This window comes from Clostridia bacterium (genome assembly GCA_024685775.1).
GTDB lineage: Bacteria > Bacillota > Clostridia > Christensenellales > CAG-1252 > CAG-1252.
Genome location: JAIKVL010000004.1, coordinates 1 through 57,671, shown reverse-complemented (window position 1 = coordinate 57,671; position 57,671 = coordinate 1). Strand labels below are relative to the sequence as shown.

Sequence of the window (57,671 nt, the reverse complement as noted above, 5' to 3'; positions counted from 1 at the left end):
TCAAAAGAAGGCGTAATATGAACTTTTTAAGTCAAAGAAGCAAAATGTGCGCGGAGTTTCGCGCGAGCGACATCGGTAAGACCGTAACGGTTTTGGGCTTTATCGGAAAATATCGTAATCTCGGCAATATTATTTTTACCGACGTGCGCGATCGCACGGGTATCGTCCAAGTTTCGTTTGAAGAGACCGCTTGCGGAAAAGAAGTCTTCGCGCTTGCCGAAAAACTCAGGAACGAATTCGTCGTCGCCGTCAAAGGCGTCGTCCGCAGTCGCGGCGAAAAGAATATCAATAAGGCGCTTCCTTCGGGCGAAGTGGAGATCTCCGCGTCGGAGCTCGACATTCTTTCCGAAGCGGACGTTCCGCCCTTCGTGATCTCCGAGATCGCGGCGGTCGGCGAGGTCACGAGGCTGAAATATCGTTATCTCGATCTGCGTCGCGGCAGTTTGCAAAGCAATATCCAAATGCGTTCCAAACTTTGCCACCTCGTCCATTCCTATATGGACAAGCTCGGTTTTTTGGATATCGACACGCCTTGCCTCGGTCGTTCCACGCCCGAAGGCGCGAGGGATTATCTCGTTCCGAGCCGCGTGCATCACGGCGAGTTTTACGCGCTTCCGCAGTCCCCGCAGATCTATAAGCAGCTTTTGATGATCGCGGGATTCGATCGCTACTATCAGATCGCGAAATGCTTCCGCGACGAGGATCTTCGCGCGAACCGCCAACCCGAATTCACGCAGATCGATATGGAAATGAGCTACGCCGATTGCGAAGACGTAATGGGCGTGGCGGAAGGCTTGATCCGCGAAGTGTTCGATCGTCTGATCGGCGTAAAACTTCCCGAGAAGCTCCGCCGTATGCCCTATGCGGAAGCGATGGATCGTTTCGGATCGGATAAGCCCGACACCCGTTTCGGTCTCGAACTCATGGATCTGTCCGACGTTGTAAAGGGATGCGGCTTTTCCGTCTTCGAGAACGCGGTCGCCGCGGGGAATAAAGTCAAATGCATCAACGCGAAGGGTCTCGCGCAAAAGTACACGAGAAAAGAGATCGACAAGCTCGGTGAATTCGTCAAAGATTACGGAGCGAAAGGTCTTGCTTGGGCGGCGATCAAAGAAGAGGGCGTGACCTCGACTTTCGCGAAGTTCCTGAAAGAAGGCGTTATGGACGAGATTTTCCGCGCCGCCGGTGCGGAAAAGGGCGATATCCTCTTCTTCGTGGCGGATACTTACGCGGTTTGCTCCGCCGCGCTCGGAGCGCTCCGCTTGAAGATCGCGAAGGATTTCTCCCTGATCCCCGAAAATACTTTCGATTTCCTTTGGGTCACCGAATTCCCGCTTCTCGAATACAGCGAGGAAGAAAAGCGTTACGTCGCGATCCATCACCCGTTCACCGCGGCGATGGATGAAGATCTCCCGCTTCTCGACACCGATCCTTTGAAAGTCAGAAGCAAAGCCTACGACCTCGTTATAAACGGCGAGGAAGCGGGCGGCGGCTCGATCCGTATCCATACGCCCGAAATGCAGAGCAAGATCTTCAATTTGCTCGGATTTACCGATGAGGACATCGTAAATCGTTTCGGCTTCTTCGTCGAAGCCTTCCGCTACGGCGCGCCCCCGCACGGCGGTCTTGCCTTCGGTCTCGACAGGCTCGTTATGCTCTTGACCGGCGCGGAAAGCATTAAGGACGTAATCGCGTTCCCGAAGATGCAGAACGCTTGCTGCTTGATGAGCGACGCTCCGTCCGTCGTAGAAGAGAAGCAACTGACCGACCTTGCGATCGGCGTTTTGAAGGAATAAAAAATGTACGAAGTCGGGATCGTTGAAAGCGTAAACGAAAAGAGGAAAACGGCGAAAGTCGTCTTCGACAGGCGCTCCGCTTGCGATAAGTGCAAGATGTGCCTCGCCGCGTCCGGCGATAAGATGAAAGTCTACGTCGAAGTCAGAAACACGCTCGGCGCGAAAGAAGGCGATCGGGTCGGCGTCCAAATGAGCGACCGTTTCGTCCTGCGCGCGGCGTTTATCGTCTATATCGTCCCCGTCGCGCTGGTCGGCGCGGGGCTTGCGATCTTTCGCAAATTTTCCGATTTGGTCCTGCTCGGCGTCGTCGCGGTCGCGCTCGTCATCGGTTGCGCGATCGGGATCATCGTCGATCGCATGATCAAGAAAAAAGGTACGTTCGCGCCGCAGCTCGTTACGATCCTGTCGGACGAGCAGAGCGATAAGCCCGCATCCGATCCTGCGGATTCCGCCTCCGACGGCGACGGGGATCCCACCGAAGAATAGCCCGCGAAATGGCGGTCTAAAATATAAAAAAAAAAGGAGTAGTAGTGTATGAACGCAGTAAACGAAGCTAACGTAAAAGAGTTTTTGCAGTCTCCCGCGGCGGTCCTCGATTTTTGGGCGACTTGGTGCGGTCCGTGCCGAATGCTTTCGCCCGTCGTGGAGAAACTTTCGGAAGAGTACGCGGGAAAAGTGGCATTCGGTTCGGTCAACGTGGACGAAGAGGAAGGGCTTGCCGTTTCCTATGACATCTCCGTGATCCCGACGCTCCTTTTTATGAAAAACGGAACCGTTGTGAATAAGACCGTCGGCGTTCGCTCGGCTGACGAATTGAAAAAAATCATCGAGGAACTTATCAAATAGCGAAACCAAACGGCGCATCGCGTCTTTCGGGGGGAGAGAGGCGGCGCAATGATATCCGCCCGAATAAAACAAAAACAAAAGGAGAAAAGTATGATCGATTTATCAACCGTTAAGAAGCAAGACGAAGCTGTTTTCGGCGCGATGGAGCGCGAGCTCAATCGCCAAAGACAAAATCTCGAACTCATCGCGAGCGAGAATATCGTTACGCCCGCCGTTATGGCGGCGATGGGCAGCCATCTGACGAATAAGTACGCCGAAGGATATCCCGGAAAGAGATATTACGGCGGTTGCCAATTCGTGGACGAGGTCGAGACGCTCGCGATCGAGCGCGTCAAAAAGATCTTCGGCGCGTCTTTTGCGAACGTTCAACCCCATAGCGGCGCGAACGCGAATCTTGCCGTTTATTTCGCCCTTTTGAACGTCGGTGACACGATCCTCGGTATGAACCTCGCGCACGGCGGTCACCTTACGCACGGTTCTCCCGTCAATATGTCGGGTAAGAACTATAACATCGTTCCCTACGGCGTAAAGAAAGAAACCGGTAGGATCGATTACGAAGAGCTTCGCCGCATCGCGAACGAGTGCAAGCCCAAACTCATCGTTGCGGGCGCTTCGGCGTATCCGCGCGCGATCGATTTCAAGGCGTTCCGTGAGATCGCGGACGAAGTCGGCGCGTATCTTATGGTCGATATGGCGCATATCGCGGGTCTCGTCGCGGCGGGTGAGCATGAAAATCCCGTCAAGTACGCGGACGTCGTTACGACGACCACGCATAAGACCCTTCGCGGACCGCGCGGCGGCGTCATCATGACGAATAACGAAGAGATCGCGAAAAAGATCGACAAGGCGATCTTCCCGGGAACGCAAGGCGGACCGTTGATGCACGTCATCGCGGCGAAAGCCGTTGCCTTCGGCGAGGCGCTTACCCCCGAATTCAAGGCGTATCAACACCAAATCATTCTGAACGCGAAGGCGATGAGCGAGCGCTTTATCGAAAACGGCGTCGATCTCGTTTCGGGCGGAACGGACAATCATTTGATGCTTCTCGATTTGACGAGAAAGAATATGACGGGTAAGGAGCTTGAAACCCTTCTCGACGAAGCGCACGTCACCGTCAATAAGAACGCGATCCCGTTCGACACGCAAAAACCTTTTGTAACGAGCGGCGTCCGTATCGGGACTCCGGCGATCACCGCGCGCGGTATGAAGGAAAAAGAAGCGGTCTACATAGCGGATCTCATCACCGACATCATTTTGAATCGCGCGGAAGCGGTCGAAAGAGTAAAGAAAGCGGTTATCGAACTTTGCGAGAAATTTCCGCTTTACGTCAACGATATCCTTTAATTCGTTTTTATCGGATATTGCTTGAAAAACGATGAATAATCCGATCTATTTCGATCACGCGGCAACGACTTTTCTCGACGAGCGAGCGCTCGCCGAGATGTTGCCGTATTTCAAAGATAGATTCGGCAATGCGAGCAGCCGCCATTTTCTCGGAAGAGAAGCGGTCGCCGCGGTGGACGAAGCGCGCGCAAAGATCGCTCGCGCGATCGGAGCGAAGGAGAGCGAGATCTATTTCACCTCCGGCGGAACGGAATCGGATAACTGGGCGATCCGCGGCGCGGCGCTCATAAAAGGAAAAGGGCACGTCGTAACGACCGCCGTCGAGCATCACGCCGTCTTGAATACCCTTGCGGAACTTGAAAAACAAGGATTCGAAGTGACCTACGTTCCCGTCGATAAGACGGGAAAAGTTTCGGTCGATGCGGTCGTTTCCTCGATCCGAGAGGATACCTTTCTCGTCTCCGTTATGCTCGCGAATAACGAAGTCGGGACGATCGAACCCGTTCGGGAGATCGCCGCGGAAGCGAGAAAGAGGGGGATTCTTATGCACACGGACGCCGTGCAGGCGGTCGGCGCGATTCCCGTCGACGTTCGTGCGCTCGGGGTCGATCTTATGTCGATCTCGGCGCATAAATTCAACGGACCGAAAGGGATCGGCGCGCTCTTCGTTCGAAGCGGCGTTCGGCTCGGGAAACTGATCACGGGCGGCGAGCAGGAGCGTTCGATGCGCGGGGGGACGTATAACGTCCCGTCCGTCGTCGGGTTCGGAAAGGCGATCGAACTCGCCGTGGAAGAACTGTCTTTCCGATCCGAAAAGGTGCGCGCCCTTCGCGATCTCTTCATGAAACGCGTAAAAGAGGAGATCCCATTCGTCTTCGTGAACGGTGCGTCCGAAGATGAAAAACTTCCGAATAATGCGAACGTTTGCTTTGAGTATGCGGATGGCGACGGGATCCTTTTGTCCCTCGACAGAGAGGGGATCGCGGCCTCTGCGGGCAGCGCTTGCTCCTCGGGCAGCGCCGATCCGTCTCACGTCCTTATCGCAATGGGGCTGACGGAAGAACTCGCCCGTTCGTCCCTCCGCTTTTCTTTCGGAGCGGAAAACACCGAGGAAGAGGTCGAAAAGGCGGTAAACGTCCTTTCGCGAACCGTCGAAAGATTGCGTTCCTTTTCTCCTCTTTTCAAACAATTCGAACATTCGAAGCGCGACGTATGACCTTTTTTCGGGCGCGCGCTTTTCTATACTAAACGTAAGAGGCAAAAATGATTGATTTCAGCGTATTGAACGAAGCGCAACAAAAAGCGGTTCGCGCCACGGAAGGCGCGGTTTTGGTTCTCGCGGGAGCGGGTTCCGGCAAGACGAGGGTTTTGACCTATCGTATCGCCTATTTGATCGACGAAAAAAAGATCCCCGCCTATCGGATCCTCGCGATTACCTTTACGAACAAAGCGACGAACGAGATGAAGGAAAGACTCGAAAAAATGCTCGGGGAGAACTCGGGCGTTTGGGTCTCGACCTTCCACTCTTTATGCGCCCGCATTTTGCGCGGAGACGCCGAAAAACTCGGATATACCAAGAGTTTTACGATATACAGCGATCAGGATTCGGATCGCGTCTTGAAACGCATCATTTCGAATAAGCATATCGAGATCAAGGATTTTTCGTCCAAAGTCGCCTGCCATATTTCGAACGCGAAATCTCTTTGTCTTTCGCCGGACGAATATCGAAACGAGTGCGGCGATTTTAACGCGGGTATGATTTGCGACGTCTACGAGGCGTACGAGGAAGAGCTCAAAGCGGCGAACGCGATGGACTACGACGATCTTCTCGTAAAAACCTATCAACTTTTCAGCGATTTCCCCGAAGTTCTCGAAAAATACGCGAATCGTTTTCTGTACATCCATATCGACGAATACCAAGACACGAGCCGTTTGCAGTATAAGATCGCCTCGATGCTCGCGAAAAAACACGGCAATCTTTTCGCCGTCGGCGACGAGGATCAAAGCATCTACGGATGGCGCGGCGCGGATATCTCGAATATTCTCGATTTCAAGAAGGATTTCCCCGAAGCCGAAGTCGTCAAACTCGAACAGAATTACCGTAGCACGCCGAATATTTTGCGTGCGGCGAACGCCTTGATCGAGAATAACAAAGGGCGTTTCGATAAGAAACTTTGGACGGAAGCCGATCCAGGCGTCCGCGTGGAGATCTATAACGCGGCGGACGACAGGCAGGAAGCGGAGTACGTCGTCGGGCAGATCGCCTCGCTGATCCGCTCGAAAAATCAATCTCCGAAGGAATTCGCGATTCTCGTTCGTTTGAACGCGCTTTCGCGTAAATTCGAAGAAAGAATGCGCCTTTACAACATTCCGTATAAAGTGTACGGCGGCTTCAAATTCTTCGACAGAAAAGAAGTTAAGGACGTTCTCGCGTACTACCGCGCGATCGTCAATCCCCGCGATAACGACGCGTTTTTGCGTATTATCAACACGCCGAAGCGCAAGATCGGAGAATCGGTCACCGAAGAACTCGTCTACGTCGCGTCGGTGAACGGAGTGAACGTGTCCGACGTCCTGTTCGGCGATATGGCGTCTTTCGGAATGAGCCCGAAGAATATCCAAAAACTCAAAGCGTTTAACGATCTCTACTTCAAACTCCTCGCGGAGCGCGATCAAATGAGCTTGAAAGAGTACGCTCGATTCGTCGTCGAAGAAGCGGGCTTTTTCATCGAATTTGCGGGAGATAAGGAAGAAGACGTCGGTCGCAGAGAAAACGTCAACCAGCTCCTCGAAGGCATCGAGGAATTCGCGAAAGACAATGAAGGCGCGACGCTCGAAGAGTATTTGCAATCCGTCGTCTTGCTGTCCGACACGGACGATATCCAGACCGACGAATTCGTGACGATCTCGACCGTACACTCGGTCAAAGGGCTGGAATTCGACACCGTCTTCGTAACGGGTCTCGAAGAAAACGTCTTCCCGTCGCAGGCAAGAAGCAAAAGTCAAAAAGAGATCGAAGAGGAGAGGCGGGTCATGTACGTCGCGATGACGCGCGCGCGCAAACGCCTGTATCTGACCGGAGCGAAAGAGCGTTTTATGTACGGCGCCACGCAGTATAATCATCGCAGTCGCTTCGTGGACGAAGTCGAATCCAAGATCTATCCCGATAAAAAACCGCTTTCCGTGCCGGTCTTTCAGAGCAATTCCGCGCCGAAAGAGCCGCAGCGCGTCCTTACCGACGTCAATAAGTACGTTCGCTCGGTCGTCGGAGGCGCTTCGCCCGCGCCCCATTCTTCGGGCGGTTCCGCGTTCAAACTCGGCGATAAAGTCAAGCATCCCCGTTACGGCGTGGGTCGCATCATTCAAATCAACGGCGACAACGCGAGCATTGCGTTCGACGGGCTCGGGATCAAGCAATTCAATATGAAGATCGCGCCTTTGCAAAAGGCGTAGGAGGGTAATATGGGTAGAATGGAAGAGCTCGTAAAGCTCTTGAACAAGTATGCGAAAGAGTATTACGAAAAAGACGATCCGACCGTTTCCGATGCGGAGTACGACGCTTTATACGACGAACTTTTGTCGCTCGAAGCTTTCAGCGGCATCGTCCTTCCCGATTCTCCCACGAAACGCGTAGGCGGTAAGACGAACGAAGGATTCGAGCAGGTCCGACACAAAGAGCGTCTGTACAGTTTGGATAAATCCAAAACCGTGGAGGGCGTGGAAGAATGGCTCGGAAAGATCTCGAAAGGCGGGGAAGCCGTCCCCGTTACCCTCGAATATAAGTACGACGGTCTGACTTTGAATATCAGCTATGAAAACGGCGTTCTCGTTCGCGCGGCGACTCGCGGCGACGGCGTGACGGGCGAAGTCGTGACCGAGCAGGTCAAGACGATCGCAAACGTTCCGCAGACGATCCCGTTTCAAGGCGAGATCGACGTTCAGGGAGAGGGCTTGATGCCTCTTTCTTCTCTCGAAAAATACAATGAAACCGCGAAGACCCCGCTTAAAAACGCGAGAAACGGCGTGGCGGGCGCGATCCGCAATTTGGACGTGGACGAAACGCGCGCGCGTAATCTTTCTTTCTTTGCGTATAACGTCGGATATCACCGCGGCATTACGTTTGAAAATCAAGCGCAGGTGCACGAATTTTTAAGAGAGCAGGGGTTCAACGTCGGCGAGTATTTCAAGGTCGTTTCCGACTATTCCGAGGTGGAAAAACTTCTCGCGGAAGCCGAAGTTTCCCGCCCGCATTTGGACTTTTTGATCGACGGTATGGTCTTTAAGGCGAATGATTTCGCTTTGCGTGAAACGCTCGGATTTACCGAGAAATTTCCGCGTTGGGCGCTTGCGTATAAATTCAAAGCGGAAGAGAAAACGACCCTTTTGAAAGACGTCCTTTGGCAGGTCTCCCGAACGGGAAAACTCAACCCCCTCGCGCTTCTCGATCCCGTCGATATCGGCGGCGCGACGGTTTCCCGCGCGACACTTTCCAACCTTTCCGAGATCAAGCGTAAAAAGATCCGCATCGGCGATCGCGTGCTCGTCCGTCGTTCGGGCGACGTGATCCCCGAGATTATGGGCGTCGCGGAAGAGCTTCCGGGCGCAAGAGAAGTCGAAAAGCCTACGGTTTGCCCCGTTTGCGGCGCGCCCGTCATCGAAAACGGTTTCTTCCTTTATTGCTCCAATAAAGAAAACTGCGCGCCTCGCATCATATCGCAGATCGAGCATTTTTGTTCCAAAGACGCGATGGATATCGACGGTCTTTCGGAAAAGACGATCGAGCAGTTCTATGAAGAATTCGGTCTGAAAGACGTGGACGAGCTTTACGATCTGACGGCGGAAGATCTTTTGTCGCTCGAAGGGTTCAAAGAGAAAAAAGCCGAAAATATCGTTCGTTCCATACAAAAAAGCAAAGAAACGACGCTTGCTCGTTTCCTAACCGCGCTCGGCGTCCCCGGCGTCGGGAAGAAGGCGGCGAAAGTCCTCGAAGAAACCTTCGGCACCGTCGACGCTCTCAAAAAGGCGACCGTGGAAGACCTTGTCAACGTCGAGGATTTCGGGCTGATCACGGCAAGCAATATCGTCGATTTCTTCCACTCCGAAGAGAATCTCCGCAGGATCGACAGCCTTCTTTCCAAAGGAATCGTCTTCAAAGAGGAGGAAAATGGAGAGGGAGTGTTTTCGGGAAAGACTGTCGTCATAACGGGCGTCCTTTCGAGCTATAAGCGTTCCGCCGCGCAAGAGGAGATCAAAAAGCGCGGAGGCAAGATCTCCGACACCGTTTCGAAGGCGGTGAACCTCGTCGTCGCGGGAGAGGACGCGGGCAGTAAACTTCAAAAAGCGCAAAAACTCGGTTTGGAGATCATCGGCGAAGAAGAATTCCTGCGCCTGCTTTCCGAATAACTTCCGAAGATTTTCGAAAATTTTCGTTAAAACGCGTTTATTTTTCATAAAGAGTGAAACTTGGGAAATAAATTCCCATTTCGCTTGTATTTTCAGCCTCAAATATGCTATATTATTGTAAATAAATAACTTTGCGGGCGCGCTTGTCGCGCCGAGGAGAAAGTATGAACAGCATGACGGGCTACGGAAAAGGCGAAGCGGAGCGCAACGGGCGCTCTTTGACGGTGGAGCTGAAAAGCGTAAATCACCGTTTTTTGGATCTCGCCGTTAAACTTCCGCGCGCTTTGATTTTTGCCGAAGACGCGATGAAGAAGGCGATCGCTTCCCGAATTGCGCGCGGTCACGTCGACGTGTTTACGACCTATCGCGCCCCCGAGGACGCCGCCTCTCTTTCTTTGAACGAAACCGTCGCCGCGGAATATCTCGAAATGAGCCGCAGACTCAGCGAAAAGTTCGGCGTGAAGGACGACTCTACCGCGTCTTCTTTGCTTCGCGTTCAGGGCGTCGTCGAAGAAACCCCGAAGGACGCGCCCGAAGAGGAGATCCTCTTTCTCGTCCGCGAAGCGACCGATCGCGCGCTCGACTCTCTGGTCAAAATGCGCGCTGAGGAAGGAAAAGCGATCACGGAAGACATCTTGTCCAAGCTTGCCGAAGTCGAGCGTTTGACGGGGCTGATCAAGGATCGCGCTCCGATGGTGACGGAAGAATACAAAGTTCGCTTGAAAAAGACCGTTTCGGACGCGCTCGCCGGCGCTCCGTACGATGAAAACAGGCTTTTGACCGAGATCGCGCTGTTTGCCGATAAGGTCGCGATCGACGAAGAGCTCGCAAGACTGTACGCGCATATAGACCATTATCGCAAGATCCTCAGGGACGAACCTTCCGCGGGGAGAAAGCTCGACTTTTTGACGCAGGAACTCAATCGCGAAGCAAACACGATCGGCTCGAAGGCGAACGATTCGGAGATTCAGGAGAACGTCGTTCTTTTGAAATGCGAGATCGAAAAGATCCGCGAACAAATTCAGAATTTGGAGTAAGCGATGAAGCAGGGAAAAGTGTTTGTCATATCCGGTCCGTCGGGCGTCGGGAAAGGGACGATCTGCCGCGTTTTGATGGAAAAGTATCCCTATCTCGCGGCTACGACCGTTTCCGCGACGACGAGGAAGCCCCGCCCGGGCGAGATCGACGGAGTGCATTACTATTACAAGACGAACGAAGAATTCGACAAAATGGTGAAAGACGGGCTGTTTCTCGAAACGGTGGATAAATTCACTCATCGTTACGGGACGTTGTTCTCCGAAGTCGAACGGGTGCTTTCGGACGGAAAGAACGTCATCCTCGAAATCGAGATGCAAGGCGGAAAGAACGTAAAAGAGAGGATCCCCGAAGCCGTTTTGATCTACGTTTTACCGCCGTCTTTGGAAGCGTTGACCGGTCGCATCGTCGGCAGAGGAAGCGAGACGCCCGAAGAGATCGCCCGCCGTCAATCCGAAGTCGAGCGGGAATTCGACCAAGCGGATGGCTACGAGTACTTCGTCGTGAACGACGTCTTGGAAGACGCCGTGGAAAAAGTAAAAAGCATTATTCTCGCGGAGGGGCTGAAAGATTCCCTCGCGAACGTAAAAAAGAATTATTTTGGGAGGAACTGAAACTATGATGATCGACCCGCCTATTGATAAGCTTATCAAAAAGACCGAATGCCGCTATATGCTCGTCTGCGGCGTGGCGAAGAGAGCGAGACAACTTTTGCAGCAGGAAGGCGATATGCTCGTCGCGACCAAGCAAAAGCCGATCTCCGTCGCCGCGAAAGAGATCTACGAAGGAAAAATTATCATCACGAGAGAGTAATGAAAAAGAAAGTCCTCGTGGGCGTAACGGGCGGGATCGCCGCCTATAAATCTGCCTACCTCGTCAGCGCGCTTGTGAAAATGGGCTGCGACGTTCACGTCCTCATGACCGACCACGCGAAGGAGTTCGTAACGCCGCTGACCTTTGAGACGCTCTCCAAAAACCCCGTGACCGCGAATATGTTTCGCCGCGACCGCGAGTGGGAAGTGGAGCACGTTTCTCTTGCCAAAAGCTCGGAAGTCGTCGTCATAGCTCCCGCGACCGCGAATTTCATCGGAAAGATCGCGCACGGCGTTTGCGACGATATGCTGACGACGACCTATCTCGCGTCCAAGGCTCCGAAGATCCTTTGCCCCGCGATGAATACGGCGATGTATGAGGACGCGGTTTTTCAGGAAAACTTAGCCGCCGTTAAAGAAAAGGGCGCGATCGTCCTTTCTCCCGTGTCGGGCAGGCTTGCCTGCGGGGACGTCGGCGTCGGTAAAATGGTCGAGCCGGATGAGATCGCGGAAAAGGTTCGCGAAGTTTTGGACTTGAATCTCGATTTTCTTGGCAAAAAGGCGATCGTTACCGCAGGCGCGACGGTGGAAAATATCGACGGCGTTCGTTTCCTTTCCAACCACAGCAGCGGGAAAATGGGCATCGCGATCGCGGAGCGGTTTGCGGATCGCGGCGCGGACGTAACTCTGATAGCGGGAAGCATTAAAGCGAAGATTCCCGATAACGTCAAAGACGTCGTCTACGTCTCTTCTACCGAAGATATGTTTCGCGCGGTCACCGAGCGGGTGAAGGACGCGGATTTCGTCGTTATGGCGGCGGCTCCCGCGGATTACGCGCCGTGCGAGACCTTTGAAAATAAAGTAAAATCGGACGAACTCGTTTTGAAGCTCAAAAAGACCCCCGACATCGCCAAAGAAGTCGGTCGGATCAAAAAGCCCGAAACCAAACTCGCGATTTTCAGCGCGGAGACCGAAAACCTTCTTGAAAACGCGCGCGGCAAATTGTTGAAAAAGAACGCGGATCTCGTCGTCGCGAACGACGTAACGAAAGAGGGCGCGGGCTTCAATACCGACACGAATATCGTGACGATCATTGAGAAAACGGGCGAAGTAACGCCCTATGAAAAGATGCCGAAGATCGCCGTCGCGGACGTGATCCTCGATCGGTTAAAGACCGTATGATCGCGGAAGTCATCGTGGATATTTCCACGAGCGAGATCGATCGGATCTTCGATTATTCCGTCCCGAACGATATGCCCGTTTCCGCGGGTGATCGGGTCAAAGTTCCCTTCGGAAGGCAAAAAACCGAAGGTTTTATCGTTCGCTTGAAAGAAACAAGCGATTGTTCTCACGAATTAAAACCCATTCTTTCCAAATTGGACGATTTTACGGCGGTCCTACCCGAGATGATCTCTTTAATGTGGGAGATGAGCGAAAAGAACAACCTTCGCTTGGTGGACGTGTTGCGCCTCTTTATTCCCGCGATGATGCGGGGCGGGCGGGTGCGCGAGATCAAGCGCCATTTCGTGACGCTGTCCGAAGGCGTGACCGAGGAGATCGCGCTTTCGAAGTTGAAACCGAACGCCGTCAATCAAAGAGCGATCGTAGCGGAGATCGGGCAAAGTGGAGAATGGGCGGCGATCCTCGGCGAAAAATTCGGGTTTTCCGCGATCTCCGCGCTTGCGGAAAAAGGGCTCGTCTCGGTCAAGGACGTAACGCGTCGCCGCGCGCCCCGTGTAAATCCGATGCCCGATAAAAGAGTCGAACTCACCGAAGAGCAGAAGAAAGCGGTCGAGACCATTATGCGCGGCAAGCAAAGCGAAAACCTTCTTTTCGGCGTTACGGGAAGCGGGAAGACCGAGATCTATCTCGCTTGTATCGGCGAAGTCATCGCAGCGGGTAAAACCGCGATTATGCTCGTCCCGGAAATTTCTCTGACGCCGCAAATGATGGGTCGATTCCGCGCTCGTTTCGGCGATAAAGTCGCGGTCTTACACAGCGGACTTTCGGACGGCGAACGTTACGACGAATGGCTCCGTTTGCTTCGCGGAGAAGCCGTGATCGCGGTCGGCGCGCGCTCCGCGGTCTTCGCTCCTTTGAAAAACGTCGGGATCATCATTATCGACGAAGAGCACGACGGCAGCTATATCAGCGAAGGCAACCCGCGTTACGTTACTCACGAGGTCGCGCGATTCCGCAGGGGATTCAACGACGCGAAGCTCGTCCTCGGCAGCGCGACGCCGTCGCTCGAAACCTATCGAAGCGCGATTGAGGGAAAGATCGGATTGATCCCTTTGAAAAATCGCGTGCATAACACGAAAATGCCCAAAGTCGAGATCGTCGATATGTGCGGCGAGATCCGAAGCGGGAATAATTCGATCCTGTCCGCCCGACTCGAAGAGGAGATCGGTCGCTCGCTCGAACAAAAGAATCAAAGCATGATCTTTATCAATCGCCGCGGGTTTGCGTCCTTTATGATCTGCAAGAAATGCGGAAAGGTTATAAAGTGCGACGATTGCGACGTTTCGTTGACTTGGCATAAAGAGGATAACCTCTTAAAATGTCATTACTGCGGGAAGCCTTATCCCGTTCCCGAAAAGTGTCCTTTTTGCGGAGAAAGCGATATGAGGCTCGGCAGAGTCGGGACGGAGAAAGTCGCGGAGATCTTGAAACAGCGTTTTCCCGGCGTCCGCATTCTTAGAATGGATCGCGACACCACGCGGAAGAAAGGAAGCTACGACGAGATCCTTTCCGCGTTTCGTATGGGCGAAGCGGATATTCTCGTCGGGACGCAAATGATCGTAAAAGGTCACGATTTTCCGAACGTTACGCTCGTCGGCATTTTGGACGCGGATATGAGCCTCTATTACGAGGATTATCACAGCGCGGAACGGACGTTTCAGCTCGTCACGCAGATGAGCGGAAGAGCAGGCAGGGCGGATAAAGAAGGTCTCGTGATCCTGCAAACTTATTCTCCGCGGCATTACGTTTTCGCGTATTCCCGCGATAACGACTATCCGTCCTTTTACAAAAAGGAAATCAATATCCGCGAGGTAACGGCGTTTCCGCCGTTTACGAAGATCGTTCGCGTCCTCGTCGTCAGCGAAAGCGAAGAGCGCGCGCTCGAACTGACGAAATCGATGCTCGCCAAGATTCGCGCGTATCAAAAGGAGACCCCGTCGGATTTCGTGGCGGTCGCGGGTATGAAATCGCCGGTCAAGCGGATCGAAAATAAATATCGCTATCAGATTTTGATGCGTCTGACGCGCGAAAGGGAAGACGTGACTTTGAAAAAGATCTATGAGATCGTCAATGCGGAGGAGAAGAAAGGCGCGCAAGTGTTCGTCGAGATCAATCCGCAGAATATGAACTGACAGGAGGATAAAATGGCTATCAGAGATATCGTAAAAGACGGAGAACCTTTGCTCCGCAAAAAATCAAGACCCGTCGACTCTTTCGACTCGAAATTGTTCGCTCTTTTGGACGATATGCTGGAAACGATGCGCGCGGCGGACGGCGTCGGCATCGCCGCTCCCCAAGTCGGCATTTTGCGCCAAGCCGTGATCTGCGAAATGGAAACCGAGGACCCCGAAGAAAGAGAGATCCTCGAAATGATCAATCCTTCGATCGTCAAAAAAAGCGGAAAGCAGATCGGCGCGGAAGGGTGCCTGTCCGTTCCCGGAAAGCGGTGCGACGTCCAACGCCCGAAAAGCGTTACGGTCAAATTTCAAAACAGAAAAGGAGAAAAGATCGAGCGCACGTTTACGGATTTCAACGCCGTCGTCGCGTCTCACGAGATCGATCACCTGTCCGGCGTCCTCTTTTACGACAAAGAAGTCAAAGTAAAAAAGAAATAGTATGAAAGTTTTGTTTCTCGGAACTCCCGATTTTGCGATTCCTTCGCTTCGCGCGATCGCTTCGTCCGCGCACGAGATCCTCGCCGTGATCACGCAACCCGATAAAGAGGGAAATCGCCGCGTGATGACTCCGCCGCCCGTCAAGGTCGAAGCGGAAAAACTCGGGCTTAAAGTCTATCAATTCAACAGTCTTCGGAAAGAAGGCGTCGAACTCGTCCGTTCGCTCGCGCCCGACGTGATGGTGACGGCGGCGTTTGGGCAGATCCTCTCTCAGGAGATCCTCGATATTCCGAAATTCGGGACGCTGAACGTCCACGGTTCGCTTCTTCCTTTGTATCGCGGATCGAGCCCGATCCAGTCTTGCCTTTTGAACGACGACAGCGTTACGGGCGTAACGATCATGAAGACGGCGCTCGAAGTGGACGCGGGCGACGTCCTTTTGAAAAAAGAGATTCCGATCTCGGACGAAGATACCGCGGGAACGCTTTTCGATAAGATCGCGGAGATCGGGGCGGCGGCGATCGTCGAAGCGCTCGACCTCGTGGAAAAGGGCGAGGCGGTCTATACCCCGCAGGATCATTCCCAAGCGACTTTTTGCAAAATGATCCGCAAAACGGACGCGGTGATCGAAAAGACCGAGAATGCGAAAAACGCGCTTTTGAAGATTCGCGCGTACGATCCGTGGCCCGTGGCATACGTCTTCGTCGACGGTGAAAGGATCAAGATCTATTCCGCTTCGGCGGCGGAAAAGCGCGGAAGAGAAGGAACTTTTTACGCGTCGGACGGCGATCCCGTTCTGAATCTCGCGGACGGAGCGATCCGCCTTCGTTCGATCCAAAAAGAGGGAAAGAAAAGGATGTCGGGACGCGAATATTTGATCGGTCACGCCGATCTTTTGAATAAGGAAATCCGATAATATGAGAGGGCTCGTCGAGGCGTACGGCGCGCTGACGGACGTTTTCGTCCGAAAAGCGTTCGTCGGAGAAGCGGTCAAAAAGCAAGGCGCGGCGCTATCCGCGTCCAAAGGAAGCCTGCGCTTGACCTACGGCGTCATCGAGCATACCTATCTTTTTGATTATCAGATCTCCCGCCTCGTTTCGAAAGCTCCGAAAACGTCGGTCGCCGTTCTTCTCAAAATGGGAATGTACGCGATCAAATATATGGACGACGTTCCCGCGTTCGCCGCGGTGGACGAAATCGTCAAGACGGCTTGCACGGTCGGAAAAAGCGGCGTCAAAGGCTTTTTGAACGCCGTTCTCCGAAAGTACGCCGCAGAGGGTGTCGACCTTATTCCGGAAGGGAAGCTCGAAAGGCTCTCCGCGGAAAGCAATCGCCCCGTTTGGCTCGTAAAGCGATATATTCGAGAACTCGGAGAAGAAAAGGCAAGGGAGCTCCTTTTTGCGAAAGGAACTTCCGCGACGCACGTTCGCGCTTCCGTTTCCTTCGGAAAAGGGAACCTTCGCGCCGCGCTTCAAGCAAAAGGAATCGCTTTTGAAGAGACGGCCTACGGCTTTTTGATCCGATCGGTCGGCGCGCTTTCCGATCTTTTCGAGGAAGGAAAAGCGACGGCGATGAGCCTTGGCAGCGCGGAGATCTGCGAAGCCGCGCTCCCCGTTAGCGGCGACGCGCTCGATTGTTGCGCCGCGCCCGGGGGAAAAAGCGTCTATCTCGCGGAGCGGATCAAAGGGACGGTCACGGCGACCGACCTTTATCCGCATCGCGTGGAATTGATAAAAAAATACGCGGAAAGAATGAACGTTAAAAACGTTCGCGCGGAGGTTCGGGATCAGACGGAATTTTGTCCCGCGTTCGAAGGCGCGTTTTCGCTCGTTCTTTTGGACGCGCCTTGCTCGGGCTTCGGGACGCTTCCTTCGAATCCGGACGTCGTCTTGTTTAAGACGGAATCCGACGTGGACGCGCTCGCGCGTTTGCAGCGTGCGCTCCTCGAAAACGTTTCGCGTTACGTTTCCGCGGGGGGTAAACTCGTCTATTCGACTTGCTCCGATCTTCCGTCCGAGTGCGGAGAGAACGTTCGCGCGTTTCTCGCGGAAAACGCCGCGTTCGCGCTGAAAAACGAGAAATACACCGAGATCAATGAAAAGGGCGGCGAAGGATTCTATTTCGCCGTTTTGGAGAAGAAATGAAACTGCTTGCCGATCTTACGCTTGATGAGTTAAAAGAAACGATGCTTTCGCTCGGAGAAAAACCTTTCCGCGCGGAGCAGATCTATCTCGGCGTTCAGCAGGGTAAAGAGCCCGAGGATATTTCGACGATCTCCGCGGCTTTGAAGCAAAAACTTTCGAGCGAAGGTTTCGTCTCGACCGGAATGAAGATATTCCGTTCTTTTCGCTCCGAGATCGACGATACCGTAAAGTTTCTGTTTTCTTTGTGGGACGGCGATATGGTCGAAGGCGTTTTGATGCGCTATAAGTACGGAAACACGCTTTGCGTTTCTACGCAGGTCGGTTGTCGAATGAATTGCGCGTTTTGCGCGTCGGGGCTAAACGGACTCAAACGAAACCTGTCCGCGGGCGAGATCCTCGGCGAGGTCATCCTCGCAAACGCGTTCGACGGCGGCGATCTCAAAAATCGGAAGATCACGAATATCGTCTTAATGGGGAGCGGGGAACCCTTGGATAACTATGACAACGTCGTAAAATTCCTTCGCCTCGTAAACGCCGAAAAAGGGCTGAACGTCAGCTATCGGAATATCTCGCTTTCGACGTGCGGACTCTTGGAGAAATTCGACCGTTTCATCGAAGAAGATATCCCCGTGACGATGACCTTTTCTCTGCACGCCGCGCGGGACGAAGTCCGTTCGTCCATTATGCCGATCAATAAAAGATACGGCGTTTCTGACGTGATCGCCGCGGCAAAACGCTGGTTCGAGAAGACCAAACGGCGCGTCGTCTTCGAGTATTCCCTGATAAAGGGCGTCAACGACGGCGAGAAGGACGCCGCCGCGTTGATCGAAAAAGTAAAAGGGTTTCCGTGTATCGTGAATTTGATCGTTTTGAACTTCGTTAAAGAGAGGGGTCTCGAAGGGACGAGCCGTAAAGACGCGTATCGTTTTCAGGGTCTTCTCGAAAAGGGCGGCGTGGAAGCCACGGTTCGCCGAACGATGGGCGCGGATATCGAAGGCGCGTGCGGACAGCTTCGCGCAAAATATCAACAGGAATAGAGGGGGAAAAGAGTATGAGTTCTGTTAAAGTTGCTCCGTCGATTTTGTCGGGTGATTTCGCGAATATGGGCGAGACGGTGGAAAACGTCGAAAAGTGGGGAGCGGATCTCGTCCACTGCGACGTTATGGACGGAAGATTCGTCCCGAATATCACGTTCGGGATGCCGATGATCAAAGCGATCCGTCCGCACACGAATTTGCCGCTCGACGTGCATTTGATGATCGTCGAACCCGAATTGTACGTCGAACGCTTTTGCGACGCGGGCGCGGATTTCGTGACCTTCCATCCGGAAGCGTCGAAGAATCCGAGAGAGACGCTTTTGAAAATCAAAAATAAGGGCGTGAAATGCGGGCTCGTCGTCAATCCCGACAAGGATTTTTCGCTTGTGAAAGACTATATGGATCTCGTCGATATGATCGTCCTGATGGGAGTTTTCCCGGGATTCGGCGGTCAGTCTTATATCGAAACCGTGGATGAGAATATCAAAGTCCTCGCCGAAGAGATCAAAAAGAGCGGGCGCGATATCCTTTTGGAACTGGACGGCGGCGTAACGCTCGGCAACGCCGCGAAATTCCGCGATCTCGGGATCACCGTCCTCGTCGCCGGAAGCGCGACCTTCAAAGCGGATGATAAGGTCGCCGCGATCAAGGTGATGCGCGGATGAAAAAAGCGGCGATCGTCCTGTCGCAAAAATTCAAACGGATGCTGCCCTCGGATTTCGTGATCGCCGCGGACGAAGGCTATCTTCGCGCTCTCGAAAACAAGATCCGCCCCGATCTCGTCGTCGGGGATATGGACAGTCTCGGCTTCGTCCCGAAGGATATAGGCGTCTTGACCGTTCAAGCCGAAAAGGATTTTTCGGATGGGGAACTCGCGATCCGCGAGGCGATCCTGCGGAATTATTTCTTTATCGATATTTACGGCGGATGGGGCGGCAGACCCGACCATTCGCTTTATAATCTTCACCTTTTGAAACTCGCCCGCGATCTCGGCGCGACCGCCGTCCTTCGCGGAGACGATTTCGATCTTTACTATCTCGACGGGAATTTGTTTTTGGACGTGGCAGCGGGAGACGTTTTATCGATCGTACCTTTTTCGGAAACCGTGCATATAATAAAGGCGAAAGGGCTCAAATACCCTGCGGACGGTGCCGTCCTGACCAAAAGCGACACGCTCGGATTGTCCAACGAATGCACGGAAAACTCGGTGTTCGTCAGCGTAAAGGAGGGAAGCGCACTGCTTTATCATAAATTCGGATAAGGAGGTGTGGCTTTGAAAATGGTTTGCGTAAATCCGCCGTCTTTTTTGAAAGCGGTCTTGCGGCTGTTTTGCGGAAAGAAACGCGCGCGAAAGTAGGGCGAAGCGTTCGAAAAAATAAAAAAAAGATCCTCGAAACCCGAGGATCTTTTTTAACGAAAAGGTTAGTTCGCCTTTCTTTGCACGGCGCCGTTTCTCAGGCATCTCGTGCAGACGTACTTCTTGGAAACCGTGCCGTTCTCATCGACGACGGAGACCTTTTGAATGTTCGCGTTCCAATGGGTCGGTGCTTTACGGTTGCTGTGGCTCACCGTGTTTCCGCTCATTTTACTTTTTCCGCATACGCTGCAAACTCTCGACATATATCCATTACCTCCCGTAACGATTCTCACTGACGGCGAAATGGATCTCTCCAAAACGCGACTTATTAAATATAGCACGAAATTTTACGCTTGGCAACAGATTTTAAGTAATTTTGAAAATTACTTGCAAAGGAGTAAATAATAATAGTATCATATATATAGAATTTTTTACGGAGAGAGATATGGCTGTAAAGACTTCCAACAAATACGGCAAAATCACCGTGTCGGACGAAGCCGTGGCAATGTGCGCTTGTCGCGCCGCCTCGGAATGTTACGGCGTGGTCGAGCTCGTTTCGAGAAGATTTACCGATTCTCTCGCTTCTTTATTCAAACAAAACGGCAACACCAAAGGAATACGCGTTACGACCGTCGATAATAAGATCTTTATCGACGTTTTCGTGATTTTGAAGCAGGGGGTGCTCGTTGACGCGGTCACCGAATCTCTTCGCTCGGTCGTGACCTATTCCGTCGAGGCGTTTACGGGAATGCGCGTGATGCAGGTGAACGTAAACGTCGTCGGCATTAAGGTTTAGGAGTATATATGATAAAAAGTATCGACGTTAAAATGCTTCGCGATATGATATCGGGAGCTTGCCAGAATCTCGCGGTCTACGAGCAGGAGATAAACGCGCATAACGTTTTCCCCGTTCCGGACGGAGACACCGGCACCAATATGTGCGCGACGGCGGCGAGCGCCGCGCGCGAGATCCAAGCAATCAAAGAAGAAGAACTCTCTTGGGAGAAATTTTCCTCGGCGCTTTCTATCGGCGCGCTTCGCGGCGCGAGAGGAAACAGCGGCGTTATCCTTACTCAGATCTTTAAGGGTATTTCGGACGTTACGGGAGAAACGGCGGGGCTCTTGTCTTTGAAGAATTTTTCGAAGGCTTTGCAGCAGGGTGCGAAAGTCGCTTACGGCGCAGTGAATAAACCGAAGGAAGGAACCATCCTTACCGTTATTCGCGTCGTCGCCGAAGAATCCGAAAAGTGGGCGTCCGGAAGAAACGCCTGTTTCGAGACGATGATGCGGAAACTCCTCGAAAAGGGCAACGCAATCCTCGCGGAGACTCCGAATATGCTTCCCGTCCTGAAAAAAGCCGGCGTCGTGGACGCGGGCGGCATGGGACTTATGCGCGTCCTCGAAGGCTTGACCCTCGTCATCGAAGGAAAGGAAATTCCGAAGGTCGCGGTCAAGGTCGCCGCGGACGAATTCGACGCGGGCTTCGCCGCGGACGTTCACGATCTGGACGATATCGAATTTGCCTATTGTACCGAGTTTTTCGTGAAAAACATTCGCCCGAGAGCCACGGAGTCCGATATCGACAAACTCCGCGACAAACTTGCCCGTTTGGGTAACAGTTTGATCTGTATCGGCGATCTCGAACTCGTCAAAGTCCACGTCCACACGAATAACCCCGGTCGCGCCTTGCAGTACGCGCTCGACCTCGGCGAACTCGATCGCGTCAAGATCGAGAATATGCTCGAACAAAACCGCAAGATCAAAGCGGAAATGGAAAAGAATAAAAAGCCGATCGGTATGGTCGCGGTTTGTGCGGGCGCTGGCATCAAACAGATCTTTAAGGATCTTTTGGTGGACGTGATCGTCGAAGGCGGGCAGACGATGAACCCGAGCGTAAACGAGATCTTGTCTGCGATCAACCGCGTAAACGCAGATAGCGTCATCGTCCTTCCGAATAACAGTAATATTATTCTCGCCGCCGAAAAAGCGATGGAAATGGCGAGCCGCCATTGCGTCGTTTTACCGACGAAGAGCGTCGCCGCCGGGATCGCCGCCGCGATCGCTTTCGATCAAAACGCTTCGACGGAAGAGAACGTCGCGGCGATGAAAGAAGCCTTCGAATCCGTCAAATGCGCGCAGGTCACGACCGCGGTCCGAAGCACGAAAATGGACGGGCTTTCTCTGAAAGAGGGCGATATCATCGGGCTTTCGGATAAAAAGATCCTGACGAAAGGCGACAGCGCGATCGACGTCGTTTCCGCGCTTGTCAAGAAAATGGGAATGGACGAGATGGACGTCTTGAATCTCTATTCGGGCGAAGGCGTTACGGAAGAGGACGTTAACGCCGTCGTGGATCGTCTTGCAGAAGATTATCCGGATCTCGAAGTCATTACTTATAAAGGGGACCAACCGCACTCCTTCTATATTTTGGCGGCTGAGTAAACTTTTTTTGTAAAAACGGTTGCAAATCCAAATGGTATTTGGTATAGTAATAGAGCAACTTCGCGGGAGTGGCTCAGTGGTAGAGCGTTGCCTTGCCAAGGCAAATGTCGCGGGTCCGAATCCCGTCTCCCGCTCCAAATTGCTTTTCGCATTATCCCTAAAAGACGGGATTCGGTTGCGACAGCAACCGCGCGATAGCGCGAGACCCGCAGGGGCCGCACCGGAGCAACGCGGAGGTTCCCGACTTGATCGGGCACACCGTCTCCCGCTCCAAATTGCTTTTCGCATTATCCCCAAAAGATGGGATTCGGTTGCGATAGCAACCGCGCGGCAGCAGTCGTTGCTGCTTCAAATTGTGAATATATGTCGCATCGTACGCGAGCGAATCATATATAATATAGCGTTATGGCACCATAGCCAAGTGGTAAGGCAGAGGTCTGCAAAACCTTTATTCCCCAGTCCGAGTCTGGGTGGTGCCTCCAATAGTTGCCGAAGTGGCGGAATGGCAGACGCAAGGGACTTAAAATCCCTCGGGGGCAACTCCGTGCGGGTTCGAGTCCCGCCTTCGGCACCAGCCGTGGCGGACACGTCAGCGGGCATAAGCATTTCCCAGAGAGTTTCGCGTTTGCTGAGAGCGAAGCATTTGCCGCCTGTTGGTACCACCGCTATTTGAAACATTCGAATATAAAGGGGAGCGATCATTCGCTCAAATAAGGTGGAACCGCGGCTTTGTCGTCCTTATGCTTGAAGGCATAGGGGCGTTTTTATTTTGTAATTACGTTTGGTCGATAGATCAAAAGAGGAGGATACTATGAAGATTTATTTGAGAGATACCGTTAAGGAATACGATGCGCCCGTGACCGTCGATCAAATCGCGGCGGATATCGGCGAAGGGCTTCACCGCGCCGCACTCGCGGGAAAAGTGAACGGGACTCCGGTCGATCTGAGTTATCTCGTCGAAAACGATTCCGAAGTCCAGATCCTGACCTTCAAAGATCAAGAGGGCAAGCATATTTACAACCACACCGCGGCGCACGTTATGGCGCAGGCGATCAAGAGCATTTATCCGACCGCGAAACTTGCGATCGGCCCGGCGATCGATACCGGATTCTATTACGATATCGAATATATCACCCCGCCCACGATGGACGATCTCGCGAAGATCGAAGAGGAGATGCAGCGCATCATCAAAGCGAATCTCCCGATCACGCGCGAAGTTTTGCCGAGAAAGAGCGCGAACGCGCTTATGCGCAAGCTGGACGAACCGTATAAGCTCGAAATGATCGCGGAGCTTCCGAAGGGCGCGGAGATCAGTTTTTATCATCAAGGCGATTTCGTCGATATGTGCGTCGGACCTCACCTCAAAAGCACGGGCGTCTTGAAAGCCATTAAACTGACGAGCATCACCGGCGCGTATTGGCGCGGTGACGCAAAGAATAAGATGTTGACCCGTATTTACGGCGTCGCGTTCGATAAAAAGTCCGCTTTGGACGAGTACCTGACCCGTCTCGAAGAGGCGAAAAAGCGCGACCATAATAAGCTCGGTCGCGATCTCGGGATCTTTATGACCGAAGAAAAGATCGGGCAGGGGCTTCCTCTGTTGATGCCGAAGGGCGCGAAAATGTTGCAGATCCTGCAACGCTTCGTCGAGGACGAGGAAGAGCGTCGCGGCTTTATGTTGACCAAGACTCCCGCGATGGCGAAGAACGATCTTTATAAGATCTCCGGTCACTGGGATCATTACAGGGATAAAATGTTCGTGATCGGCGACGAAGAGAAGGACGACGAAGTCTTGGCGCTTCGCCCGATGACTTGCCCGTTCCAATATCAGATCTATAAAAACGGGATCAAGAGCTACCGCGATCTTCCTTGCCGCTATGCCGAAACCGCGACCCTTTTCAGAAACGAAGCGTCGGGCGAAATGCACGGCTTGATCCGCGTCAGACAATTTACGCTTTCGGACGGACATATCGTTTGTTCGCCCGAGCAGATCGAAAGCGAGTTCAAGAGATGCTTGGATCTTTCTTACTACTTCTTAAATTGCCTCGGACTGCGCGACGCGGTCACCTTCCGTTTCAGCAAATGGGATCCGAAGGATACCGATAAATATATCGACAATCCCGCGGAATGGGAGAGAACGGAGACTTTGATGAAAGGCATCTTGGATCGCCTCGGTCTCGATTACGTCGAAGCGATCGGCGAAGCCGCGTTCTACGGTCCGAAACTCGACGTGCAGGCGAAGAACGTCTACGGAAAAGAGGACACGATCATTACGATCCAGATCGACTTCGCGTCGGCGTCTCGCTTTGAAATGACCTACGTCGACGAAAACGGTGTAAAACAAACGCCGTATATCATCCACCGCAGCAGTATCGGTTGCTACGAGCGCACCCTCGCGATGTTGATCGAGAAGTACGCCGGAGCGTTCCCCGCTTGGATCGCGCCCACGCAGGTCACCGTCATCAGCCTGACCGATCGCACCGCGCCCGAAGCGAACGAGATCGCGGCGAAACTCGGCGAGATGGGATTCCGCGCAGACGCGGACACGAGAAGCGAGAAGGTCGGCTACAAGATCCGCGAAGCGCAGCTTGCCAAAGTCCCGTATATGCTGATCATCGGCGATAAAGAGAAAGAAGAGAATAAAGTCAGCGTTCGCCATCGCTCGGAAGGCGATCTCGGTTCGATGACGCTCGACGAATTCGCCGCGCGCCTCTCGAAAGACGTCCGCGAGAAAATTATAAAATAAGAGAAAAATCGCTTGACGGCTTTTTGCCGAGGTGATACTATTATAGCGAAGTAGAACTGTTTCTCACCCAAGCAGGAGTTGTAAAGGGTTTCTTAATATCGAGAGATATTTTGGGCAGTTTTACTGCCCAATTTTCTTTTTCGGGAGGAAAAAATTATAAAAGACTACCAAATTAACGAGCAAATTCGTGATAGGCAAGTTACCGTGATCGACGCGGAAGGAAAGAACTTAGGCGTTATGAGCGCGTATGACGCGCAAAAAGTCGCCGACGAGCAGGGGCTCGATCTCGTAAAGATCGCGCCGCAGTCGAATCCGCCGATCTGCAAATTGATGGATTACGACAAATTCCGTTTCGACTCCATCAAAAAAGAAAAAGAGGCAAAAAAGAATCAAAAAATCGTCAAGCTCAAAGAGATACAGCTCAGTATCGTGATCGACGTCGGCGATATTAACGTAAAAGCCAAGCGCGCGAACGAGTTTATCGCGGGCGGAGATAAAGTCCGCGTCGTGATCCGTATGCGCGGAAGGCAAAACAAGCGTCCGGAACTCGGAATGAAAGTGATGGACCAATTCTTTGAAAAATTACAAGGCGCAGTTATGGAGCAGCCCCCCGTGATCGAAGGAAACACGATCCGTATGCAGCTCGCGCCTGTGAAAAAATAAACTATCGGAGGTAGGCAAAATGCCAAAACAAAAGTCGCACAGCGGTGCAGGAAAAAGATTTCGCGTAACCAAAAACGGATTGATCAAGAGAAGCAAACAGGGTAAAAACCATATTCTTACCAAGAAAGAGACCAAGAGAAAGCGCGGTTTGAGAGCGGGCGGCTATGTTTCCGAGACGCAAGCCAAAACCATCAGGACGATGATCCAAAAGTAACCCGGGAGGTAAGAGATTATGAGAATCAAAAGAGCGGTTAACGCAGTAAAAAAACGCAGAAAGATCTTTAAGCTCGCGAAAGGCTATCGCGGCGCGAAGAGCAAACTTTACAGAGTATCCCGCGAAGCGGTGATGAAGTCCCAAATGTACGCTTATGTCGGCAGGAAGGACAAGAAGAGAGATTTCCGTCAAATCTGGATCGCGCGTATCAACGCGGCGGCGAGAATGAACGGTTTGAGTTACAGCAGGTTTATGAACGGTCTTAAAAAGAGCGAGATCAATCTGAACCGCAAAGTGCTCGCCGACCTCGCGGTCAACGACGCGGCGACCTTTACCGCGCTTTGCGAGAAAGCGAAAGCGGCGCTTTGATAACTTGAAAATGCTTTCGGTTCGCCGAAAGCATTTTTTTTGAAGAATGATCGTTACCGCAATATCGAACGAAAAAGTCAAACTTTTCCGCGCGCTCGAAAGCGCGAAGGGGAGGAAAGAAAACGGGTGTTATCTCGCGGAAGGCGCGAACCTCGTTAAGGATATTCCGCAAGATGCGGACGTCCTTTTTATGTTCGTAAAAGAAAGCAAGGCGGAAGAATTCGAGCCGCTTACTTCTCGGTTCGACTGCGAGAGAGTCGTCTTGTCCGATTCACTGTTCGACAGGATCTCGTCGACCGTCACGCCGATCGGAGTCGCGGCGATCGTAAGGATCCCGAAATCTCTCGATATATCCGAGCTTTCCGCGGAAAAAGCAATCGTTTTGGACGGCGTCTCGGACGCGGGTAACGTCGGCGCGATTCTTCGGACGGCGGTCGCCGCAGGCTATAAGCAAGCGGTCTTTTTGAACGCCGCCGATCCCTATTCTCCGAAGGCGGTTCGCGCAAGCATGAGCGCGATTTTCAAGATCGAGCCGATTTTTTGCGACAAACGGTCATTTTTGTGTAGTAAAAATATAAGTTTATATGATATAATAGTTCTTGATATGGGCGGAGAGGATATTTTTTCGTTCCGACCCGAAAGGAAGATCGCTTTGATCGTCGGCAACGAGGCGCACGGCGTCAGCCCCGAGATCAAAAGCGCGGGAAGAAAAATCTCGATCCCAATGGAGAATATGGAGTCGCTTAACGCCGCCGTCAGCGCGGGCGTGGCGATGTACGTTCTCGGAAAAAATAAACGGTAAACGTAGGAGGCGAATATGTCCGGACACAGCAAATGGGCAAACATCAAAAACAAGAAAGCGAAGGGCGATGCGGCAAGGGCGAACGTCTTTACCAAGATCGGCAGAGAGCTTGCGATCGCGGTCAAACAGGGCGGCCCCAACCCCGACAGTAACTCTCGTTTGCGCGACGTTATCGCGAAAGCGAAAGCGGCGAATATGCCGAACGATAACATCTTCCGCAGCATCAAAAAGGCTTCGGGCGAGCTCGGCAGCGTGAACTACGAGGAGATTACCTACGAAGGATACGCGGCGGGTGGCGTCGCGGTCATCGTCGAGACCCTGACCGACAATAAGAACAGAACCGCGGGCGACGTTCGCTGCGCGTTTGATAAATTTGGCGGAAACCTCGGCAGCACGGGTTGCGTCTCTTATATGTTTAACAAAAAGGGCGTGATCGTGATCGACGGCGACGGACTCGAAGAGGACGACTTTATGCTCCTCGCGCTCGACGCCGGCGCGGACGACGTCCAAAGCGACGATGGAGTTTTCGAGGTTTATACCCTTCCGCAAAATTACACCGCCGTTCGTGAGAATCTCGAAAAACAAGGCTTGAAGATCCTTTCGAGCGGTCTCGAAATGGTCCCCGAAAATTACGTTACGCCGGACGAGGCGTCGACGACGAAGATTTTGAATCTTATCGACAGGCTCGAGGAGAACGACGACGTGCAAAACGTCTTCCATAACGCGATCTTGCCCGAAGAAGAAGAGGAGGAATAAGAATGAGCGTAGCGGAAACTTGCGCGCTTGCCAAAGAAGCGGCGTATCGCCTTGCGACTCTGTCGTCCGCCGAGAAGAACGCGATGCTTCTCGCGATGGCAAGCGGGATCTCCGACGAGACGGACGCGATCCTCGAAGCGAACAGCGACGATCTCTTTATCGCGAAAGAAAACGGAAAAGAAGAAACCTTGATCGACAGGCTTACTCTTTATAAGTCCCGCATTCGCCAAATGGTCGATGGCGTGCAAGCGGTCGCGGATCTTCCCGATCCCGTCGGCGAAGTGACGGATAAATGGACGCTTCCGAACGGCTTGAAGATCTCCAAAGTTCGCGCGCCGCTCGGCGTCGTCGCGATCATCTACGAAGCTCGTCCGAACGTCACTTGCGACGCGGTCGCGCTTGCGATCAAAAGCGGAAACGCGGTCGTTCTCCGCGGCAGTAAAGACGCGATCAATTCCAATCTCGCGATCTTCAACGCGATGAAGAACGCTTTGATCAAAGGCGGTTACGACGCGAACGTCATCCAATTCATCCCCGAACCCGAGCGCGAAGCCACGGCGGAACTGTTGAAGCAGAGCGCGACCGTAGACGTCGTGATCCCGAGAGGCGGCGAAGGTCTTAAAAAATTCGTTATGGAGAACGCGACGGTTCCCGTGATCGCATCCGCGGGCGGAAACTGCCACACCTACGTCGAAAAGACCGCGGATCTCAAAATGGCGGATAACGTCCTTTTCAACGCGAAAGTCAGTCGTCCTTCCGTCTGTAACGCGACGGAGCAACTCATCGTGGACAGAGCGATCGCCGCTCCTTTCTTGACCAAGAGCCTCGACAGGCTTTCCAAACAGGGCGTCAAAATCCTCGGGTGCAACGAGACTTGCCGCATCTATCCGCTTGCCGAACTCGCGACGGAAGAGGATTATTACACCGAGCATCTCGGTTTGACCCTTTCCGTTAAAGTCGTCAGCGGCTATAAAGAAGCGATCGAGAGGATCAATAAGTACGGAACGCACCACAGCGACGCGATCCTTTCAAACAGCACGGAAGCGATCGAAGCGTTTCAAGTCGGCGTCGATTCCGCGGCGGTGTACGTCAATGCGAGTACCCGCTTTACGGACGGCTTCGAATTCGGCTTCGGCGCGGAAATGGCGATCAGCACGCAGAAATTGCACGCGCGCGGACCTCTCGGATTAAAGCAACTGACGAGCGAAAAGTACGTCGTCGTCGGCGAAGGTCAGGTGCGTAAGTGATCATTCTCGGGATCGATCCCGGGCTCGCGATCGTCGGTTACGGCGTCGTGGAAAGCGTGAAAGGTCGCGTAAAAGCCTTGGATTACGGTGTGATCAACACGCCCGCCGGGCTCAGAACGCCCCTTCGACTGCAAATGATCCATAAGGGTCTTTTGACGCTTTTCGACCGCTATAAGCCGGACGAGATCGCCGTCGAAGAGCTGTTCTTCTCCAATAACAAGACGACGGGTATTCCCGTCGCGGAAGCGCGCGGCGTGATCCTAATGACCGCGATCGAATATTCGGATAAACTTTTCGAGTACACGCCGAATCAGATCAAACAAGCGATCACGGGTTGGGGCGGCGCGGATAAAAAGCAGATGCAGGAAGTCGTTCGGCAGACCCTTCGCTTACAAGCGATCCCCAAGCCGGATGACGCCGCGGACGCGCTTGCCGTCGCGTTGACGCATGCGCAGACGAACCGATTCGGTTCTTTGTTCGGAATATAGTTATGTACGCTTATATCGTCGGAAAAGTGGATAGTTACGGCGACGGATTCATCGTCGTCGAAGCGGGTGGGATCGGATATCAGATCAACGTCTCGAATTTCACCGTCGCGAAATGCGGCAAAGCGGGCGAGACCGTCAAGCTTTACCTCTATCTTTCCGTCCGCGAAGACGATATGAGTTTATTCGGGTTTTCCTCTCTCGACGAAAAAAGAATGTTTTTGCGCCTCATCACCGTTTCCGGCGTCGGACCGAAAATGGCGATCGGGATTTTATCTTCCGCGCCGCTTTCGACCCTTGCGGCGGCAATCGTCTCAGGCGACACGAAATCGTTGTCCAAAGTCAAAGGCATCGGCAAAAAGACCGCGGAAAGGATCGTCGTCGAGCTCAAAGAGAATATCGGAGAAGACGGCTTACGAATGGCGTTTGCGGATTCTCCGTTCGCTTCCGTTCCCGAAAACGATTCGATGATCGAGGAAGCGCTCGAAGTTCTGACGACGCTCGGCGTCAATCGCTCGGAAGCCTATTCGATGGTGGCGGGAGAGAGGAAAAACGCGAAAAACGTAAACGAACTCGTAATGAACGTTCTCAAAAGGTTGGATAAATGATGTTTGAAAACGACGACAGCTTTATAACGAGCGCCGCTTTAACGGGCGACCGAATCGTCGCGAACGACCGCGAAGAGGAAGACGAAGAGATCGAAAATACTCTCCGTCCGAAAACGATGTCGGAGTACGTCGGACAAGAAAAGGTGAAAGCCAACTTGTCCGTCTTTATCCATTCCGCCAAAAAGCGCGGAGAAGCGCTCGATCACGTCCTTTTGTACGGTCCTCCGGGACTCGGCAAGACGACGCTTGCGCATATCATCGCGAACGAAATGAATTCGCAGATCAAAGTCACGTCCGGTCCCGCGATCGAAAAAGCCGCGGATCTTGCCGCGATGCTGACGAATCTTTATGAAGGCGACGTCCTTTTTATCGATGAGATCCATCGCCTGTCTCACGCTGTCGAAGAGATCCTGTATCCCGCAATGGAGGATTACGTTCTCGATTTCGTCGTGGGGAAGGGGCCGAGCGCGAAAAGCATCCGTCTCCCCTTGAAACGGTTTACCTTGATCGGAGCGACGACTCGCGCGGGGATGTTGACCGCGCCGCTTCGCGATCGTTTCGGCGTAATGTGTCGCTTGGAGCTTTATAAGCCCGAGGATCTCGCGAAGATCGTGACGCGCAGCGCGCGTCTTCTCGAAATCGGGATCGAAAAAGAAGCAGCGATCGAGATCGCGAGCCGTTCGCGCGGAACGCCGCGTATCGCAAACCGCCTTTTGAAGCGCGTTCGCGATTTTTCCGAGTATCAAAACGAGAGCGTCATTACCCATCAAACGGCAAAAAGGAGCCTCGATCTTTTGGAGATCGACGCGCTCGGATTGGACGGCGTCGACCGCGAGATCCTGACGACGATCATCAAAAAGCATAACGGCGGTCCCGTCGGGCTCGAAACGCTTTCCGCAACGATCGGCGAAGACGCATCCACGATCGAGGACGTCTACGAACCCTACCTGATGCAACTCGGCTTTATCGCGCGCACGCCGCGCGGAAGAGTTTGCCTGTCCGCAGCATATAAGCACTTGGGCTTCAAAGTACCGCCTTCCAAAGAATCTTATTTGGAAAGCGTCGACCCGAATTCCGTGAATAAAGATGAAAACGCGTGACTTTTATTACGATCTACCCGAAGAACTCATCGCGCAGCACCCCACGGAGCCGCGTGATTCTTCCCGTTTGCTGGTGATCGACCGCAAGACGGGAGAACTTTCCGATAAGCATTTTTACGACGTGATCGACTACCTGAAAGCGGGCGACGTCCTCGTCGTCAATAACACCAAGGTGATTCCCGCCCGTCTTCTCGGGCATCGAAAGGGATGCACGGGCGAAGTCGAATTCCTTCTGTTGAAGCGCGTCGATTACACCCATTGGAAATGTTTGGTTCGCCCGGGTAAAAAATTGCAGATCGGCTCGGAAGTCGAATTCTCTTCCGAACTGTCCGCCGTCGTGACCGATCGCGGCGACGAGGGCGAAAGGGTCGTCGAGTTCCGTTTCGACGGAGTTTTCGAAGATATTCTCGCGAGGGTCGGGGCGATGCCTCTCCCGCCGTATATCAAAGAAAAACTCGAAGATGGAAGCAAATATCAGACGGTGTACAGCAAGATCGACGGATCGGCTGCGGCGCCGACGGCGGGGCTTCATTTTACGAAGGAACTTCTCGAAAAGATCCGTGCGAAGGGCGTAAAGATCGTCGAGATCCTGCTCCACGTCGGGTTATCCACCTTCCGCCCGGTCAAAGCGGAGAATATCGAAGATCATAAAATGCACGAGGAGTATTACGAGATCTCCGAAGAAGCGGCGAAAGAGATCAACGCCGCGAAAAGGGAAGGCAGGCGGGTCTTTTCGGTCGGAACGACGTCCGTTCGGACGCTCGAATCGGCGGCGGTCGAAAAAGGCGTCGTAGCGGCGGGAAGCGGAAACACGCATATTTTCATTTATCCGCCCTACGAATTTAAGATCGTCGATTGCCTGATCACGAATTTCCATTTGCCCGAAAGCACGCTTTTGATGCTCGTTTCCGCATTTATGGGGAGAGAAGCGGCGCTTGCGGCGTATAAACACGCGGTGGACGAACGCTATCGCTTTTTCAGCTTCGGCGACGCGTGCTTGATCTTATAATATCAAAACGGAGAAACTATGAGCGGAAAATTCAAATACGAAATACTGAAAGTTTGTAAGCAATCGGGCGCGAGGATCGGGCGTTTTACGACGCCGCACGGCGTCATCGAGACCCCCGTCTTTATGCCGGTCGGGACGCTCGGCACGGTCAAATCGCTTTCGCCGGAAGAAGTCGAAGAGGTCGGATCGCAGATCCTTTTGTCCAATACCTATCACTTGTATCTTCGCCCCGGTCACGAAGTCGTTCGTGCGGCGGGCGGTCTGCATAAATTCATGCGTTGGAATAAACCCATCTTGACGGACAGCGGCGGTTTTCAGGTTTTCAGCCTTTCGTCTTTCCGTAAAGTCACGGATAACGGGTGCGAATTCGCGTCTCCCTTGGACGGCGGCGCGCATCACTTCATTTCTCCCGAAAAATCCATCGAGATTCAACGCGCGCTCGGAAGCGATATTATGATGGCGTTTGACGAATGCACTTCGCCGGACGTTACGAAGAAAAAGGCGAAAGAAGCGATGGATCGGACGCTGTATTGGCTTGATCGCTCCGCGGCTGCGGCGAAAGGAACGGACGACCAGATCCTTTTTCCGATCGTGCAAGGAAACGTGCATGCGGATCTTCGCGAAGAAAGCGCGAAAAAGACCGCGCCTTACGCGAAATGCGGGATCGCGATCGGCGGGCTCAGCGTCGGCGAACCCAAGCCCGTTATGTATGAAATGCTCGATCTTTTGAACCCGCTTCTCCCGAAAGATATGCCGAGGTATTTGATGGGCGTCGGGAGTATGGATTGTATCGTCGAAGGAGTGCTTCGCGGCATCGATATGTTCGATTGCGTGCTTCCGACGAGGATCGCGAGAAACGGGACGGCGATGACGCTCGCGGGCGACTTGAATCTCCGCAACGCGAAATACAAAGAGGATTTCTCCCCGGTTGAAGAGGGGTGCGATTGCTACTGTTGCCGCAATTACACGAAAGCGTACGTTCGCCATTTGATCACGTCGGACGAGATTTTCGGCGGGAGACTTCTCTCGATCCATAACATTCGCGCGTTGCACCGCTTGACGAATCAAATAAAACAGGCGATCGTCGAAGACCGTTTCGGCGATTTCGTAAAGGAATTTTTCGATCAATATCAAATGTAGGTCGGAAAATTCGACCGAAATCGGGGCGGCGGAACGAGCGGAATTCGGTATTTTTCGAAAATATGCTTGTTAAATGCGCTTGCGTAGTGTATAATTTTACCAGTATCTGTTAAAGGAGATAAACTATGACCGGAATTATTGCAGCTGCAAACCCAGGAAATTGGATTATGATCGTTGTGCTTCTCGTCCTTTTCGTCGGTATGATGGCGATTTCCATTATCCCGCAAAAGAAGAAGCAGAAAGAGTATCAGGAAATGCAAAACGCGATCAAAGTCGGAACGCGTATCATGACGATCGGCAGGCTCGTCGGAACCGTCGTCGCGATCAACACGGATAACACCATCGAAGTCGACATCGGCGCGAAGGGCACTCCCGTTATCATCGTCATCAATCGCGAAGGCATCGGCTTGAACCTCGATGCTCCGCAAACCGCGGGCAACCAAGTCGAGAAACCCGCCGAAGGCGACGTCGATGCGGAAAACACCGCGGACGCGACCGAAGCGAACGACGATAAGAAAGAGGACGATTCGATCTGATTGCTCCGTATTTCGAAAAAGAAAGACCGCGCGCCGTTTTACGACGCGCTTCTTTTTTTTATTCATAAATCCGTAGCCCGACGCGTATGAATTATCGGAGGTGCTTATGGAAAAAAGTGCAGTCAGATGGGTTTTGGATATCGTTAAAACGGTCGTTGTCGCGATCCTGTGCTCGATGATCTTCGTTTTGATTTTCGCTTTGATCGTCAAATCGACCGATATCGGGGAAAAGGGGATCGCTTACGTCAATCAGGGAATCAAGATCGTCAGCGTCTTGATCGGCGCGTTCGTCGGATTCAAAAAGGGCGGCTCGGCGGGCTGGCTCAAAGGATTGATCGCGGGCGTGTTGTACGTCGTCTTTTCCTTCCTTGTCTTTTCGCTGATTTCCGGAAGCCTTTCTTGGAAAAACCTTTCGCCGCTCGACTTCGTAACGGGCGCGGCGGTCGGCGTCGTTTGCGGGATCCTTGTCGTGAACGTTAAAAAGAGCGCGAAAATCGCTTGATATAAAACGGTTTTTTATGCTATAATTTTCTCAGAATAAAACGGCGGGAATCCGCCGAGTCAAGGAGATCATTATGAAGCATATCAGCACGATCGCAAAAACCGAAAGAAAGTCCTCCGTTATCGGATGCGGCGAATGCCAATCCAGTTGCCAATCCGCCTGCAAGACGAGCTGCACCGTCGGCAACCAAACCTGCAAGCAGGAAGAAAGGATCAACACGGTCGAAAAGAAAGAGCAACTTTGATTTTCAATGAGGCTAATCACACATTGTTTCCCCTTTATTTATAAAGGAGAAACTTTTTATTTGATCTACCATCCGTTCAGCAACAGTTTGCATTCGGTAGATCGCAGCGCGTATCTCGTTTTGAAAAACAAATACGAAGAGTTAAGTCCGCAGGAACTTGCGGACTTTTCCGCGTTACCCGAAGCGACCGTTTCCGAGATCCTTTCCGAAGCTGCGGAGCTCGAATCCCAAGGTCTTCTCGGGAAGGACGAAACGTTCCCTTATAAAAAATCTTACGTCGTAAAAGCGCTTTGCCTGCACGTTTGCCACGATTGCAACTTGAAGTGTAAGTATTGTTTCGCGAAAGAGGGGACGTATAATACCGCGCGCGATTATATGACGAAAGAAGTCGCGGAAGCCGCGGTCGAGCTTCTTCTCGCGAAAAGCGGATCGCGCCATAATCTCGAAATCGACTTTTTCGGCGGCGAACCCTTGATGAATATGGGCGTCGTCAAACACACGGTCGAGTACGGAAGGCGCCGCGCCGCGGAAGTCGGGAAAGAGTTTTCTTTTACGATGACGACGAACGCGCTTTTGTTGAACGACGAGAATATCGAATATCTCAATCGGGAGATGGATAACGTCGTCATCAGTATAGACGGGCGCGAATGCGTGCATAATCGCGTGCGTCAGACGAGAAACGGGGCGGACGCATATCCTTTGATCCTGAGCAACGCAAAGAAATTCCGCGCGGTTCGCGGAGACAAACGCTATTATATCCGCGGGACCTTTACGGCGTACAATCTCGATTTTGCTTCCGACGTCCTCGCTTTGGCGGACGCGGGCTTCGACCAAATTTCCGTCGAACCGGTCGTCCTTCCCGAGGATAATCCGATGGCGATCACCGCGGATAAAGTCGGCGCGGTTTTGAAGGAGTATGATAAACTCGCCGAAGCCTATATCGACCGCCGCTCTTCGGGCAAATGGTTCAACTTCTTCCATTTTATGATCGATATGGAGGAAGGCCCCTGCATTATGAAGAGGCTTTCGGGTTGCTCCGCCGGTTGCGGGTATCTTGCCGTTTCTCCGATCGGAGATATCTATCCCTGCCATCAGTTCGTAGGGGAAGAGGGTTATAAGATCGGGAACGTCCTGACGGGAGAATTCGATCCTTCTTTGCAGCAAACTTTTGCGGAAATTACCGTAAATAACAAGAAAAAATGCGAGAACTGTTTCGCCAAGTATTATTGCAGCGGCGGTTGCGTTGCCGCTTCGCATTATTACGAAAAAGATCTTATGACGCCTTACGGCGCGGGATGCGAAATGATGAAAAAGCGTCTCGAATGCTCTCTCGGCATCTATGCGGTCGAGAAAAAAATGCGTGAAAAGCATTGACTTACAGTTAAGTTATTTATATAATAAATAATTGTTACTCTGATATTTTAGGAGGCTCTACTTGTGAACAGGAACATACCGAAAGAAATGAACTCCGGTCCCAAGATGACGAAGGGAAAGGCGATCGCCGTTTTCATCGTGATCGGGATCTTGATCGCCGCGGGAGCGGTTTTCGCGTTCGTCTCCCTCGATAACGGCGAGCTCGGAGTTTGGGACTATATCGCTTACCCCAAGACGATCAGCTTGGGTCTGGATATGAAAGGCGGCGTCTACGCCGTTTTCGAAGCCAATTCTTCCGACACGAAGAACCTGAGCTCTCGTATGGACGGGACGGTCGAGCAGCTTTCCAAGATGCTCTATGACAAAGGCTATACCGAAGCGTCCGTCAGCAAAGTCGGCGACGAGCGCATCAGGGTCGAAGTTCCGGACGTGTCCGATCCCGAAACCCTTTTCAATTTGATCGGCACGCCGTCCAGCCTCGAATTCCGTTCGGAAGGGAAGGATGAAGAGCTTACGGACGAAGGCTTGTGGGTCACGGGTAAAAACCTCGAAGACGCGTACGTCAGCGTTGATAACGATAATAACTACGTCGTCGCGATCAAGTTCGACAGCTACGGCACCGATCGTTTCGCAAAAGCGACGACCGAACTCAACGGCAAAGCGTTGAACGTTTGGATCAACGGCGAATGGGTTATGGGTCCGACGGTCAACAGCGTCATTACGAACGGCAGCGCGATCATTACGAGCGCCGAATGGGCTTCGAGCTACACGGCGGCGAGCGAAATGGCGACCAAACTTCTCGCGGGTGCTTTCGACGTCGAGTTAAAGCTCGTCGAAAGCCGTGAGATCTCCGCGACCCTCGGCGTGAACGCTCTCTCCACGAGTTTGATCATCGGCGCGATCGCGATCGGAATCATCATCTTGCTTTTGGTCGTGCTTTACAGGCTCCTCGGCGTAGCTTCCGGTCTCGCGCTTGTCTACTACATCATCACCTACATCTTCATTCTTTCGGTCTTCCCGTGGGTCCAGCTTACGCTTTCCGGTATCGCGGGCGTACTGATCAGTATCGGTATGGCTGTCGACGCGAACGTCATTATCTTCTCCCGTATCAAGGACGAATATCGCTCCGGAACGGGTGAGATCTCGATTCAGACGGCGGTTCGCTCCGGCTTCCGGAAATCCATCTCCGCGATTATGGACGGTAACATTACGACCCTTCTCGGTTGCTTGGTAATGTACCTCCTCGGCACTTCGAGCATCAAGAGCTTCGCGCTTACGCTTGCGATCGGTATCATCATCAGTATCTTTACCGCGCTCGTCGTAACGAGGCTTCTCGTCAGCAGTTTTCTCGCGTTCAACAGAGAGAATCCGAAGCTTTACAACTTGTATAATAAAAACAAAGAAGAGTCCGGAAACGGTGATTCCGCCGAGTTGACTTCTTTGGAGGAGGTCGGCGAAAATGACTAAGGGCAACAAGAGTTTCAGTATCAGAAAAATAGACCTCAGTTCGTATAACGTCCACTTCCTGCCGAAGTATCGCATTTGGTTTGCGATCCCCCTCGTCATCGTCCTCGTCGCAGTCATCGTCTTTTCGATCTTTTCCGTCGTCGGTAAGGACGTCGAGAACGGAATGAATCTCGGTATCGACTTCACGGGCGGCACGGTTATGACCGTAACCGTCGGAAATGAGCTTGACGATCAAGCGGCGTATGACACTTACAGCAAAGATTTCCGCAAAATGATCGAAGATCAGGGATTTAACGTCAGCTATATCCAAAAGAGCGGAAACGGAGCGGATGCGGCGGTGCTTTTGAAATATCAAAACAGCGCGTCGGATATCGAAGAGTCCAACCAAAAACTCAAAGATTCGATCGCCGAAAAGTATAATAACATTACTGCGGACGATATTTCTCTCGAATCCATCAGCGCGTCTTCGGCGAAAGACCTTTTGAAGAAAGCGATTATTTCTCTCGTCGTTATCTTTGCGGTCATGCTCGTCTATATCGCGATCCGTTTCGAGCTTTGGAGCGGACTCTCCGCGCTTTGCGCTTTGATTCACGACGTCGTGATGATGGTCGCGTTTACGATCATCTTCCATATCGAAGTCAACACGACTTACGTCGCCGCGGTCATTACGATCGTCGCGTACTCGATCAACAACACGATCGTCGTGTTCGACCGTTTGCGTGAGAATATGCGCCTTGCGCCGAAGGTCGGCAAAGTCCCCCTCGAACAGTACACGGAAGAGGCGGTCAACTCCACCTTTACCCGTTCCGCCGTTTCTTCGTTGACGACGATGATCCCGGTCCTTCTTCTCGGTATTTTCGGCGTGACGAGCTTAAAGCAGTTCGCTTGGCCGATTATGTTCGGTTTGATCGGCGGTACCTATTCTTCGTTGATCCTCGCGCCTACGATCTACGTTATGATCCGCCGCGCGATCATCGATCACAAGAATAAGAAGCTCAACACCGTGACGTATGACAAACCTTCCAAAAAGCAAAAGGATGAGTTGTCCGACGTCCTCAGTCAGAGAAAGCGTAACAACGCGTAATAGAGTAAACAAGGGGCGAGGCGTTCGCCCCTTTTTCAAAGAAAATGACGATTTCTGGTTCAATGGATAAGGTTAAAGCGTTCTCGGCGGAACTCGGCGTTTCGCCGCTTTTTGCCGATATTCTTTTGTCGCGCGGGATCGAAACCGCAAATGCCGCGAAGACCTTCTTGCATCCTTCGGCGGATGATCTGACCGATCCTTTTTCTCTCGCGGGAATGAAAGAGGTCGTCGCGCGAATCCGTGAAGCGATCGCGGGGAAGGAAAAGATCGTCGTCTACGGCGATTACGACTGCGACGGGATCATGGCGACTTCCATCCTTTCAGGGTATCTTTCTTCGATCGGCGCGGACGTTGAATACTATATCCCGAATCGCTTTGAAAACGGTTATGGACTTAACGTCGAAGCCCTTGAAGAAATTGCCGAAACCTATTTCCCCGATCTGATCATAACGGTGGATTGCGGCACCTCTTCCGTAAAAGAAGCGGAGTACCTTTCCGAAGATCTCGCGATCGATCTCATCGTGACCGATCACCACACGCTTCCCGACGTCCTCCCGAATGCGATTCTTTTGAACCCCAAACTGACGCCTGAGAGTCCCGCCGCGGATCTCTGCGGAGCGGGCGTCGCGTTTAAGATCGTTCAGGCGCTCGGCGGCTTGGACGACGCGATGAAGTACGTCGATTTCGCCGCGATCGCGACGATCGCGGACGTCGTCCCGTTGACGCGGGAAAACCGAACGATCGCGTATCTCGGGCTGAAAAAGATCAATTCGCGCGCAAGTTTGAATAAAGGGCTTCGGATGCTCATCGAATCCTGCGATTTCAAATCCGAGCTGACCGCCACCGACGTAAGTTTTACGCTTGCGCCGCGCATTAACGCGATCGGACGTATATCCGACGCGAAAGAGGTCGTTCGGCTCTTTATCTCGGATGAATACATAGAGCTCGAAGGTCTCGTGGAAAAACTGAAAGTGCAAAACGAGCTTCGCAGGTCTCTCGAAGCGCAGGAACTCAAAGAAGCCTACGACCTTTTGAAAGACGTCGATCTCGCGACGCATAAATTGATCTTCCTTTATAACGAATCTTGGAATATCGGCGTGATCGGACTGATCGCGGGTAAGATCAGCAAGCGCTTTCATCGCCCGACCGTGATTCTCGGGGGAGAGGATATCTTGAAGGGGAGCGCGCGTTCGCCCGAAGGGATCGACATCTATAAGATTTTGAAAAGCGCGGAAAGCGTCCTCGAAGGATTCGGCGGTCACAAAGCCGCGGCGGGGCTTTCCGTAAAGCCCGAAAACGCGCTCGAAGCGCGACGATTGATGGACGCTTATATCGACGAGACTTATCCGAATTCCGCGTTCGAAGAGAAGGCGGAGGCATCGTATGAGATCGCTTCGGAAGAAATAACGGTCGCTTTTGCGGACGAACTCAATCTTTTGGAACCGACGGGCGAAGGCAACCCGAAACCGACGTTCCGAATCTCGTCTGCGTCTTGCGCGCTTTCTCCGATGAGTAACCCCGCGCATGCGAAAGCCGCGCTGAATAAGAGCGCGGAGCTCGTCGCATTCGGCGTACCGTATCTCTCGGAAGGCGTCTCCGCGGGTGTGCGATACGATCTGATCGCGAAATGCGGAAAGAACGTCTATAAGAATAAAGAAACCGTCCAAATGAAGGTCTGTTCCGTCGTTCCGACGGGATATGAGATCGGCTCGGATCTTTACGCCTATAATCGCTACCTTCGCTCCAATCTGTATGCGGAAGCCCCTTGCGAGTTTACGCCGATTTCCTTTAAGGAAGCGAAGGACGCTTTTTACGACGACGATTTTTGTACGTTGTTTATCGCGTTTTCTTCCGCTACGGTTTCCTCGTTTCAGAATTCGCTCGGAGAGAAAAAACTCCCCGTTTCTTACGCGCAGCCGCACGGCGAACCCGCGAACGCGCTCGTGATCGCGCCTGACTTCGATCTTTGCGCGTATCGTCGCGTCGTCTTGCTCGATACGCCGCTGACGAAGGGCTATATTTCTCATTTAAGCAAAATTTCGAATGCGGAGATCTACGTCGTTACGGATAATTATCCCTTTAAGCAAATCTTCGCTTCGATCGATTTTTCGAGAGATTCTCTTTTCGTCGCATACGGAGCGATCCGTCGATTCGTTTTCTCCGGAAACGCGGCGGCGTCCCCGATCGAACTCGCTTCCAAAACCGCGTCTTCCGCGGCGGCGTTTCTCGCGAAGTTTTACGCGCTTTACGAAAGCGGCTCTTTGAAGATCGGGCAGGGCTTCGCGCTCTCTCCGCAGGAATTCAGAGAACCCTCGGATTCTCTCTTGTACAGGCGCATTTGCGCGCTTAAAAGCAAAAATGAAAACGTATAAACTGATCGGCGAATATCTCGGAGAAAACACCTTTCTCCTCGAAAAAGAGGGAAAGATCCTCGTGATCGACCCCGGCGCTTCTTCGGAGCGGATCTTTTCGGCGGCGAATGCGCTCGGAGGGGAGATCGTCGCGGCGATCCTGACGCACGGTCACGCGGATCACGCGCTCGGCGCGGCGGGACTTCGAAAAGCGGGCGTCCCGATTTGGATCTCCGAAAAGGAAAAAGACCTGCTGAACGGCAGGGCGAATCTTGCGCTCGCGCTCGGGTTCTCTTTTGAAATAGTTTCGGACGTTTGCTTGTGGAGCGGGGAAAACCCACTCGTTTTGCTTCCGTTTTCGATCGAAGTCATCGAAACGCCCGGACACACCGCGGGCGGCGTCTGCTATTTGATCGAAGGGAATCTGTACTCCGGCGACACGCTCTTTTGCCTGTCATACGGTAACGTGAATTTCCCGACGGGGGACGAGCAGGATCTGCTATGCTCGATCGCGAACGAGCTTTTCGAACTGCCGGACGAAACCCCCGTCTATTGCGGTCACTCGAACGGCTTTCCCGAAAAAGAGATCGCCCCCGGCGTCTTCGAGGCGGCGCCCGACACGAAAATAGGAACGGAAAAAGTATGCAACCCGATCTTGGATCTGTTATGAAAATTTCGATCGAAACGAGCGGCGAAACTTACGCTCACGAACTCGAAGACGTCGTCCGCGCCTTCGAGCCTTTTGCCGCGCTCACTCCCGAAGGGGAAAAGATCTTCGCCGACGTGACCGCGTCCGGACGTGTCGCGGAAACCGTCATAAAATGCAAAAATTATCCGAACGTTTCGCGAAAGTACGATTTGGAAGAAAACCTTTCTCCGCTGCTTTTGAAGCGGCAACTCAAACGGTTTTTGAAGCGCGATTTTTACGATTTTCTTTCCTCGATCTTGAAAAGGGATCTGTCCTACGGATCGCTGACCGGGATCCGCCCGACCAAACTTTATTACGAACTCATCGAGGAGAAAAAGGATCCCGAGGAAGAGCTGAAAACTTTCTTCCGCGTGTCGGAAGAAAAGGCGCGCCTCGTCAAAACCATCGTCGAGACGCAAAAGGGGATCTACGGCGAGGAAACGGATCAATACGATTTCTTCGTCAATATTCCGTTTTGCCCGAGCCGCTGTCATTATTGCAGCTTTCTTTCCGAAGTCATCAATCCGAAAAAAGGGAATTTGCCGCTTTACGTCGACGCGTTGATCCGCGATATCCTTTCTGCCGTGCCGAAGAGAAAGCGCCGCGCGATCTACGTCGGCGGTGGGACTCCGACTTCGCTTTCTCCCGAGCTTTTGGATCGCGTCCTCGCGGCGATCGACGCGAAAGGGGAAGAATTTACCGTCGAGGCGGGCAGACCCGAGACCCTGACTCCCGAAAAAGTCGCGGTCATGGCGGCGCGCGGCGTTACGCGCGTTTCGGTCAATCCGCAGACTTTCAAGCAGGAAACCTTGGACCTCATCGGTCGCCGTCATACGGTGGAAGACATTTATCGGGCGTATGGAATCGTCCGCGACGGAGGTTCGTTCGACGTCAATATGGATTTCATAACGATGCTTCCCGGCGAGTCTTTCGAAGATTTCCGCTATTCGCTCGATCAGGCGATCGACCTTGCCCCCGAGAATATCACCGTTCATTCGCTTTCGATCAAGCGCGGCAGTATTTTCGCGGAGAAAAAGTACGATAATTTCAGCGATACGGACGCCGAAAGGATGTCTTCCTACGCGATGAACACGCTTGAAAAAGCCGGTTATTCTCCATACTATATGTATCGTCAGAAGAACACGACGGGGCGGCTCGAAAACGTCGGATACGCGAAAAAAGGCAAGATCTGTAAATATAACGTCGATATTATGGAAGAGACGCACGACGTCTACGCGTCCGGCGCGGGCGCGATCTCCAAGCGCATTTTCGGCGACGGGCTGATCAAGCGTCTCGCGGAAGTAAAGGACATCAAGGGCTATCTCGAACGCATCGACGAGATCCTCGCGAAAAAAATCGATTTTTTCAAGGACTAATCGCTTTACTTATTTGTTTTCGTAATGTAATATTATATATATACCGCGCGCTCGGTTCGGCGAGTCGCTTACGCCATACTGCGCCCGCGGCGAATCTATCATTCCATCGGAGGTATTTATAATGGAAAAAAGCGAAATCATTGCAAAGTACGCACGCAGCGAAGGCGATACCGGTTCTCCCGAAGTCCAAATCGCTCTTCTTACCGCGAGGATCGAAGCGTTGAACGCGCACCTCGCCGTCCATAAGAAAGATAACCACGGTCGCCGCGGTTTGCTCGAAATGGTCGGGACGAGAAAGAAGCTCCTCACCTATTTGAAGAATAAAGATATCAATCGTTACAGAGAATTGATCGCGGCGCTCGGTCTCAGAAAGTAAGACTTGCGCCTGAAATAAGAGCGGGGCAACCTGCTCTTATTTGAAAAAAAGCGAAGGGAAGCGACTTCGCTTTGATGAAAGAAAAACGGGGTGATTCCAGAGACGGTCTCACTCATCATGGAGGTATTATGGAAAGAAAAATTTACAAAACTCAAATCGGAGGCAGAGAAGTCAGCGTAGAAGTCGGCGCGTACTGCGAGCAGGCGAACGGCTCCTGCCTCGTAAGATGCGGCGACACCGCCGTTCTTACCAACGTAACGATGGCGGCAGCCCCGCGCGACGGGATCGACTTTTTCCCTCTCGGCGTTGACTTCGAAGAAAAGATGTACGCCGTGGGCAAGATCCCCGGCGGCTTCAAGAAGAGAGAAGGCCGTCCTTCCGACAAGGCGATCCTCGTCAGCCGTTTGATCGACAGACCGATCCGTCCTTTGTTCCCGAAGGGCTTGTTTAACGACGTCGCGGTCGTCTGCACCGCGATGAGCGTGGACACCGATATCCCGCCCGAGGTCTATGCGATGCTCGGCAGCTCGATCGCTCTTTCGATCTCCGATATTCCGTGGGGCGGGCCGACCGGCTCCGTCGTCGTCGGATACGTGGACGGAAAGTATATCATCAACCCGAATTCCGCAGAGAGAGAAAAGAGCCGTTTGCACCTTTCTTTGTCCGGAACGAAGGACGCGATCATGATGGTCGAAGCGGGCGCGAGCGAGATCACCGAAGAAGAAATGCTCGGCGCGATCCTGTTCGGTCACGAAGAGATCAAAAAGATCGTCGCGTTCATCGAGAGCATCCAAGCGGATTGCGGCAAGCCGAAGACGACGAAAGTCGATATGTACACCGTCCCCGAGGAGATCTCCAAGGCGGTTCGCGAGTACGCTTCCGAGAAGATGGACGCCGTCCTTTCTCACTTCGACAGATATGAAAGACAAGCCGTCGAAGACGAGCTTGATAAAGAAGTGCAAGAGCATTTCGCCGATATCTTCCCCGGCTGCAAGAGGGAAGTGTTCGACGCGATGTACGCCCTCAAAAAGGAAAAAGTCCGTGCGAAGATCATCAACGACGGCGTTCGTCCGGACGGCAGATCCCTTAAAGAGATTCGCCCGATTTGGTGCGAAGTCGGCGTAATGCCCCGCGTCCACGGAACGGGTGTCTTTACCCGCGGTTCGACGCAGGCTTTGACGACTTGTACCCTCGGCACGATCAGCGAAGCGCAAAAACTCGAAAGCTTGGATGACGACGTCTTCAAGAGATATATGCACCATTACAATATGCCGCCGTACTCCACGGGCGAAGCGAAGCAGCTCAAAAGCCCGGGCAGACGTGAGATCGGCCACGGCGCTCTCGCGGAAAGGGCTCTCGAACCCGTCCTCCCGAGCGAGCAGGATTTCCCCTATGCGATCCGCACGGTTTCCGAGATCCTGAGCTCCAACGGCTCCACCTCGCAGGCAAGTATCTGCGGCAGCACCCTCGCTCTTATGGACGCGGGTGTTCCGATCAAAGCTCCGGTCGCAGGTATCGCGATGGGTCTTATTAAAGACGTCGCGAGCGGCAAAGTCGCCGTTATGAGCGATATCCAAGGTTTGGAAGACTTCCTCGGCGATATGGACTTCAAAGTTGCAGGTACCCGCGAAGGTATCACCGCGATCCAAATGGATATCAAGATCAAAGGTATCGACGAGCAGATCCTCCGCACCGCGCTCGCGCAAGCGAAAGAGGGCAGAGAGTTCATTCTCGGAAAGATGCTCGCCGTTCTCCCCGAACCGCGCAAAGAACTTTCCAAGTATGCTCCGAAGATCATTTCCTTCTCCATCGATCCCGATAAGGTTCGCGAAGTCATCGGCAGCGGCGGCAAGACGATCAATAAGATCATCGAAGAGACCGGCGTAAAGATCGACATCAGCGACGATAACGTCGTCTTCATCGCCAGCCCGGACAGCGCAAGCGCGGATAAAGCGAAGAAGATCATCGACGCGATCTGCAAGGATCCCGAGAAGGGCGACGTCTACGAAGGCAGAGTCGCGCGCATCATCCCGATCGGCGCGTTCGTCGAGATCGCTCCCGGTAAGGACGGTATGATCCATATCAGCAAGCTCTCTTCCGAGAGAGTGGAAAAGGTCGAAGACGTCGTCAATATCGGTGACCTCGTCCGCGTCAAAGTCATCAAGATCGATGACAAAAAGAGAATCGATCTTCGCTTGATGGAGATCCTCGAAAAGGCGGAATAATCCGAGTATTCGAAAATAATGAAAAAAAGAGGCAGGTTGCAAGACTTGCCTCTTTTTGTATCGGATCGTTTGCGTTTGGTAATGGCTATGCGTTATGATACTCGACGAATAAATCGTTCGGAGTGCATTCGAGAATATCGCAGATCGCTTTCAAATTTTCGAACTTGATCCCCGTCGTTTTGTTATTCACGATATTGTTGAAATTTTGATAGCTTAAACCGAGTTGATTGTAGAGCCAATACTTTGTTTTTCCTTTTTCGGAAAGGATTTCGAGAATACGAAGCGTCATAACTTCCTCCGCATTAGATAATGTACACATTATATTTTTTCAAAAGTATTGACATATAGACTTATACATTATATAATGTGGAAATGAATTATCGATGAAAAGGAGCTTTTATGGAAGAAAAAAAGGCGCAAGATGTATTGCTGTCGAATCTCTCGTTGATTCCGAAAGATAAAGTGTTGTATTTCAAGGAAGCGTTGAATCGTGCTGATGACGAATGTTACGAAAAACTGTTGCAAACGTCCTTAAAAAATCCGTCAACCGTATTGTTGCTTTCGATATTTTTAGGGTGGGCTGGCGTTGACCGATTCTTTATAAGTGATATTGCGCTCGGTATTATAAAATTGCTTTTTATCCCAATCATATTTTTGCTTGTATTTCTTGTGGCTTTGTTTTTGGATCCGGTTTGGATTCAATTTTGCACTTTAATCGGGATGTTCGGTTATAATGTTTTTTTGATTATCGACATTTTTCTTTGTTATGCGAAAGTAAAGACAAAAAACTACAAAAAAATGATGTCCGTCTTAGATCCAACAGAATATTAAAATTTTGAAATATTATGTAATTTTTGCATTCAACTCAGTGCTTCGCTGACGGTGACGAGGTCGAAGCCGGCGGCTTTGTAGGCTTCGATGATGCGAGGCAGGGCGGCGATCGTTTGATCTTTCGGATGCATCAGAATGAGGTCGCCTTTTTCGATCTTTTTCGTGGCGCGTCGAACGAGGAGATCTTCGTCTTTATCCCGCCAGTCGATCGTGTCTTTCGTCCATAAAATGAGCTTTTGCCCGAGCGCTTTGCAGGCTTCCTCGGTGGCTGCTCCGTATGCGCCCGAAGGCGGGGCGAAAAGCTTGATCGAAACGCCCGTTACGTTTTTTACAAGTCTCGTGCAAAGCACGATTTCTTCTTTATTCTGTTCGACGGTCATTTTCGAGTGGTCGCGGTGCAGATAGCCGTGGCAACCGAGTTCATTTCCGGAGACGGAGATTTCAAGCAATGTTTCCGCATTTTTCTCCGCCCAGATCCCGCCGATAAAAAAGGTTGCTTTTGCCGAATAATTCCGAAGAATTTCCAGAATTTTCAAAACGTTTTCCGATTTTTCGTAGACGTTGAACATCATCGCGGCTTTATTCTCGTTCGTGGTTCCTTTATAGATCGCGAATCCGCTTGCTTTGACGGTTTCTTTTCTCGTGGGCGACGCGAAAACGGTCGCGAGAAGCAGGGCGGAGATCGTCAGAAAAACGGCGCAAGCGGAAAGGATATCCGCGGTTTTTCGGCGAAGCGGTTTGACTTGATTCGGGTCGGTCGATACTCTTTTCATACTATACTGTATGCGCGCCTTTTTAATTCTATTAAAAATTTTATTTGCACTCTTTACATAAGTATTTATTTTATGTATAATTATATCGTATGAGTGAAATTATAGGCTTGAACGGCGGTTTACGCCTTGCATATATGAATATCCCGTACGTGCACTCTGTGTCGGTCGGCGTGTTCGTAAAAACAGGTAGCAGAGACGAGATCCTCGAAAAGAACGGGATTGCGCATTTTACCGAGCACGTTATGTTTAAGGGGACGGAGCGTCGCTCCGCGTTTCAAATCGTTTCGGAGACGGATGCTCTCGGCGCAAACGTGAACGCTTTTACCTCGAAAGAGATGACCGCATATTATTTTCAGTGTATCGACGACACGGTGGACGCTTGCGCGGACGTTCTTTCCGATATCCTTTTGCATTCGGTTTTCCCTGCGGAAGAGCTTGAAAAAGAGCGCGGCGTAATTCTCGAAGAGATCAGTATGGTCGAAGATACGCCGGACGATCTCTCGCAGGAAAAATGCGCCAAGGCGTTTTGGGGAGAAGATCCTCTCGCGCGCCCGATCCTCGGACCCGCGGAGAACGTTAAAAGTTTTACGGCGGACGACGTCCGTTCTTTTGTCGCCGAGCATTACGTTTCGGAGAATATCGTGGTCGCCGTTTGCGGCAATATTTCCCGCGAGAGGGCGATCGAACTCGTTTATAAATATTTTGATTTTCCTTCGAGAAAAGAAGCGCACGATGCGCGCCCCATGCCGATCGGCGTCGGCGGCAAGATCGAAAGCGCGATCAAGGACGTCGAGCAGGCGAACGTTACCTTTGCCTTCCCGTCTTTTTCTTACGTCTCGAAAGAAGTCCCGTCTCTCGCGATTTTGAGCACCGCGCTCGGCGGTGGTATGAGCAGCAGGCTTTTTCAGGAGATCCGCGAAAAGCAGGGGTTGGTCTATTCGGTCTACACGTTCCCTTCGCTCTATGAAGACGCGGGCGCGTTTTGTTTGTACTTCGGGACGAACCCCAAGAAGCTCCGCAAAGCGGCGGACGGCGTTCGGAAATGCTTGTCGGACGCGATCCTTTCGGGGATCGACGAAGAAGAGTTTTTCCGCGCGAAGCAGCAAGTCCGCGGTTCTTTGGTGATGGGCGAGGAGCGGTGTCTGAACGTCCTTCGCGCGATGGCGAAATGCGCGCTGTTCAAAAACGAACCGTATTCCATCGATAAGAGTTTATCGGAAGTCGAAGCCGTTTCGCTTTCGGACGTGAACGGGCTTTTGCCCCGCGTGTTCGACTTCGCGCGCGCAGGCGTCGGCTACGTCGGCAGGAAGCCTTCGTTCGATTTGGAGGAAATGATTAAATGAGGAGGGAAGAAATGAACGGTCGTTCGAGAAAAAAATCGAATAAGACGAAGCTCGTCGCGGTTTCCGCGTTTCTTCTTTTCTTGGCTCTTTCGCTCGTCGGTTTGCTCGGCGGTCTCGGCAACGCGATCAAACGCTTCTTGACGGGCGCTTTCGGTTTCGCTTCCTATGCGGTCGTCGTCGTCGCGGCGGCCCTTGCGATTATTAAGGGATTCGGCTTCGTCAAGAGAAAGGGGAAAGGTCGCGTCGTCGCGTTTATTGCGGCGCTTACCGTCCTGCTCCTTTTGTACGCGCAGATCGTGACCTCGTATAAGCTTTATTACGCGCTCGATCCCGTCTCTTATAAAGGCTATCTTTCCGCTTGTTACGGCGCCGGACTCAAAACCTCGGGCGGCGTGATCGGCGGTATCCTCTCGTTCCCGCTTTTGTCCCTGATGGGTAAGTATTCCGCGATCGTCGTTTCCGCGCTGTTCTTCATCGTCTTGTTCTTCGCGCTTTTGCCCTTTATGAGATCGACCGCCCGCGAGGACGCGCCTTCCGAAAAGCGCGCGCCGAAAAAAAAGGGCGGCAAAACGCAAAAAGAGGAGACGGAACTTCGCCTTTTCGTGGATAAAGTCCGCGCGGGTGAAAAAGACGCCGCCGTTTTGAAACAAAGAAGATTTTTCGATAAAAAGGTCGCGAATTTCGAAGTTTATAACGTAAACGACGACAGACCGTTCGCCGCTTCCGCAGGCGGAACGATCCCTGCGTCCAATCCCGATCGCTATAATCCCTACGCCGATTTCGATCGTTCGGATCGAAGCTACGGTCGTGCGACCGATCGCGCCGTCGATTTCGATTTCGACGACGAAGAGGGCGGATGGGAACAGTCGGCGGATCGTTATCCGAGGTCTTCTTCTCGAGAGGATTCTTTCCGCGCGGAGAGCAGAGGCGAATTGCCGCTCTTTATGCGCCGCTATGCGGAAGATAAAGTAAGCGAGTCCGAGAGTGTTTCGGGCAAAGAGGAGAGAACGTCGTCGCGTCTTCCCGAAGAACCCGAGTATCCTTCCTCCCGCGTTTCTGCTTATGACGAGAAAAAGCCCGACGCTCCGAAAAAGAACTCGTTCGGTTCGCCCCTCGTCAGCGACGTTAAAAAGAGAAAACCGGCGCATAATTCCGCGGATATCATTTCGGACGTTTCCGATCTCGATCGCTTGAACGGAAAGACATCTTCCGCGCCGCGCCGCGAAGCCTTTATCGGCGAGCAGCCGACTTCCGCTCCCGAAAAGGAGATCCCGACAAAAGAATCTCCACGGCCGATAGCGGATCCGACGCCTTCCGACTCCGCGCCCGATCGGTTGCGTTTCGTCTTCCCGAAAGAACCGAAATTCGAGTATAAGCAAGATGCGATGCGTTTCGATAAACCGAAAGAGGAAACTCCGCGTTTCACGGAGCCGCAACGCCCCGCGGAACCCGTCAGACCCGTTGAACCGATCGAACCGATCGTGCCGATCATCTCCGCGGAGCCCGAAAAAACTGCGGAACCCGAGCTTTCGCGTTCGTCAGAACCGAAGCCTGTTGAAAAGATCGAAGAGAAGCCGATCGAAACGATCGTAAAGCGTCCGATCGAAGAGCCCGCGCCGATCTCGAAATCCGCGGAAGCGAAGACGGAGCCCGCGGTTGAAGAGAAAAAGCCCGAGCCTTTTGCCCGCCCGACGATGACGGCGGACGAATCCTCGTATCGCAAACCCGTCGAGCAGGAGTATCACGCCGCGCCCGCGCCGACGGAAGTAAAGAGAGAGAACCAGAAGGCGTATTCCCGCCCGACCTTCGCCGCGCCCGCACCTCAGCCCGAAAGCGAAGAAGAGACCGCGCGCAAGAGAAAGCCGCGTTCGGATATCGGCGGCACGCATTACACCGAAGCAAAGCGGCAGGAAAGCGCCGTAAATCCCGCGCCCGCCGTCCCGAGCTATATCCCGCCGAAGAAAGCGGAACAAACCACGATCGAGAGCGCGGAAGAAGAGTTGCCCCCTCGTCCGTACACCCCGCCGCCCGTCAGTATGTTGACGGAGTATCCTCCGCTGACGGATGAAGAGGGCGTCGAAGAAATGGGCGAAAGGCTTGTGCAAGCGCTTGCGGCCTTTAACATTTCTTCCGAGATCGTCGATCACAAGACGGGACCGACGTTTACGCAGTACGCAGTGACCCTTCCCGCGAGCATTTCCGTCAATAAGATTACGCCGCTCGATAAGGATATCAAGCGTAAATTGATGCTCGAAAAGAAGGATATCCGCATTATTCCGTCCGTTCCCGGTTATGACGCCGTCGGTATCGAAGTCCCGAATAAGACGACGGCTACGATCGGACTTCGCTCTCTCATCAATTCGCCCGAATTCCTGAAAGAGAATAAACTGTTCTTCGCGATCGGCGTGGACGTCTCGGGTAAACCCGTTTACGGCGATCTCTTGAAAATGCCGCACCTTCTCGTCGCGGGATCCACGGGCAGCGGTAAGAGCGTCTGCTTGAACGTCATGATCTGCTCGATCATGTATCACTATTCGCCTGAGATCGTCCGCTTTATCATGATCGACCCGAAGAGAGTCGAGCTTGCGGTCTATAACAATATGCCGCATATGATCATGCCGAACACGGTGACGGACGTCAATAAGGCGATCAACGCTTTGAATTGGGCGGTCGCGGAAATGTATCGCCGCTACGATATGTTCCAAGAAAGCAGTTGCCGCAATATCTTCGAATATAACGACAAGCAAAAGAAGACGGGCGGCAAGAGAATGTACTATATCGTCATCATTATCGACGAAATGGCGGAGCTTATGACGCGCGCCAAAAAGGACGTCGAAGATAAAATTCAGTCGCTGATGGCTCTTGCGCGCGCGGCGGGCATCCACCTCGTGATCGCGACGCAGCGCCCGTCCGTGGACGTCATTACGGGAACGATCAAAAATAATATCCCGACCCGAATCGCGTTCAAGGTCACTTCGGTCAACGATTCGAGGACGATTCTCGATCGCGGCGGCGCGGAGGCGCTCTTCGGTCACGGCGATATGCTGTATTGCCCGTCGGACGGCGGCGAACCGATCCGCCTGCAAGGTCCGTTCCTCGATTCCGAGGTTCTGAACATCGTCGAATTTATCAAAGAGCATAACGATTGCCGTTTCGACGCGAACGCCGAAAAAGTGATCCAAGCGGAAAAAGCCGCCGATCAGGACGCGTCCGCTTTGAACGTGTCGAGCGATCCCGGCAGCGGTGACGACCCCTTGTTTGCGGACGCGCTTCTTTCCGTGATCGATCTCGGACAAGCCTCGATTTCCAAACTGCAAAGGGTCTTCCGCATCGGGTATTCGAGAGCCGCGAGGATCGTGGATCAAATGGAAGAAAAGGGCTATATCGGTCCAACGGACGCCAGCAATAAGCCGCGCGCCGTCTTGATCACCCGCGAGGAGTATTACGAACTCTACGGGGACGACGGGATCCAAGGAGGGGAAGCGCAATGAAAGTAGGTGCGATCTCCCTCGGTTGCGATAAAAACCGCGTCGATACCGAAAACCTTCTCGGCTTCGTTATGGGTGCGGGGCACGAACTCGTAAACGATATCAACGAAGCGGATCTCGTGATCGTTAATTCCTGCGCCTTTCTCCAAAGCGCGGTCAAGGAAAGCCTCGAAGCGGTTTGGGAAGCCAAAGCGCACGGCAACGTCCGCTATATCGTTTTGGCAGGGTGCCTTCCGATGCGTTATCTCAAAGAGATCTCCGGGGAAGACGGCTTGACCGAAGCGAACGCCTTCGTCCCGAACACCTGCTACGAAAGGATCGGAGAGGTCATCGAGCGCGTGGAAAAAGGCGAACGCGTGATTTTGGAAAAGGACGGATCGCTCCCGAAAGCGAGCGAAAGAAGGATCGTTACGACGCCGTATCACTACGCGTATTTGAAGATCGCGGAAGGGTGCAACAATCATTGCACGTTTTGCGCGATCCCGTCCATTCGCGGCGCCTATCGAAGCGAGTCCTCGGAAAACGTCCTCGCCCAAGCGAAAGGTTTGATCGATCAAGGCGTAAGGGAAATCATCCTCGTCGCGCAGGACGTGACGAGATACGGGCAGGATCTCCCGCAGGGAGAAAACCTCGTTTCCCTTCTTCGGAAATTGATCGAGCTACCCGTCGAACGCATCCGTCTTCTGTATTGCTACCCGGACGCGGCGTCGAACGAACTCATTGATTTGATCGATGAAGAGAAGAAGATCGCGAAGTACATAGATATGCCGATGCAACACGCTTCCGACGCCGTCTTGAAGCGAATGAATCGCAAAGATACGCTCGCGTCCTTAAAAGAAAAGATCGCTTATATCCGCTCCAAAAAGAGCGGGATCTCGATCCGCTCGACCTTTATGGTCGGCTTCCCGGGCGAAACGGAAGAGGAATTCGAGGAGTTATGCGCGTTTCTGCGCGAGGAAAAACTCGATAACGTCGGGTTCTTCGCCTATTCGAAGGAAGAAGGTACGCCCGCCGCGAAAATGAAAGGGCAGATCCCGCAAAAGAAAAAGGCGAGAAGGCTGTCCGTCGTTCGCGCGATCCAAAGCGCGATCCAAAGAGAAAAAGCCGAAAGCAAGATCGGCGAAACGATTCTCGTCGTCTACGACGGGATCGATTATGACAAACAAGCGTTTTTCGGGCATACCGATCGCGCGATGCCGGACGTGGACGGAAAAGTATTCTTTTCATCCGAGTTCCCCGTCGAGATCGGCGAAACGTATGCGGTAAAGATCGAGAAAGTCAAGAAACTCGATCTGTACGGAAAAGTAACGGAGGGAAAAGAGTGAATTTACCCACGAAGATAACTTTATCGAGAATCTTTGCAGTGCCCGTGATCGTTGCGCTGTTTTACGTTTCTTTCCCGCTGCATTATCTTGCGGCGGCGATCGTCTTTTGTCTTGCGGCGGCGACCGATATGGTGGACGGGCATCTCGCGCGAAAGAGAAACGAAGTGACCGCGCTCGGAAAAGTCCTCGATCCGATCGCGGATAAGATCCTCGCTTGCTTCGTTATGATCATGGAAGCGGCGGGCGGTATGATGTTCTTTTATCCTTGCGGCGTGATCCTTTCGATGATCGTCGTCGGGCGCGAGATCCTGATCGGCGCGTTCCGAACGATGTCGGCGCATAAAGGCGCGATCCTTGCCGCGGATAAACTCGGGAAACTCAAAACGATCTTGCTGAACGTTTCCCTGCCCGTTATGATGATCGGATATTTCCATATATCCGTTAAAATCGTCGGAAACGTGATTTTCGCTTTGGCGGTCCTCTTTACGGTGATCTCCGGCGTCAATTATGTCGTTAAAAACAAACATATTTTCTCGGACGGCGCGGCGAAATGAGCGAAAAGACTCTCGTTTTCAAAGCCTTCGGATATGACGAGGAGGGCATAAAAGAAAAGCTCGCTTCGCTTTCCGCCGCGAAATCTCTCGTCGTCGTCGCTTCCTGCCTCGACGCGAAGATCGAGATCGTCTGCGAAGAGGTAAAAGAAGTCGAATGCTATTCGTTCGTCTATAACGCTTTGAAAGGGGCGATTTATGCGGACGAGGATATCACGATCGCGGAAGCCGTCTTGGATCGCCTCGCGCTTTACGGGAAAAAGCTTTCCGTCGCGGAAAGTCTGACGGGCGGGCTTGTGACCGATCGCCTCGTCTCGATCCCGGGCGCAAGCGAAGTCTTGATCGAGGGGCTCGTAACCTACGCGAACGAATCCAAGATCAACCGTTTGGGCGTAAACGAGTTTTCGATCCGCGCGCACGGAGCCGTCTCGTCGGACGTGGCGAAGCAAATGGCGCAAGGTCTGATCGCGGCGGGCGCGGACTTCGCGGTTTCCACGACGGGGATCGCGGGACCTTCGGGAGGAACGAAAGAAAAACCCGTCGGGCTGACCTATATCGGCGTGGCGGATGAGAACGGAGTCTCGGCTACGGAATGCCTGTTCGAAGGCGACCGAAGCGAGATCAGAAATTCGGCGGCGAACGCGGCGCTTTTCCTTTTATGGAAAAAGATCGTCAAGCCGAACGATTTCGATACAATGGTTATTGAGTAGATCCCGCGCGGAAGCGCGCTACTTCGTATAAATAAAAAACAGGAGAAACAAAATGGAAGAAAAAGTCAAAGTGAGCGGAGAAGCCTTGGACGAAAAAAGGCTCGAAGAAAAGAGGAAAGCACTTGAACAAGCGATCCAACAGATCGAAAAAGTGCACGGCAAAGGCTCCATTATGAAACTCGGCGACGGATATAACGTCAAAGTGGACGTAATCCCGACCGGATGTTTGGCGCTCGACCACGCGCTCGGCATCGGCGGACTTCCTCGCGGAAGAATCGTCGAGATCTACGGACCCGAATCCAGCGGTAAAACCACCGTCTCGTTGCACGTCGTCGCGGAAGCGCAAAAACTCGGCGGTACGGCGGCGTTTATCGACGCAGAGCACGCACTCGATCCGGAATACGCGAAAAAACTCGGCGTCAACACGCAGGATCTTTATATTTCGCAACCGGATAACGGCGAGCAGGCTCTGGATATCGCCGACTATCTCGTCCGCAGTAACGCGGTCGATATCGTCGTCGTGGATAGCGTCGCGGCGCTGACTCCGAAAGCGGAGATCGAGGGCGATATGGAGCAGCTTACGGTCGGTTCGCAGGCAAGGCTTATGTCCAAAGCGCTTCGCAAATTGACCGCGGTCATCAATAAGAGCAAGACTTGCGTGATCTTCATCAACCAATTGCGCGAGAAGGTCGGCGTTATGTTCGGCAATCCCGAGACCACGCCGGGCGGCAAGGCTCTTAAATTTTATTCCAGCGTCCGTTTGGACGTTCGTAAAAAGGACGTCCTGAAAGACGGCGGCGTCGCGGTCGGTAACAAAACCACCGTCAAAGTCGTTAAGAATAAGCTCGCGCCTCCGTTTCGTACGGCGGAATTCGAGATCATCTTCGGGCAGGGCATTTCCAAGGAAGGCAGCTTGATCGATCTTGCGATCGAAATGGGCATCCTTCAAAAGAGCGGATCTTGGATCAGCTATAACGATGAAAAGATCGGACAGGGCAGAGATAAAGTCATCGCCCTTTTGAAATCCAATCCCGAACTTTACGCGGATATCGAAGCGAAAGTTAAGGAAAAACTCGGCTCTGCCGAAAATAAATAAGGTCATAAGCGGGAAACCGCTTAAAATAAATTTAGGAGGAACGAATAATGAGTGATATTTTTCTCGGCGTTTCTTCCGCGGTTATAGGGATATTATACGCAGTCGTCGCTTTGGTCTCTTTGGGGATCGGCGGCGCGCTCGGGTATTTCCTTTATAAAATGTTAGTCGAAAAGAAAGTAGGCAACGCAAAAGCGGAAGCAGCGAAAATTTTGGAGGAAAGCAAACAAGAAGCCAAATCTTTGCGGAAAGAAGCCTTGATCGAGGCGAAAGAGGAGCAGCACAGAATGCGCTCGGATCTCGATAAGGAAATGCGCGAGCGCCGCGCCGAAGTGCAAAGGCTCGAACAGCGCATCGCTTCGAGGGAAGAATCCCTTACGCGCAAAGAGGACGCGCTCGATAAGAGGCTCAGCGACGTGGAAGACGCAAAGCAGGCGTTGAACGTCCGCGAGCAGGATATCGTCCGCAAGGAGAACGAAGTCGCGGAATCGCATAACCGCATGATCCAAGAACTTGAAAAAGTCTCGGGAATGTCGCGCGACGAAGCGAAGAAAGTTTTGATGGACGATATGCTTGAAGACGCAAAGCGCGACGCCGTCCAACTTGCGAAGGAAATCGAAGCGGAAGCGAAGGAAGGCGCGGAACAAAAAGCGAAAGAGATCGTCTCTATGGCGGTGCAACGCTGCGCGACCGATCACGCTTCGGAGATCGCGGTCTCCGTCGTCCCGCTTCCGAATGATGAAATGAAAGGCAGGATCATCGGTCGCGTCGGTCGAAACATCCGCGCGTTCGAAAACGCGACGGGCGTCGACGTCATTATCGACGACACGCCGGACGTCGTCACGATCTCCGCGTTCGATCCCGTGCGCCGTGAAATCGGTCGCGTCGCGCTCGAAAGATTGATGAGCGACGGAAGGATCCATCCCGCTCGTATCGAAGAGACCGTCGAAAAGGTCAAAAACGAGATCGACAACCAAATGAAAGACGCGGGCGAAGAAGCCGCGTTCGACGTCGCGGTTTACGGATTGCATCCCGAACTCGTCAAGATCCTCGGAAGACTGAAATTCAGGACGAGTTACGGACAGAACGTACTTAAACACTCGATCGAAGTTTCTCACCTCGCGGGCATCCTCGCCGCCGAGATCGGCGCGGACGTAAAGGTCGCGAAGAGAGCGGGACTATTACACGATATCGGTAAAGCGGTCGACCACGAGATCGAAGGAACGCACGTCGCGATCGGCGTCGAACTCGCGAAGAAATTCAAAGAAAGCGAAGCGGTGATCCACGCGATCGAAGCGCACCACGGCGACGTGGAAGCGAAGACGGTCGAAGCCGTCATCGTTCAAGCGGCGGACGCGATCAGCGGCGCGAGACCGGGCGCGAGACGCGAATCGCTTGAAAATTACGTCAAGCGTCTCGAAAGCATCGAAAAGATCGCCAACTCGTTCGACGGCGTCGAGCAGTCCTTCGCGATCCAAGCGGGACGTGAGATCCGCGTTATGGTCAAACCCGAAAAGGTGGACGACACGAAGACCTACTTCATCGCGAAAGAGATCGCGAAGAAGCTTGAAAACGAACTCGAATATCCGGGGCAAATCAAAGTCAGCGTGATCCGCGAACTCAGAAGCGTCGAATACGCGAAATAAGAGGATCCGATCCGCGGGCGGCTTCAAGATTGCTTAGCTGCCCGCGCGCATCCGTTTCTTATGACCACCTATTTGAGCGTGATCCGATCGCTTGATCCGCTTGAAGGGAAACGCCTTTTAACGAGAGCGAACGTCACATGCAAGGTGGATTCGAAGAAGACACGAGCCCTGTGGAGAATCGCGTAAGAAAAAAAAGAAGCTCTGCAAAGCAGAGCTAACTTGGCAGGGGAGACGCGATCGCGAGGAGCCTGCGACGGAATAGTGAGTGGAGGGAGCTTGCTCACGAGAGCGAACGTCACATGTAAGGTGGATTCGAAGAAGACACGGGCCCTGTGGAGAATCGCGAGTAAAAAAAAGAAGCTCTGCAAAGCAGAGCTAACTTGGCAGGGGAGACGCGATCGCGAGGAAGATCGGAAGAGCGTCGGGGAGGGGAGGAGTGTAGCACTCGGTGGTCGGCGAAACGTTAAGAAGATACG

At 52.7% G+C, this 57,671-nt stretch carries 55 protein-coding genes and 3 tRNA genes (1 of these 58 running past the window's edge); 55 read left to right on the top strand and 3 right to left on the bottom strand.

The window, feature by feature from the left end; genetic code table 11:
• The 19 genes from hisS to K5753_00925 form a co-directional block, all read left to right on the top strand.
• Positions 1-16 carry the end of a histidine--tRNA ligase gene (gene hisS / locus K5753_01015; GenBank protein ID MCR4725781.1) on the top strand. Its footprint begins 1,238 nt before the window's first position, so 16 of the gene's 1,254 nt are visible here — the last part of the coding sequence; its start codon lies off the left edge, out of view; it ends in the stop codon at positions 14-16.
• A gap of 1 nt (position 17) precedes the next feature.
• Positions 18-1,796, top strand: coding sequence for an aspartate--tRNA ligase (aspS, locus tag K5753_01010; protein MCR4725780.1), 1,779 nt, complete (start codon positions 18-20; stop codon positions 1,794-1,796).
• 3 nt (positions 1,797-1,799) lie between these two features.
• Entirely contained in the window at positions 1,800-2,282 is a 483-nt protein-coding gene (locus tag K5753_01005; GenBank protein MCR4725779.1) for a SoxR reducing system RseC family protein, read from the top strand.
• A gap of 48 nt (positions 2,283-2,330) precedes the next feature.
• Positions 2,331-2,642, top strand: a complete 312-nt coding sequence (trxA, locus tag K5753_01000) for a thioredoxin (GenBank protein MCR4725778.1) — start codon at positions 2,331-2,333, stop codon at positions 2,640-2,642.
• A 90-nt stretch (positions 2,643-2,732) separates the two neighbouring features.
• A complete protein-coding gene (locus K5753_00995; protein MCR4725777.1) occupies positions 2,733-3,986 on the top strand; it encodes a serine hydroxymethyltransferase in 1,254 nt (417 codons plus the stop codon).
• Positions 3,987-4,017: 31 nt separating this feature from the next.
• Complete coding sequence (locus K5753_00990) at positions 4,018-5,202, top strand: cysteine desulfurase (GenBank protein MCR4725776.1); 1,185 nt, start codon at positions 4,018-4,020, stop codon at positions 5,200-5,202.
• Positions 5,203-5,249: 47 nt separating this feature from the next.
• Positions 5,250-7,439, top strand: coding sequence for a UvrD-helicase domain-containing protein (locus K5753_00985; protein MCR4725775.1), 2,190 nt, complete (start codon positions 5,250-5,252; stop codon positions 7,437-7,439).
• Positions 7,440-7,448: 9 nt separating this feature from the next.
• Positions 7,449-9,389, top strand: coding sequence for an NAD-dependent DNA ligase LigA (ligA, locus tag K5753_00980; GenBank protein ID MCR4725774.1), 1,941 nt, complete (start codon positions 7,449-7,451; stop codon positions 9,387-9,389).
• A gap of 164 nt (positions 9,390-9,553) precedes the next feature.
• The gene (locus K5753_00975; protein MCR4725773.1) at positions 9,554-10,426 is read left to right on the top strand and encodes a YicC family protein; all 873 of its coding nucleotides are present in this window, start codon (positions 9,554-9,556) and stop codon (positions 10,424-10,426) included.
• 3 nt (positions 10,427-10,429) lie between these two features.
• Positions 10,430-11,038 (top strand): guanylate kinase, encoded by a 609-nt coding sequence (gene gmk, locus K5753_00970; protein MCR4725772.1) that lies wholly within the window; start codon positions 10,430-10,432, stop codon positions 11,036-11,038.
• 4 nt (positions 11,039-11,042) lie between these two features.
• Positions 11,043-11,237: a DNA-directed RNA polymerase subunit omega gene (gene rpoZ, locus K5753_00965; GenBank protein ID MCR4725771.1), complete on the top strand. Its 195-nt coding sequence runs from the start codon at positions 11,043-11,045 to the stop codon at positions 11,235-11,237.
• Positions 11,237-12,418 carry a bifunctional phosphopantothenoylcysteine decarboxylase/phosphopantothenate--cysteine ligase CoaBC gene (coaBC, locus tag K5753_00960; GenBank protein ID MCR4725770.1) on the top strand — a complete coding sequence of 394 codons (1,182 nt, stop codon included), beginning with the start codon at positions 11,237-11,239 and terminating at the stop codon, positions 12,416-12,418. The genes rpoZ and coaBC overlap by 1 nt, the downstream gene beginning before the upstream one ends.
• Complete coding sequence (priA, locus tag K5753_00955) at positions 12,415-14,610, top strand: primosomal protein N' (protein MCR4725769.1); 2,196 nt, start codon at positions 12,415-12,417, stop codon at positions 14,608-14,610. The genes coaBC and priA overlap by 4 nt, the downstream gene beginning before the upstream one ends.
• A gap of 12 nt (positions 14,611-14,622) precedes the next feature.
• Positions 14,623-15,093 carry a peptide deformylase gene (gene def, locus K5753_00950; GenBank protein MCR4725768.1) on the top strand — a complete coding sequence of 157 codons (471 nt, stop codon included), beginning with the start codon at positions 14,623-14,625 and terminating at the stop codon, positions 15,091-15,093.
• Position 15,094: 1 nt separating this feature from the next.
• Positions 15,095-16,009 carry a methionyl-tRNA formyltransferase gene (gene fmt, locus K5753_00945; GenBank protein ID MCR4725767.1) on the top strand — a complete coding sequence of 305 codons (915 nt, stop codon included), beginning with the start codon at positions 15,095-15,097 and terminating at the stop codon, positions 16,007-16,009.
• 1 nt (position 16,010) lies between these two features.
• Positions 16,011-17,237 carry a methyltransferase domain-containing protein gene (locus K5753_00940; GenBank protein MCR4725766.1) on the top strand — a complete coding sequence of 409 codons (1,227 nt, stop codon included), beginning with the start codon at positions 16,011-16,013 and terminating at the stop codon, positions 17,235-17,237.
• Positions 17,234-18,274 carry a 23S rRNA (adenine(2503)-C(2))-methyltransferase RlmN gene (gene rlmN, locus K5753_00935; protein MCR4725765.1) on the top strand — a complete coding sequence of 347 codons (1,041 nt, stop codon included), beginning with the start codon at positions 17,234-17,236 and terminating at the stop codon, positions 18,272-18,274. The genes K5753_00940 and rlmN overlap by 4 nt, the downstream gene beginning before the upstream one ends.
• Positions 18,275-18,288: 14 nt before the next feature.
• The gene (gene rpe, locus K5753_00930) at positions 18,289-18,939 is read left to right on the top strand and encodes a ribulose-phosphate 3-epimerase (protein ID MCR4725764.1); all 651 of its coding nucleotides are present in this window, start codon (positions 18,289-18,291) and stop codon (positions 18,937-18,939) included.
• The gene (locus K5753_00925) at positions 18,936-19,535 is read left to right on the top strand and encodes a thiamine diphosphokinase (protein ID MCR4725763.1); all 600 of its coding nucleotides are present in this window, start codon (positions 18,936-18,938) and stop codon (positions 19,533-19,535) included. The genes rpe and K5753_00925 overlap by 4 nt, the downstream gene beginning before the upstream one ends.
• Positions 19,536-19,696: 161 nt before the next feature.
• Here the strand turns inward: K5753_00925 and rpmB are convergent, their stop codons facing one another.
• A complete protein-coding gene (gene rpmB / locus K5753_00920; GenBank protein MCR4725762.1) occupies positions 19,697-19,894 on the bottom strand; it encodes a 50S ribosomal protein L28 in 198 nt (65 codons plus the stop codon).
• Between the two features lie 182 nt (positions 19,895-20,076).
• Between rpmB and K5753_00915 the strand changes: the two genes are divergently transcribed.
• The 28 genes from K5753_00915 (at position 20,077) to K5753_00780 (ending at position 45,435) form a co-directional block, all read left to right on the top strand.
• On the top strand, positions 20,077-20,427 hold the full coding sequence (locus K5753_00915; GenBank protein ID MCR4725761.1) for an Asp23/Gls24 family envelope stress response protein: 351 nt from the start codon (positions 20,077-20,079) through the stop codon (positions 20,425-20,427).
• An 8-nt stretch (positions 20,428-20,435) separates the two neighbouring features.
• Positions 20,436-22,073 carry a DAK2 domain-containing protein gene (locus K5753_00910; protein ID MCR4725760.1) on the top strand — a complete coding sequence of 546 codons (1,638 nt, stop codon included), beginning with the start codon at positions 20,436-20,438 and terminating at the stop codon, positions 22,071-22,073.
• Between the two features lie 62 nt (positions 22,074-22,135).
• Positions 22,136-22,210: transfer RNA gene (locus tag K5753_00905), tRNA-Gly, on the top strand.
• Between the two features lie 270 nt (positions 22,211-22,480).
• A tRNA-Cys gene (locus tag K5753_00900) sits at positions 22,481-22,555 on the top strand.
• A gap of 6 nt (positions 22,556-22,561) precedes the next feature.
• Positions 22,562-22,647: transfer RNA gene (locus K5753_00895), tRNA-Leu, on the top strand.
• A 237-nt stretch (positions 22,648-22,884) separates the two neighbouring features.
• Positions 22,885-24,819 (top strand): threonine--tRNA ligase, encoded by a 1,935-nt coding sequence (gene thrS / locus K5753_00890; protein ID MCR4725759.1) that lies wholly within the window; start codon positions 22,885-22,887, stop codon positions 24,817-24,819.
• Between the two features lie 153 nt (positions 24,820-24,972).
• Positions 24,973-25,482, top strand: coding sequence for a translation initiation factor IF-3 (infC, locus tag K5753_00885; GenBank protein ID MCR4725758.1), 510 nt, complete (start codon positions 24,973-24,975; stop codon positions 25,480-25,482).
• Positions 25,483-25,501: 19 nt separating this feature from the next.
• Positions 25,502-25,696, top strand: coding sequence for a 50S ribosomal protein L35 (rpmI, locus tag K5753_00880; GenBank protein ID MCR4725757.1), 195 nt, complete (start codon positions 25,502-25,504; stop codon positions 25,694-25,696).
• Between the two features lie 15 nt (positions 25,697-25,711).
• Positions 25,712-26,065 carry a 50S ribosomal protein L20 gene (rplT, locus tag K5753_00875; protein MCR4725756.1) on the top strand — a complete coding sequence of 118 codons (354 nt, stop codon included), beginning with the start codon at positions 25,712-25,714 and terminating at the stop codon, positions 26,063-26,065.
• A gap of 46 nt (positions 26,066-26,111) precedes the next feature.
• The gene (locus tag K5753_00870) at positions 26,112-26,867 is read left to right on the top strand and encodes an RNA methyltransferase (protein ID MCR4725755.1); all 756 of its coding nucleotides are present in this window, start codon (positions 26,112-26,114) and stop codon (positions 26,865-26,867) included.
• A gap of 15 nt (positions 26,868-26,882) precedes the next feature.
• Positions 26,883-27,623, top strand: a complete 741-nt coding sequence (locus K5753_00865) for a YebC/PmpR family DNA-binding transcriptional regulator (GenBank protein MCR4725754.1) — start codon at positions 26,883-26,885, stop codon at positions 27,621-27,623.
• A gap of 2 nt (positions 27,624-27,625) precedes the next feature.
• Complete coding sequence (locus tag K5753_00860) at positions 27,626-28,870, top strand: glutamate-5-semialdehyde dehydrogenase (GenBank protein ID MCR4725753.1); 1,245 nt, start codon at positions 27,626-27,628, stop codon at positions 28,868-28,870.
• Positions 28,867-29,358, top strand: coding sequence for a crossover junction endodeoxyribonuclease RuvC (ruvC, locus tag K5753_00855; protein MCR4725752.1), 492 nt, complete (start codon positions 28,867-28,869; stop codon positions 29,356-29,358). Before K5753_00860 ends, ruvC begins: the two co-directional genes overlap by 4 nt.
• A 2-nt stretch (positions 29,359-29,360) precedes the next feature.
• Positions 29,361-29,963 (top strand): Holliday junction branch migration protein RuvA, encoded by a 603-nt coding sequence (gene ruvA / locus K5753_00850; GenBank protein ID MCR4725751.1) that lies wholly within the window; start codon positions 29,361-29,363, stop codon positions 29,961-29,963.
• Positions 29,963-31,063 (top strand): Holliday junction branch migration DNA helicase RuvB, encoded by a 1,101-nt coding sequence (ruvB, locus tag K5753_00845; protein ID MCR4725750.1) that lies wholly within the window; start codon positions 29,963-29,965, stop codon positions 31,061-31,063. The genes ruvA and ruvB overlap by 1 nt, the downstream gene beginning before the upstream one ends.
• Positions 31,050-32,072 (top strand): tRNA preQ1(34) S-adenosylmethionine ribosyltransferase-isomerase QueA, encoded by a 1,023-nt coding sequence (gene queA / locus K5753_00840; protein ID MCR4725749.1) that lies wholly within the window; start codon positions 31,050-31,052, stop codon positions 32,070-32,072. Before ruvB ends, queA begins: the two co-directional genes overlap by 14 nt.
• Before the next feature lie 18 nt (positions 32,073-32,090).
• Positions 32,091-33,212, top strand: a complete 1,122-nt coding sequence (gene tgt, locus K5753_00835; GenBank protein MCR4725748.1) for a tRNA guanosine(34) transglycosylase Tgt — start codon at positions 32,091-32,093, stop codon at positions 33,210-33,212.
• A gap of 167 nt (positions 33,213-33,379) precedes the next feature.
• Entirely contained in the window at positions 33,380-33,748 is a 369-nt protein-coding gene (gene yajC, locus K5753_00830) for a preprotein translocase subunit YajC (protein MCR4725747.1), read from the top strand.
• A gap of 106 nt (positions 33,749-33,854) precedes the next feature.
• Entirely contained in the window at positions 33,855-34,250 is a 396-nt protein-coding gene (locus tag K5753_00825) for a TIGR04086 family membrane protein (GenBank protein ID MCR4725746.1), read from the top strand.
• Positions 34,251-34,323: 73 nt separating this feature from the next.
• Positions 34,324-34,494: a six-cysteine ranthipeptide SCIFF gene (gene scfA, locus K5753_00820; protein MCR4725745.1), complete on the top strand. Its 171-nt coding sequence runs from the start codon at positions 34,324-34,326 to the stop codon at positions 34,492-34,494.
• A gap of 6 nt (positions 34,495-34,500) precedes the next feature.
• Complete coding sequence (scfB, locus tag K5753_00815) at positions 34,501-35,868, top strand: thioether cross-link-forming SCIFF peptide maturase (GenBank protein ID MCR4725744.1); 1,368 nt, start codon at positions 34,501-34,503, stop codon at positions 35,866-35,868.
• Between the two features lie 63 nt (positions 35,869-35,931).
• The gene (gene secD, locus K5753_00810; GenBank protein ID MCR4725743.1) at positions 35,932-37,335 is read left to right on the top strand and encodes a protein translocase subunit SecD; all 1,404 of its coding nucleotides are present in this window, start codon (positions 35,932-35,934) and stop codon (positions 37,333-37,335) included.
• Positions 37,328-38,419: a protein translocase subunit SecF gene (secF, locus tag K5753_00805; protein ID MCR4725742.1), complete on the top strand. Its 1,092-nt coding sequence runs from the start codon at positions 37,328-37,330 to the stop codon at positions 38,417-38,419. Before secD ends, secF begins: the two co-directional genes overlap by 8 nt.
• Positions 38,420-38,481: 62 nt before the next feature.
• Positions 38,482-40,791: a single-stranded-DNA-specific exonuclease RecJ gene (gene recJ / locus K5753_00800; GenBank protein ID MCR4725741.1), complete on the top strand. Its 2,310-nt coding sequence runs from the start codon at positions 38,482-38,484 to the stop codon at positions 40,789-40,791.
• Complete coding sequence (locus tag K5753_00795) at positions 40,778-41,440, top strand: MBL fold metallo-hydrolase (protein MCR4725740.1); 663 nt, start codon at positions 40,778-40,780, stop codon at positions 41,438-41,440. Before recJ ends, K5753_00795 begins: the two co-directional genes overlap by 14 nt.
• Positions 41,413-42,834, top strand: a complete 1,422-nt coding sequence (gene hemZ / locus K5753_00790) for a coproporphyrinogen dehydrogenase HemZ (protein ID MCR4725739.1) — start codon at positions 41,413-41,415, stop codon at positions 42,832-42,834. Before K5753_00795 ends, hemZ begins: the two co-directional genes overlap by 28 nt.
• A 121-nt stretch (positions 42,835-42,955) precedes the next feature.
• The gene (gene rpsO / locus K5753_00785) at positions 42,956-43,210 is read left to right on the top strand and encodes a 30S ribosomal protein S15 (protein ID MCR4725738.1); all 255 of its coding nucleotides are present in this window, start codon (positions 42,956-42,958) and stop codon (positions 43,208-43,210) included.
• 128 nt (positions 43,211-43,338) lie between these two features.
• Positions 43,339-45,435 (top strand): polyribonucleotide nucleotidyltransferase, encoded by a 2,097-nt coding sequence (locus tag K5753_00780; GenBank protein ID MCR4725737.1) that lies wholly within the window; start codon positions 43,339-43,341, stop codon positions 45,433-45,435.
• Between the two features lie 85 nt (positions 45,436-45,520).
• Here the strand turns inward: K5753_00780 and K5753_00775 are convergent, their stop codons facing one another.
• Positions 45,521-45,754 (bottom strand): helix-turn-helix transcriptional regulator, encoded by a 234-nt coding sequence (locus K5753_00775; GenBank protein ID MCR4725736.1) that lies wholly within the window; start codon positions 45,752-45,754, stop codon positions 45,521-45,523.
• Between the two features lie 80 nt (positions 45,755-45,834).
• On the opposite strand from K5753_00775, the gene K5753_00770 reads away from it, so the two are divergent.
• Positions 45,835-46,266: a TM2 domain-containing protein gene (locus K5753_00770; GenBank protein ID MCR4725735.1), complete on the top strand. Its 432-nt coding sequence runs from the start codon at positions 45,835-45,837 to the stop codon at positions 46,264-46,266.
• Between the two features lie 29 nt (positions 46,267-46,295).
• On the opposite strand, the gene K5753_00765 is transcribed toward K5753_00770, so the two are convergent.
• A complete protein-coding gene (locus K5753_00765; protein MCR4725734.1) occupies positions 46,296-47,039 on the bottom strand; it encodes a polysaccharide deacetylase family protein in 744 nt (247 codons plus the stop codon).
• Positions 47,040-47,128: 89 nt separating this feature from the next.
• Between K5753_00765 and K5753_00760 the strand changes: the two genes are divergently transcribed.
• Genes K5753_00760 through rny form a run of 7 tightly spaced genes read left to right on the top strand, consistent with a single transcriptional unit; the run spans position 47,129 to position 57,195 of the window.
• Positions 47,129-48,382 (top strand): insulinase family protein, encoded by a 1,254-nt coding sequence (locus K5753_00760; GenBank protein MCR4725733.1) that lies wholly within the window; start codon positions 47,129-47,131, stop codon positions 48,380-48,382.
• Positions 48,383-48,393: 11 nt separating this feature from the next.
• Positions 48,394-51,873, top strand: coding sequence for a hypothetical protein (locus K5753_00755; GenBank protein ID MCR4725732.1), 3,480 nt, complete (start codon positions 48,394-48,396; stop codon positions 51,871-51,873).
• Complete coding sequence (rimO, locus tag K5753_00750) at positions 51,870-53,195, top strand: 30S ribosomal protein S12 methylthiotransferase RimO (GenBank protein ID MCR4725731.1); 1,326 nt, start codon at positions 51,870-51,872, stop codon at positions 53,193-53,195. Before K5753_00755 ends, rimO begins: the two co-directional genes overlap by 4 nt.
• A complete protein-coding gene (gene pgsA / locus K5753_00745; GenBank protein MCR4725730.1) occupies positions 53,192-53,749 on the top strand; it encodes a CDP-diacylglycerol--glycerol-3-phosphate 3-phosphatidyltransferase in 558 nt (185 codons plus the stop codon). Before rimO ends, pgsA begins: the two co-directional genes overlap by 4 nt.
• Positions 53,746-54,456: a CinA family protein gene (locus K5753_00740; GenBank protein ID MCR4725729.1), complete on the top strand. Its 711-nt coding sequence runs from the start codon at positions 53,746-53,748 to the stop codon at positions 54,454-54,456. Before pgsA ends, K5753_00740 begins: the two co-directional genes overlap by 4 nt.
• A 52-nt stretch (positions 54,457-54,508) precedes the next feature.
• On the top strand, positions 54,509-55,552 hold the full coding sequence (recA, locus tag K5753_00735) for a recombinase RecA (protein MCR4725728.1): 1,044 nt from the start codon (positions 54,509-54,511) through the stop codon (positions 55,550-55,552).
• Positions 55,553-55,599: 47 nt separating this feature from the next.
• Positions 55,600-57,195, top strand: coding sequence for a ribonuclease Y (gene rny / locus K5753_00730; protein MCR4725727.1), 1,596 nt, complete (start codon positions 55,600-55,602; stop codon positions 57,193-57,195).
• The last annotated feature ends 476 nt before the right edge of the window (positions 57,196-57,671 follow it).

What these genes read in the sequence shown, in the direction of transcription:
- aspS (MCR4725780.1), top strand. Translation starts at nt 18, where the DNA reads ATGAACTTTTTAAGTCAAAGAAGCAAAATGTGCGCGGAGTTTCGCGCG.
- K5753_01005 (MCR4725779.1), top strand. Translation starts at nt 1,800, where the DNA reads ATGTACGAAGTCGGGATCGTTGAAAGCGTAAACGAAAAGAGGAAAACG.
- trxA (MCR4725778.1), top strand. Translation starts at nt 2,331, where the DNA reads ATGAACGCAGTAAACGAAGCTAACGTAAAAGAGTTTTTGCAGTCTCCC.
- K5753_00995 (MCR4725777.1), top strand. Translation starts at nt 2,733, where the DNA reads ATGATCGATTTATCAACCGTTAAGAAGCAAGACGAAGCTGTTTTCGGC.
- K5753_00990 (MCR4725776.1), top strand. Translation starts at nt 4,018, where the DNA reads ATGAATAATCCGATCTATTTCGATCACGCGGCAACGACTTTTCTCGAC.
- K5753_00985 (MCR4725775.1), top strand. Translation starts at nt 5,250, where the DNA reads ATGATTGATTTCAGCGTATTGAACGAAGCGCAACAAAAAGCGGTTCGC.
- ligA (MCR4725774.1), top strand. Translation starts at nt 7,449, where the DNA reads ATGGGTAGAATGGAAGAGCTCGTAAAGCTCTTGAACAAGTATGCGAAA.
- K5753_00975 (MCR4725773.1), top strand. Translation starts at nt 9,554, where the DNA reads ATGAACAGCATGACGGGCTACGGAAAAGGCGAAGCGGAGCGCAACGGG.
- gmk (MCR4725772.1), top strand. Translation starts at nt 10,430, where the DNA reads ATGAAGCAGGGAAAAGTGTTTGTCATATCCGGTCCGTCGGGCGTCGGG.
- rpoZ (MCR4725771.1), top strand. Translation starts at nt 11,043, where the DNA reads ATGATGATCGACCCGCCTATTGATAAGCTTATCAAAAAGACCGAATGC.
- coaBC (MCR4725770.1), top strand. Translation starts at nt 11,237, where the DNA reads ATGAAAAAGAAAGTCCTCGTGGGCGTAACGGGCGGGATCGCCGCCTAT.
- priA (MCR4725769.1), top strand. Translation starts at nt 12,415, where the DNA reads ATGATCGCGGAAGTCATCGTGGATATTTCCACGAGCGAGATCGATCGG.
- def (MCR4725768.1), top strand. Translation starts at nt 14,623, where the DNA reads ATGGCTATCAGAGATATCGTAAAAGACGGAGAACCTTTGCTCCGCAAA.
- fmt (MCR4725767.1), top strand. Translation starts at nt 15,095, where the DNA reads ATGAAAGTTTTGTTTCTCGGAACTCCCGATTTTGCGATTCCTTCGCTT.
- K5753_00940 (MCR4725766.1), top strand. Translation starts at nt 16,011, where the DNA reads ATGAGAGGGCTCGTCGAGGCGTACGGCGCGCTGACGGACGTTTTCGTC.
- rlmN (MCR4725765.1), top strand. Translation starts at nt 17,234, where the DNA reads ATGAAACTGCTTGCCGATCTTACGCTTGATGAGTTAAAAGAAACGATG.
- rpe (MCR4725764.1), top strand. Translation starts at nt 18,289, where the DNA reads ATGAGTTCTGTTAAAGTTGCTCCGTCGATTTTGTCGGGTGATTTCGCG.
- K5753_00925 (MCR4725763.1), top strand. Translation starts at nt 18,936, where the DNA reads ATGAAAAAAGCGGCGATCGTCCTGTCGCAAAAATTCAAACGGATGCTG.
- rpmB (MCR4725762.1), bottom strand. Translation starts at nt 19,894, where the DNA reads ATGTCGAGAGTTTGCAGCGTATGCGGAAAAAGTAAAATGAGCGGAAAC.
- K5753_00915 (MCR4725761.1), top strand. Translation starts at nt 20,077, where the DNA reads ATGGCTGTAAAGACTTCCAACAAATACGGCAAAATCACCGTGTCGGAC.
- K5753_00910 (MCR4725760.1), top strand. Translation starts at nt 20,436, where the DNA reads ATGATAAAAAGTATCGACGTTAAAATGCTTCGCGATATGATATCGGGA.
- thrS (MCR4725759.1), top strand. Translation starts at nt 22,885, where the DNA reads ATGAAGATTTATTTGAGAGATACCGTTAAGGAATACGATGCGCCCGTG.
- rpmI (MCR4725757.1), top strand. Translation starts at nt 25,502, where the DNA reads ATGCCAAAACAAAAGTCGCACAGCGGTGCAGGAAAAAGATTTCGCGTA.
- K5753_00870 (MCR4725755.1), top strand. Translation starts at nt 26,112, where the DNA reads ATGATCGTTACCGCAATATCGAACGAAAAAGTCAAACTTTTCCGCGCG.
- K5753_00865 (MCR4725754.1), top strand. Translation starts at nt 26,883, where the DNA reads ATGTCCGGACACAGCAAATGGGCAAACATCAAAAACAAGAAAGCGAAG.
- K5753_00860 (MCR4725753.1), top strand. Translation starts at nt 27,626, where the DNA reads ATGAGCGTAGCGGAAACTTGCGCGCTTGCCAAAGAAGCGGCGTATCGC.
- ruvA (MCR4725751.1), top strand. Translation starts at nt 29,361, where the DNA reads ATGTACGCTTATATCGTCGGAAAAGTGGATAGTTACGGCGACGGATTC.
- ruvB (MCR4725750.1), top strand. Translation starts at nt 29,963, where the DNA reads ATGTTTGAAAACGACGACAGCTTTATAACGAGCGCCGCTTTAACGGGC.
- queA (MCR4725749.1), top strand. Translation starts at nt 31,050, where the DNA reads ATGAAAACGCGTGACTTTTATTACGATCTACCCGAAGAACTCATCGCG.
- tgt (MCR4725748.1), top strand. Translation starts at nt 32,091, where the DNA reads ATGAGCGGAAAATTCAAATACGAAATACTGAAAGTTTGTAAGCAATCG.
- yajC (MCR4725747.1), top strand. Translation starts at nt 33,380, where the DNA reads ATGATCGTTGTGCTTCTCGTCCTTTTCGTCGGTATGATGGCGATTTCC.
- K5753_00825 (MCR4725746.1), top strand. Translation starts at nt 33,855, where the DNA reads ATGGAAAAAAGTGCAGTCAGATGGGTTTTGGATATCGTTAAAACGGTC.
- scfA (MCR4725745.1), top strand. Translation starts at nt 34,324, where the DNA reads ATGAAGCATATCAGCACGATCGCAAAAACCGAAAGAAAGTCCTCCGTT.
- scfB (MCR4725744.1), top strand. Translation starts at nt 34,501, where the DNA reads ATGAGGCTAATCACACATTGTTTCCCCTTTATTTATAAAGGAGAAACT.
- secF (MCR4725742.1), top strand. Translation starts at nt 37,328, where the DNA reads ATGACTAAGGGCAACAAGAGTTTCAGTATCAGAAAAATAGACCTCAGT.
- recJ (MCR4725741.1), top strand. Translation starts at nt 38,482, where the DNA reads ATGGATAAGGTTAAAGCGTTCTCGGCGGAACTCGGCGTTTCGCCGCTT.
- K5753_00795 (MCR4725740.1), top strand. Translation starts at nt 40,778, where the DNA reads ATGAAAACGTATAAACTGATCGGCGAATATCTCGGAGAAAACACCTTT.
- hemZ (MCR4725739.1), top strand. Translation starts at nt 41,413, where the DNA reads ATGCAACCCGATCTTGGATCTGTTATGAAAATTTCGATCGAAACGAGC.
- rpsO (MCR4725738.1), top strand. Translation starts at nt 42,956, where the DNA reads ATGGAAAAAAGCGAAATCATTGCAAAGTACGCACGCAGCGAAGGCGAT.
- K5753_00780 (MCR4725737.1), top strand. Translation starts at nt 43,339, where the DNA reads ATGGAAAGAAAAATTTACAAAACTCAAATCGGAGGCAGAGAAGTCAGC.
- K5753_00775 (MCR4725736.1), bottom strand. Translation starts at nt 45,754, where the DNA reads ATGTGTACATTATCTAATGCGGAGGAAGTTATGACGCTTCGTATTCTC.
- K5753_00770 (MCR4725735.1), top strand. Translation starts at nt 45,835, where the DNA reads ATGGAAGAAAAAAAGGCGCAAGATGTATTGCTGTCGAATCTCTCGTTG.
- K5753_00765 (MCR4725734.1), bottom strand. Translation starts at nt 47,039, where the DNA reads ATGAAAAGAGTATCGACCGACCCGAATCAAGTCAAACCGCTTCGCCGA.
- K5753_00760 (MCR4725733.1), top strand. Translation starts at nt 47,129, where the DNA reads ATGAGTGAAATTATAGGCTTGAACGGCGGTTTACGCCTTGCATATATG.
- K5753_00755 (MCR4725732.1), top strand. Translation starts at nt 48,394, where the DNA reads ATGAACGGTCGTTCGAGAAAAAAATCGAATAAGACGAAGCTCGTCGCG.
- rimO (MCR4725731.1), top strand. Translation starts at nt 51,870, where the DNA reads ATGAAAGTAGGTGCGATCTCCCTCGGTTGCGATAAAAACCGCGTCGAT.
- K5753_00740 (MCR4725729.1), top strand. Translation starts at nt 53,746, where the DNA reads ATGAGCGAAAAGACTCTCGTTTTCAAAGCCTTCGGATATGACGAGGAG.
- recA (MCR4725728.1), top strand. Translation starts at nt 54,509, where the DNA reads ATGGAAGAAAAAGTCAAAGTGAGCGGAGAAGCCTTGGACGAAAAAAGG.
- rny (MCR4725727.1), top strand. Translation starts at nt 55,600, where the DNA reads ATGAGTGATATTTTTCTCGGCGTTTCTTCCGCGGTTATAGGGATATTA.